We start from the raw sequence: 56357 nt of genomic DNA on the forward strand, positions 1-56357 counted from the left end.
GCGTGGAGCTTGTCGAGGAAGGCGAGCAGGTTGGCCGTCGTGCGGGCGATCTGTTCGTCCTCGGTGAGGCTTTCCTCGAAGCGCCGGCCGGACTCGGGCACCTTCCTGCCCCGCACGTACAGCGAACACGCCAGGTCGGTGCACATGTACACGCCGACCGAGTTGCCCTCGCGGCCCGCCGCCCCCGCCTTGCGGGCCGTCATCAGCGAGACACCGCCCCCGCCGTGGGTCGTCAGGCACACCGAGCACATGCTCCGGTGCAGAAAACCGTGCTGCGCGGCCGGGAAGCGCAGTGCGACACCGACCGGCCGGCCCTCCCGCTCGGCCACGAGATAGCTGCGGTCGGGCGCCCCGGGATCGCGCCAGCCGAGGAAGTCCAGATCGTCCCACGGCCGTTCGCCGAGATCACGGGGGACCGCCAGCCGCCTCGCCTCGCCCTTCGAGCAGTTGACAAACGAGGCGCGGATGTCCTGTTCGGTGAGCGATCTCATGGCGGGTCCTTCCTGTGGTACGGAACCCGGAGCCGGAGAGCCGAGGGCTCCAGGTCTGCGGGCAGCCTAGGCAGCCACGACGCGGGCGAGCCAGCGGATTTCCGGCGCACCGCCCCGGCGCGGGCACGCGCGGCGCACGGCCCGCCCGCCACGGGTGGCGGTCGCGGCGGCGGTCAGGACACAATCCCCGGTCATGGAGATCACCGAGCGCGAACTCAACCGGGCCACCCTGTCCCGGCAACTGCTGCTGGGCAGGGAACCGCTCGGCGTCGACGACGCCGTCCGCCGGGTGGTCGCCCTCCAGGCACAGCACCCCGCCTCCCCCTATGTCGCGCTGTGGAACCGGATCGGCGGCTTCGACCCCGCCGACCTGGACGCCGCCTTCGCCGCCCGCGCCCTGGTCAAGGCCACCTTGATGCGCATCACGCTGCACACGGTGCACGCCGACGACCACCGGGTGTTCCGCGAGGCGATGCAGCAGACGCTGTACGCCTCCCGTCTCGGCTACCGTTTCGCGGCGGCCGGGCTCACCCCCGCGGACGCGCACGACCTGGTGCCCCAACTGCTGGAGTTCACCGAACGGACGCGCACAACAGACGAGTTGAAGGCGTGGCTGGAGCGGCGGCTCGGCCCGCAGAAGGCGGTCGGCGCCTGGTGGGGGCTGAAGGCGTACGCACCGCTGCTGCACGTGGCCACCGGCGGACCGTGGTCGTTCGGCCACCGGTCCTCGTTCGTCGCCGCGCCCATGGGCCCGCCGCCCACCACCCGGGACGCGGTGCCGGCCGCGCTCCAGACCCTGGTGCTGCGCTGTCTGGCCGGATTCGGGCCGGCGTCGGTGGCGGACATCGCGCAGTTCTCCATGGTGCAACGCTCCCTCGTACGCGGGGCGTTGACCGCCCTCGACGGCTCGGTCGAGCGGCTGGCCGGGCCCGGCGGCACCGTCCTGTTCGACGTACCCGGAGCCCCGCGCCCGCCCGCGGACACCCCAGCCCCGCCCCGCCTGCTGGGCATGTGGGACAGCATCCTGCTCGCCTACGCGGACCGCAGCCGGATCATCCCGCCCGCGTACCGGCGGCTGGTGATCCGCGTCAACGGCGATGTGCTGCCCACGCTGCTGGTCGACGGCCGGGTGGCCGGCGTGTGGCGCGCCGTCGACGGCGGCATCGAGGCCACGGCCTTCGCGGACCTGCCGTCCGCCGTCTGGGACGGCCTCGCCGCCGAGGCCGGCTCGCTCGGCGCGCTGCTGGCCGCCCGCGACCCGCGCGCCTACGGCCGCTACGACCACTGGTGGGCGAAGCTCCCCGACGGCGCGGCGCGGCGCCTGCTGCCGGGCTGACCGCCCGCCCCCACCGCCGGTCCGTACCCTGGAGCGGGGCCGTCGCCCGACGCGGCGGTGGGGACGTGACAGGGGAGGGGCGGCACACGATGGAGGACTCCTGGGCGCGGGCCCGGCAGGTACTGGCCGACGCGGGCATCGCGCCGGACCGGCTCGCCGCGGTGCGCCCGCTCGGCGGCGGCACCTACAACACCGTGGAGGAACTTCGGCTCGCCGACGGCGAACGCTATGTGCTGAAGGTCGCGCCGACCGCCCCCGGGCTGCGCTACGAGGTCCGGCTCCTGGACGCCGAGGCCGCGTTCTGCCGCGCCGCCGAGGCCGCCGGGGTGCCGGCGCCGCGCGCCGTGGCCCTCGGCGCCGGTGCCGACGGGCCGCGGCTGCTGCTGACCGCCTGCCCCGGCGAGCCCTGGGACGGCTCCCTGAGCGAGCGTGAACGGACCTCGTTGCGCACGGAGTTGGGCCGCCAGGTGGCCCGGCTGCACCGGGTGACCGGGCCCGGTGGGTACGGCTACCCGTCCGGCGCGCTCGGCCCGCTCGCCGCCGACTGGCGGACCGCGTTCACCACGATGTTCGACGCCGTCCTCGACGACGCCCGCCGCTACCGGGCCCGGCTGCCCCGGCCCGTCGAGGAGGTGGCGGGTGCGGCACGGGCCGCCTACGACGCGCTGGACGAGGTCACCGTGGCCCGCCCGGTCCACTTCGACCTGTGGCAGGGCAACGTCCTGGTGGACCGCTCGGCGGGACCGGCCCGGATCGGCGGACTGATCGACGGCGAGCGGATGTTCTGGGGCGATCCGCTGGCCGACTTCGTCTCCCTGGCCCTGCTCGGGGACATCAGAAAGGAAGCGGCGTTCCTCGCCGGCTACCGGGAGGCCGGGGGCCGTGCCGTGTTCGACACCGCGGCCTGTCTGCGGCTCGCCCTCTACCGCAGCTACCTCTACCTGATCATGCTGACCGAGACCGTGCCGCGGGCGGCGGACGCGGAACACGACCGCTGGGTGCGCGAGCGGGTCGGCCCGGAACTCGTCGCGGCGCTGGACGAGATCGCCGAGCTGGTGCCCGGCTCTTAGCTCACAGCGTGAACTAAGGGTTGGAAGAATCTCGCGCCGGGCCGGTGCGCGGAGGTATGTTGCAGGTCGGGCCAGGTATGGAAGAGCCGAAGCAGCCGAAGGAGCCGTATGGCGGGTCGGAACGGGCGCACGGTACGCGACCTCAGACGGGGCAACCGGGCCGCCGTGCTGCAACGGCTCTACTTCGACGGACCCCTCAGCCGGTTCGAGCTGGGCCCGGCGACCGGCCTCAGCTCCGGCTCGGTCAGCAACGTCGTCGCCGACCTGATCGCCGACGGCCTGGTCGAGGAGGCCGGCAGCGTCGACTCCGACGGCGGCCGGCCGCGCACCCTGCTGCGCGTCGCCCCGCACAGCGGACTCATGATCGGCGTCGACGTCGGCGAGACCCGGGTCCGGGTCGAGCTGTTCGACCTGGCCCTCACCGAACTCGCCCGGGTGGAACGCCCGCTGGCCCAGCAGCGCTACGACGTCGACGTCATCGTCGGCCACATCCAGGGCGGCGTCGCCGAGGTGCTGGCCGCCGCGGCGGAGCCGGACCGACTGCTCGGCGTCGGCGTCGGTGTCCCCGGCATCGTCGAGCGCACCGCTGACCGGGGTGCCGTCGTGCACGGCCAGACGATCGGCTGGGACGCCGTACCGCTGGAGGCACTGCTGCGCTCCGGCTCCCCGCTCCCCGACACCGTGCCGTACTTCATCGACAACGGCGCCAAGACCCTGGGCCAGGCCGAGATGTGGTTCGGTGCCGGTCGCGGCGCCCGCAACGCGGTCGTGGTCCTCTTCGGTTCCGGCGTGGGCGCCTGCCTCGTCACCCCGGAGGCGGAGCACGGCAGGGCCGTCGAGTGGGGGCATCTGACGGTGCGGGTCCGCGGGCGGCGCTGCCGCTGCGGCGCGCTCGGCTGCCTGGAGGCGTACGCGGGCGCGGAGTCCCTGCTCTCCCGCTGGCGCGAGGAGGGCGGGCGCCCGCCCGCGGACACCGACGAGGAGACCGCGCTCACGGCGATGCTGGCCGCCGCCTATCCGGCCGACGGCGGCGCCGCCGACCCGGTGGCGCTCGCCGTCCTGGAGGAGACCGCGGAGTATCTGGGCGCCGGCCTGTCCGACCTGATCAACCTCTTCCAGCCCGAACGCATCCTGATCGGCGGCTGGGCCGGGCTGCAACTCGGTTCCCGCTTCCTGCCCGCCGTCCGCCGGCACGCGACCACGTACGCGCTGCGCCATCCGGCCGAGAAGGTGACGATCGACCTGGGCCGGCTCGGTCCCGACGCGGTCACCGTGGGCGCCGCGGTCCTGCCGCTCGCGGACTTCTTCAGCCGCGGCGGACACCGCGCACGTCCCGCACCCGAAGACCGCCCACCCCCCTGGCGCGCAGCCCTGGAGGAGCGCACCCCCCGCTGACCCGGTGCCGCCGACCCGCGTCCCGCCCCCGCCCGTCGGCCCCGTGCCCTGGTGTCTGCTTGCTGTGCGTTTCGGGGGCGTGTCGGGTGGTACCCGCTGCGTGTTCGATCGCATGTGAGGGGAGCGCATCATGGCCGGACAGCGCCGTGGCGGGCCCGCCGAGGACGGGGCGCCCGTCCCCCGTGACCTGCCGGACCAGCAGGCCGGCGCCGGGCACGACCGGTGGGAGGCCACACCGCGGAACCCGGCGGACGACACCGACGACAGCGGCGATGTTCCCGACGTCCCCGACACCGACGAGGCCGGTACGGGACGCGGTGACACGCCGTTCTCGGCGACGGTGCACCCCGACCACCCGGTACCCGAGGAGCCCTCCGACTGACGGCCGACGGCCCGGGCGCGGCCCAGGGCAAGGGGAAGCCCCGACCGCGACGGGGGAATCACGGCCGGGGCGGCCATAGGGTGGGCGCGCACGGCGGTCGCCTCTCGGCGAAAGGCTCCACAGGGCTTCAGCCGAACGATCGTCCCTGTGGGCGGAAGATGAGGCCCGGGGACAACACTGTCCCGTCCGCACCCACGGACTGTTCAACGGGCAACGACCCCCCGGTGTTCCGGGCTGAGGCCGCCCGCCACCGTGATCCGCGTCACCCCGTCGAAGAACGCCGCGCCCCGCGCCCCGGGATCCGGCCCTCCCGGGTCCAGTCCAGCAACTGCGCGGCGGACCAGGTGGTCACCACCCGCTCGGCGGGCACCCCGCACTCCTCGGCCCGCGCGCAGCCGAGGATCTGCCAGTCGAGCTGGCCGGGGGCGTGCGCGTCGGTGTCGATCGAGAACAGCACGCCCGCCTCGACGGCCGCGCGCAGCAGCCGCCGGGGCGGGTCCAGCCGCTCCGGGCGGCTGTTGATCTCCACGGCGGTGCCCGACTCGGCGCACGCGGCGAACACCGCGTCCGCGTCGAACCGGGACTCCGGCCGGCCCCGCTCGCCCCGCAGCCGCCCGGTGCAGTGGCCGAGCACGTCGGCGTGCGGACTGCGCACGGCGGCGACCATACGGCGGGTCATCGCACCGGCGTCCATCCGCAGCTTGGAGTGCACGGACACCACCACCACGTCCAGCAGCTCCAGCAGCTCCGGCTCCTGGTCCAGCGAACCGTCCTCAAGGATGTCGCACTCGATGCCGGTGAGCAGCCGGAACGGGGCCCAGGCCGCGTTCAGCGCGGCCACCGCGGCCAGCTGCTCCCGCAGCCGTTCGGGCGACAGCCCGCGGGCCACGGTCAGCCGGGGCGAATGGTCGGTGAGCACCGCCCACTCGTGCCCGAGCCGCGCCGCCGTGCGCCCCATCTCCTCGATCGTGCTGCCGCCGTCCGACCAGTCGGAGTGCAGATGGCAGTCGCCGCGCTGCAACTGCCGCAACAGCCGGCCGCCCTCGGTGAGGGGAGCGCCGGCCTCGTCCCGCAGGGCGCGCAGATAGCCGGGCACCTCGCCGGCCAGCGCCTCCCGCACCACCTGGGCGGTCTTCGGGCCGACGCCCTTGAGCGACTGAAGGGTCCCGGCGGCGGCACGCTCGGCGACCTCGGCCGCGGGCAGTGCGCCCAGCACCCGCGCGGCGGTACGGAAGGCACGCACGCGGTACGTCGGTGCCAGGGACCGCTCCAGCAGGAAGGCGATCCGGTCCAGCGCCTCCACGGGATCCATCGCCACCTCCACCTCAAGGGTTGCCCAGGCGCGGCGGCGCCGCACGGCGGCCCACGGGCGTCGTGCGGCGCACGGCGATCAACCGAACGTATCGTGCGTGTCGCCTGTACCGCCCATATCGCTCATCTGCGACTTAGGCTCGATGACATGACCGAGATAGCGAGCCCGCACATCTCCAGACCGCGCATCCTGGTCCACGGGGTGATGCGGGGCAGGCCGGGCAACCCGCCCTTCCGCATCATGGAGGTCGACGGCCAGGTGGTCGGTGCGGCACGGACCGTGACCGACGTCCTGGAGGTCGCCGCCGCGTACGGCATCACCGTCCATGACCTGGACGACCCGGATGTGGTCCGCTGGGTCGGCGGCGACAAGTTCACCTGGACGCCGCACTGAGGCCCCGCCCGCTCAGCCGACCGTCCATTTCTGGTTGGCGCCGCCCGAGCAGGTCCAGATCTGCAGCCGGGTGCCGTTGGCCGAGTTGTTGTCCGTGACGTCCAGGCACTTGTCGGCCTGCGGGTTCACGATGTCGTGCGCGGCGGTCACCGCCCACTTCTGGTTGGGGCCGCCCGTGCAGTCCCACAGCTGTACCGTCGAACCGTCCGCCGTGCCGTTGCCGGTGACGTCGAGGCACTTGCCGAGCGCCCGGATCGTGCCGTCGGAGCCCACCGTCCACTGCTGGGCGGCGGTGCCGTTGCAGTCGTAGAGCTGTACGGCCGTGCCGTTGGCGGCGTTCGCGCCGGCCACGTCCACGCACTTGCCCGCCAGGCCCTTGATCGCGACGCCTGCCGGGGTGTCGCCGGTCGTCACCGACACCGAGTCCACCACCAGTTGCTGCGGGAACACGGTGGAGCCGTCCGGGTCGCCGGGCCAGTAGCCGCCCACCGCCAGGTTCAGGATCAGGAAGAACGGCTTGTTGAACACCCACGTCCTGCCGCCGAGGTCGGCCGGAGTGCGCCGCTGGTAGACATTGCCGTCCACGGACCAGGTGATCGAGTCCGGCGCCCAGTCGACGGCGAAGGTGTGGAAGCCGTCCGCGAACGCCTGCCCGTTCGGCAGGGTGTAGCCCGCTCCGATGCCGCCCGAGCCGGAGTAGCCCGGGCCGTGGATGGTGCCGTGCACGGTCGAGGGCTCGAAGCCGACGTTCTCCATGATGTCGATCTCACCGGAGTCCGGCCAGTTGACCGGTGTCCCAAGCATCCAGAACGCGGGCCACATGCCCTGCCCCCGCGGGATCTTCATCCGGGCCTCGACGTGCCCGTACTGCGCGGTGAACTTCCCGGACGTGTTCAGGCGGGCCGAGGTGTACTGGCATGTCCCGTACCAGCACTGGTAGTTGGCGGGGTTCTCGCGCCGGGCGGTGATGACCAGATGGCCCTGGCCGTCCAGGGCCGCGTTCCTGGTGCCCGACGTGTAGTACTGCCGCTCGTGGTTGTTGACGTTGTCGCCGGTCTCCGTCTGCCACTTCGAGGAGTCGACGGCAGCGCCCGCGGGACCGTCGAAGGTGTCGGAGAACGTCACGGCGGTGACGCCGGCGGCGGAGGAGGAGTCCGCCTGGGCGGGACCGACCGCCGCGGAGGCGACGAGCGCGGCGGACAGCGCGGCGAACAGACAGCTGCGGAGCAGGCGTGGGGAGGCCATGGCTCGCCCTTCGATACGGCGGCCCGGAACGCGCACGTGCCGGGCCGGGGTGGGGGGATGAAGGTGACGCCTCTTGATTTAAGAAGTGAGGTAAGGGAGCGTCAATACCTTGGTACGGACCAGTGTCGGGCGACCGCGTGCCCCTGCGGCGGCCTCGTGCCGCCGTCCCGGTGGCGGCACCTCATGGGCGCCGCTCGCGCGCGTGCACCGCCCGCCCGAGCCGCCGGCCGAGGAACAGGTGACCCAGCAGCGCGCCCGCGGTGTTGAGGAGCACGTCGTCGATGTCGAAGGCGCGGCCGGTGATCAGCGCGCCCTGCGCCAGCTCCACCAGCAGCATCACGATCGCCGTGAGCAGCAGCACCTGCCGGATGCCGCGGGCCCGCGGCGCGAGCACCGGCACCAGCACCCCGAACGGGACGCCGAGCAGCAGATTCCCGCCGATCTGCTTGACGGCGTCGCGCAGCGCGGGCTGGTCCAGATAGGCCCTCAGGGAGCTGCCCGGTCGCAGATTGCTGTGCGTGAGGGCCGCGGACGCGGGGGAGGGCTCCAGGGTGAGCCGGGCGAGCGCGGCGGCGAACGCCACCATGCAGGCGAAGGCGACCAGCATCGCCAACGCCCGCACGGGCCACGCCGCGCGCCCGTTCCGGCGGGTGCGGCGCGGCGCGCCGTGGGCCTTCCCGGTGCCGCGCGGTTTCGCGGGGCCACGGCGCACGGCCGACCGCAATCTCCGCAGCGGTGCCGTGAACCCGCCGGCCCGCCGGGACGCGGCGGCGGCCCCGGCCCTGGCCGTACGCCCGCCCTTGGTGCCCTTGGCCGTCTTGGGAGGCTTGGCGGCCGTGGGCGGCTTGGCGGTCCTGGCGGAGCGGTTGCCCTCGGCGGGGCGGTCGGGTCCCGTGCGGCCGGCGTCCTTAGCCGTACGCGGGTGCGAGGCGGAGCGGGCCATCGGTCCTCCTGTCGTCGCGGGCACTCCGGTCAGCTCCCGTAGGAGACGTGCACCTCCGTGAAACCGAGTGAGCGCAGCAGTCCTTCGAGCATGGCGGTCGTGTTGGTCTCGGCCCGGGTGGTCAGCCCGCTGCCCTCGGCCGCCTCGCCGATGTGCCGCACGGCGAGCCGCTGGACGGCGTGCTCGCTGTTGGGGTTGTCCGAGAAGAAGTCCCCGAGCCGGTCGAGCAGACCGCGCTGCTTGGAGACGGTGTACGAGTGGTCGGCGTCCAGGGCCGCGGTGCCCAGCCGGGCGTGCGGCAGCCGGAGCGTGGCCGAGGTGCGGTCGCCGTCGACCGCCACGTCCCGCTCGCCCACCCGGCCGAGGTCGACATAGGCGTCCACGGTGCCCGTCCCGACGTACAGGGTCCGGGTGCCGCGGATCGCGTCGGGCAGGTACTTGGCGTCCTTCTCCAGGTCCACGACGACCTGGAAGGTGCCGGACGCGGCGTCGTAACGGCTCATGTCCCGGATCGATCTGAGCAGCGCCGGTCCTGAGCGGTCGTGCGTCTCGGTGCCGAACAGGTCCTTGATGCCCGGCAGCACGGCCAGCCGGATCCCGGCGAAGAGCACCGCGAGCACCGCTACGACGGCGGTCAGGGCCTTCGCCCAGCCCGGCATGCGTCCGGGCAGCCGTCCGATGGCAGTCGTCATGTCGGCGGTCCCCCTTCCTACAGTCCGGATGCCCGCCGAACGCCCTTACCAGACCGGCCGGTTGACCGAATCGCGGACTCACCGGGGGCACGCGGGGGCGCACGCCCCCGCGCGCTCACCACGAGCCGGAGGTGGCCTCGGGCTGGTCCAGGGCCGCGTCCAGCGTCGGCCGCGGGGGCAGCAGCCGGGCCAGGCCGGTGACCCGCAGGACGCGCAGGGTCAGCGGGTGGGTGCAGACGAGGTGCAGCCGCCCGCCGTGCTCCAGCACCCGGCCGCGGGCCCGGTAGAGCAGGCGCAGCCCCGAGCAGTCGAAGAACTCGATGTGCCGCAGGTCGATCACGATGCGGGCGCCGGGCCGGTCCGTCACCCGGTCCAGGTACGGTCCTATCTCCGTGGCCGCCGCGATGTCGATCTCGCCGTGGAACTCCAGCACCGTGGCCCCGCGGTCCTGACGGACGCGCAGGTGCCGGGTGAGCGGTGCGGGTTCCTGCCGCGGTTCCGGGCGCACGACGTCACCTCCCACCCGTGCCGGGAAATCCGTTCCCCGCCCTGCAAGTTACCCTCGATAGAAGGAATTTGAGCATGTTCGATTGACATATGTCTTCGGGTTTGGGTGCATGCTGCGCGGTTCAGGCCGTCACAAGGACCAGCTTTCCGGTCGTCCGGCCGGTCTCTCCCTGCTCGTGCGCCCGCGCGGCCTCCGCCAACGGGAACGTCTGCGCGATCGTCGCCCGCAGCGCGCCCTCGGTCACCAGCGCGGCGATCGCCCGCATGCCGGCGCGGTCGGCGTCCACCAGCATGCGGACGGCCCGCACGCCCAGCCGGGCGGCCTCGTCGTACAGCTCCCGCGAGCCGACCGGTGCGATCGACACCACGATCCCGCCGGGACGCAGCACCCGCAGCGACCGGACGGTGGTGTCGCCCCCGAGGGTGTCCAGCACGACGTCGGCGCCGCGCACGGCCTCAGTGACATCCGTGCCGCGGTAGTCGATCGCCTCGTCCACGCCGATGCTGCGCAGGAAGTCGTGCTTGCCCGCGCTCGCCGTGCCGATCACATACGCGCCCCGCGCCTTGGCGATCTGCACCGCCACATGGCCGACCCCGCCGGCCGCCGCGTGCACCAGTACCCGCTGGCCCGCTGCCAGCTCGGCCGTCTCGGCCAGCGCCTGCCACGCGGTCAGCGACACCAGCGGCAGCGCACCCGCCTGCACATGGTCGATCCCGGCCGGCTTGCGGGTGAGCGCACGGGCCGGGGCGACGACGTACTCGGCGTGCGCACCGTGCCCGAACGGGTAGGGCAGCATGCCGAAGACCTCGTCCCCGGGCGTGAACGCGGCCACGCCGATCCCGGTCTCCTCGACCGTGCCCGCGACGTCCCAGCCAAGGACGAAGGGCGGCCGGCCCAGGAAGCCGCCGGTGGCCCGGTGTTTCCAGTCGGTGGGGTTGACCCCGGCGGCACGGACCCGGACCAGCACCTCGTTCGGGCGCGGCGCGGGCCGCTCAAGGCGTACCTCCTTGAGCACGTCGGGGCCGCCGAGGACGTCCTGGCTGATTGCGCGCATCGTGTTCACAGCACTCATGGTCCCCCGGACCGCGCCGACCCGCAGTCCGGATTGCGCCAAGCGCCCGGCCCACGGCCGGGCACCGCGTCACCCATAGGGCCCGTGACCCGGCACCCCCGCCATTCATCCGGCCCGTGGCCCGGACCCGGTGGCACCCGTCGGTCCACGGTCCGGACCCCCGGTCATCCATCGGTCCGTAGTCCGGACCCCGTCACCCATCCCGCCCGCGGGCAGGATTCCGTCACCCATCCGGCCCGCGACCCGGACCCCGCCGTCGCCCGGTCGCCGCCCGCCCACCGGGACCACCCGGCCGGCGGCCCGTGTCCGGGTGGTGGGCGGCGGGCGCTGCCGCCAAGTCCCCTGATCGGCAGGAGGTTTGGAGATTCGGTGGGCCTTCCTGGAGAGTGACGGAATCCGCACCTCCGCCGCCCGGCGAAGTTGATCTTTTCGAGTGGGAACCAGATAAGCTCCAGAAAGTCACCGCGAGTTGACGTGACCGTTCCATGGAGCGGTCGGCTCGCCGTGCCCACTCATGAGTGCGGCCCTCGCGCACCCCCTAGTCGTGATCGCTTTCGAAGGATGCAGATGGAACTCGCCACTCCGCCACCGGCGGCGCGGGCCCCTGTCGCCTGGTACAGCTGGTGGCTGATGCCACTGGCCTTGGGAGGCGGGACGGTTGCCGCCACCTTCATGAGCTCGGAGCGCATAACCGTCGCCGTCGCCGGCGCCGCCGCGACCGCCGCCGGATCCGTGTGCGTACGGCTGCTGATCCGCTCACAGCGGCAGTTGCGCGGCCTCGCGGACAGCTCCCGCACCACGCAGGCCGAGCACGCGCAGCAGTGGCAGCAGCATGTCGCCGGGCTGGAGCGGAAGTTCGCCGCCGAGCGCGCCTCGCTGGAGACACGGCTGACCGAGCAGAGCGCCGCCTTCGAGGCCCAGGCCGGGGAGCAGGCCGCGGCCCACGAGGCCCAACTGGCGGACGCCGCACGGGCCTTTGAGGAACGGCTCACCGACCAGGCCACGTCCTACGAGGCCCAGCTCGCGGACCGGGCCGAGATCTGGGAGGAACAACTCGCGCACCAGCGGGCCGCGGTCGCCCGGCTCGCCGACGAGCAGCTGCCCGAGGCGCTGAAGCGGCTGCGGTCCGGCGACGCCATCGACGACGTGCTGCCGGCCGCCCAGGACACCGAGGTCGCGCCGGAACTCCAGGCCGATCTGCGGCGGATCCTGCGGACCTCGCTGATCGGCATCGAGGAGGAGTTCAACCGCTCCACCTCCGCCGAGCAGGCCGTGATCAGCATCGGCAACCGCATCCACGTACTGACCAGCAAGCTCCGCGGGCGGCTGCACGAGATGCAGGGCGAGCACGGCCGGCTGCCCGCCGTGGCCCGCGGCCTGATGGAGCTGGACCAGGAGCTCGGCCCCGCGGACTCGCTCGCCGCGAGCATCGGCGTGCTGGGCGGCTCGGACCGGCCGGGCCGGCAGTGGCAGGAACCGCAGCGCCTGCTGAGCGTGGTGCGCGGCGGCATCGGCCGGATCAAGGACTTCCACCGCGTCGAGGTCCGCCATCTGCCCGAACTCGGCGTCGACGGCGGTCTGGTGGACCACCTCACGCTGATCTTCGCGCATCTGCTGGACAACGCGGCCCGGTACTCGCCGCCCACCGAGCCGGTCGTGGTCTCCGGCAAGGAGGTCCCGAACGGCGTCGGCATCGAGATCCAGGACTCCGGCAAGGGACTGAGCGAGGAGAAGAAGCGCGAGGCGGAGCACTCCCTCGCGGGCACCGCGGCGGGACCCGGCCTCGGCGGCGTCTCCGAGGACGCCACCATCGGTCTGCGCGTCGTCGGCATCCTCGCCCGCCGCTACGGCATCCGCGTCACCTTCGCGGACTCGCCCTGGCTCGGCACCTCCGTCGTCGTCGTGGTCCCGCACAAGTACTTCAGCCCGCTGCCCGCGGCCCCGGCCACCGCCCCGCCCGCAGGCCAGTCCGCCGCCGCGGCCCCGGCGCCCGCCGCGGCCCACGGCCCGGTCGCCGCCGCGCCCGCGCCCGAACCCGCCGACACCCTGGACACCACGCCCGGCGGACTGCCACGGCGCCGGAGCAGGCGGCACGAGGCGGAGCCGTCCCAGGATGCCGGACGCGGCGACGCCGGCGCCGTCTCCGCCGTACCGCCGGACGCGTCCTTCGCCGGCCTGGCGGCGTTCGCCACCGCGGGCCGCGGCCTGGCCGCCCGCACGGCCTCGCCCCGCTCCGGATCCGTCGAGGGCGAGCGCGACGGCACCGCGCCCGCCGCCGACGCGCACGCGTTCGCCGAGTCCGGTCAGGCCGCCCCCGCCCCCGGCTCCGCGCCCGAAGCCGCCGCGGCACCCGCGCCGTCCGCCGCCCGTGAGTCCACCGAGCACCGCACTGAAGAGAGCGACTAGTCCACATGACGCAACAGGGAACCGACGTGAGCTGGGCGCTCCGCGATCTGGTGGAGAGCATCCCGGAGATCCGCTTCGCCCTCGTGGCCTCAAGCGACGGCAAGGCCATCACTTCCTTCGGCGCCGAGGACCCCGACGACGTGGACCGCTTCGCGGCGGTGGTGGCGGGCCTCCAGGCCCTCGCCCAGCCGGTCGCCGAGCAGTTCCCCAAGTACGCGGGCCAGTTGCGGCTCGCGATGATCGAGGTCGACGGCGGGCATCTGTTCGTCGTCCGCGCGGGCGTCGAGACCTACCTGGGCGTGCTGGCCCGCGAGGGACTCGACCAGGGCCTGCTCGGCCACCAGATGAGGGACCTGGCACGCCGCATGGGCGAGCTGCTCGGCACCACTCCGCGCCTGGAGGAGCACTCTGGATGAGTGCTCCCCGCCGGCCCACAGATCCTCCCCCGAGCCCTCGGCTGCGCTCGGGCGGGGGAGACCCCCAAGGTCTTGAGCGCTACTACGTCCTGACCAGGGGACGCAGCAGGCCGGGCGGGTCGGCGTCGAGCCTCGACGTGGCGACCCTCATCGTCTCCCGCACCGCCCCCGCCCCGGGCATGCAGCACGAGCACGAGGAGATTGTCCGGCGCTGCCGCGATCCGCTGTCGGTGGCCGAACTCGGCGCCCATCTCGGATTGCCCTTCAACATTCTCGCGGTGCTGCTGGCGGATCTGCTGGACGCAGGCCGCGTCGAAGCCCGTGATCCCATCCCGGCGCACGACGCCGGGCGCGGGCCCGACCTCGCGCTCCTTCAGGAGGTACTCAGTGGACTTGAAAGGCTTTGACCAATCCGGCCGATCCGCCGCCGGGGGCACCCGCTCGGTCAAGGTGATGATCGCCGGCGGGTTCGGCACCGGAAAGACCACCATGGTCCGCTCCGTCAGCGACATCAAGCCGCTCACCACCGAGGAGACCCTCACCCAGGCCAGCGTCGGCGACGACCATCTCATCGGCATCGCCGACAAGGCCGAGACCACCGTCAGCCTGGACTTCGGCAAGATCAGCCTCAACGACAGCCTGATGCTGTACCTGTTCGGCACCCCGGGCCAGGAGCGGTTCTGGTTCCTGTGGAACGGCCTGTTCAAGGGCGCGCTGGGGGCGATCGTCCTGGTGGACACCCGCCGGCTGGCCTCCAGCTTCCGGGCGATCGAGGAGATGGAACGGCAGGACGTGCCGTTCGTCATCGCCCTCAACGTCTTCCCCGACTCCAAGGACCATCCGATCGAGGAGATCCGGGACGCCCTGGACATCTCCCCGCACACCCCGGTCGTGGTCTGCGACGCCCGCGACCGCGTCTCCAGCCGTGACGTGCTCCTCGCGCTCATCCGTCATCTGCAGGAACGCTCGGCCGTCGCAGTGGAGTCCCGATGAACGACGAGTCCCACGGCCCCGGCGCCGCGGGCGGCTGCCCGGTCGCCCACGGCGCGGACGTCACCCGGCTGTACGGCCCGGAGTCGGAGCGGGATCCGCACGGCATCTACGCGCGGCTGCGCGAGCAGCACGGCACGGTCGCCCCGATCCTGCTGGAGGGCGACATACCCGCCTGGCTGGTGCTCGGCTACCGGGAGAACCGGCGGGTGCTCGACAACCCGCTCCAGTTCAGCCGGGATTCACGGATCTGGCGGGACTGGCAGGAGGGCCGGGTCGCCGAGACCTCGCCGCTGATCCAGATGCTGGGCTGGCGGCCCGACTGCGTCTCCCAGGACGGCGAGCCGCACCGCAGGCTGCGCGGCGCGGTCACCGACAACCTCCTCGGCGTCTCCGGGCGCGGCATCCGGCGGCACGTCACACACTTCGCGCACAAGCAGATCGACGCGTTCGCGGACGCGGGCCGCGCCGACCTGGTGACGGACTTCGCCGACTATCTGCCGATGCTGGTCCTCACCCGGGTGCTCGGGCTGGCCGAGCGGGAGGGGCGCAGTCTCGCCGAGTCCAGCAACCAGATCCTCAAGGGCGGTGAGGACGCCCTCGCGCACAACGAGAAGATCATGGGCGTCCTCGCCGAACTGGCGGCCCGCAAACGCGCCGAACCCGGTTCCGACTTCGCCTCCGGGCTCATCGACCACCCCGCCGACCTGGACGAGGACGAACTCGTCAACCATCTGCGCCTGGTGCTGATCACCGGCCACACCATGACCAGCAATCTGCTGGCGCGGGCCCTGCAACTCGTCCTCACCTACCCCGAGCGGCGCTCCGAACTGGTCAGCGGGCAGCTGAACATGTCCTCCGTGGTGGAGGAAGTCATGTGGAACCACCCGCCGTTGGCCGTGCTGCCGGGCCGGTTCGCCACCTCCGACCTGGAACTCGGCGGCTGCCCGGTCAAGGAGGGCGACCTGCTGGTGCTCGGCCTCGCGGCGGGCAACGCGGATCCGCAGATCCGCCCGGACCCGGCCGTCTCGGTCGTCGGCAACCAGTCGCATCTGGCGTTCAGCGCCGGGCCGCACGAGTGCCCGGGGCAGAACCTCGGCCAGGGCATCATCGAGACGGCCGTCGACGTGCTGCTGCACCGGCTGCCCGGGCTGCGGCTGGCCGTGCCGGCGGAGGAGTTGACCTCGACGGCCTCCACCTGGGAGTCCCGGCTGGACAGCCTGCCGGTGGAGTTCGCCGTCTGAGACGCGTGCGGGGCCGCCGTCCTTTTCGGACGGCGGCCCCGTGGCGTCGCCCTCACACGGCGAGCAGATCGTCCACCGAGCCGCGCCCGGCCAGTTCGGCGTTCACCGCCGGCCCCTCCTTGGCCGCCGCGTAGCGGCCGGTGGTCAGCGCCCACTCGTAGTTGCCGTTGATCCAGTGCTGGATGGCCTCCACGCCCATCCGCACCCGCTGCCGCGCCGCCTCGTCAAGGCCGAGGTCGTCGCACATCCGCGGCACACGTGCCTCCAGGGCGACGTACTCCTGCAGGCACTCGGTGGTCATCCGGTACGCCTCGTCGGCCGCGTCCTGCCAGGAGCCGCCCCGCTCCCGTTGCAGGACGCATATCAGGTTGTGGCCGTCGCCGCGGCGCCGCTCGCGCTCGAAGGAGTGGATGTCGTTCATGAACCCGATGGTGTCGGCGGCCAGATCGCGCATCCGCTCCATCACCGGATGGGCCTGCACCTCGGCCGGCACCTCGAAGCGGCGGCTGCGCTCGCCCGCGTCGATGCTGTGGTGGATGCCCACCGTGCGGCGCCGGAAGGCCGTGTACTCGTCGAGCGTCAGCGTTCCGGCCAGTCCGCGGGCCGCCAGGTCGACCTCCTCGCAGTGCGCCACCAGAAACCGTCCCCAGGAGGCGGCGAACCGGGATTGCCAGGTCAGGGACATGCCATCCGAGAGATGGCGCCAGACCTCCGCCCAGGCCACGGTGATCGGGCAGACCACCCGGGGCCGGGTGCCGGCCGGGCGCAGCGGCGTGACGATCAGCTCGCGCGCCACCTCCGCGATCCGGTCGGCACGGTCCGGCCGGCCGGTGTCGAACTGGTCGTCGAAGAGGAAGGCCAGCGAGAACCAGTTCATCAGGACGACCATGTCGTCGGCCGAGGCGTGCGGATAGGTGCGTGCGGCTGCCTGCGGCAGGTCCCAGGACCGGTACTCCGCGAACCCGGCCTGGCTGCGGACCAGGCCCATGTCCCAGACCCAGCGCAGATGGCGTGAGCGCGCGTACTCCAGATGCGGGCTGACGGGGGTCTCGAAGGGCAGGTCGAAGGTGACGTCCTGCGGCATGCGGTTCCTTTCGGGAGACGGAACGCAGAGCCCCCCGCCCCTGCGAGCGGGCGGCCGCCTCGGCCGTCCGCGCCCTCGAACTCGGCCTTCTGGCCCGTAAGTTGAGACCGGAAGCAGTACGAGGTTGCCCAGAGCCTAAATGATCTATCCCCCAAGATCGCCGTGATGTGGATTACTGCCCACGCCCCCCACCCCACGTACACTCTCCGACCCCCGAAATCCCGCTCACGCGCGCCGCGCACCGCCGGTGGTCGCGCAGGAGGCCGCCGGGTTCATCGACCCGGGACAGGGTTGCTCGGGCGTGGCCGGTGGGCCGAGTCGGGGGAGGGGCGGCGGCGCAGTCCCGCCGCTGCGGGGGAGCGGGGCGGGACCGATGCCCGGGTGCCGGGGTCGGCCCCTGTGAACGCGCCATGTCGTCGGGGGTGTGCGGGCTTGCGGTGTGGCGGATGTGGCCGAGTGGTGTGCGGTCCGTGGCAGCGCCCGCCGCCTTCGCGCCCGACGCACCGCACATCACGACCATCGCCCGGCGCCGGGCGACCACGCGGCGCACCGCCCGCGCGCGGCCGTCCGTTGGCCACCCGGCGCGGCGTGCACCGCGCGCTTGTGCATCATGGGCGGCGCCCGCCGTTGGTCGGCTACCCGACGCGGTGCGCACCGCCCGCTCGCGCATCGTGGTCATCGCCCGCCGTTGGTCGGCCATCCGGCGCGGTGCGCACCGCCCGCACGGCCATCGGTCGTCGTGGGGTGAGCGCCGGGTGGGCCGTGTGGCGGGGCGTTGCGTCGGGTGGCGCGCAGGGCGGCGGTGGGGACGGGGGAGCCCCGCCGCGACGGGGGAGCGCGGCGGGGCCTCAGGCTCACGTGCCCGGGTCCGGGCCCGTTCATGCCGTGCGGCGGGGGAATTTCCGGATGGCTTCGACGCCCGGCCGGATTCAGCTCCCGGCGACCGGTTCGAGCACGAAGACCGGGATCTCGCGGGACGTCTTCTCCTGGTACTCGGCGTACGGCGGATACGCGGCCACCGCCCGCTCCCACCACTCGGCCTTCTCCGCGCCGGTGACCTCCCGGGCCGTCATGTCCTGCTTGCGCGGCCCGTCCTGCAACTCCACCCGCGGATCGGCGGTGATGTTGAAGTACCAGACCGGGTGCTTGGGCGCACCGCCCTGCGAGGCCACCACGGCGTACCGCCCCCCGTGCTCGACCCGCATCAGCGGCGTCTTGCGGATCTTGCCGCTGCGGACGCCCCGCGTGGTCAGCAGGATGACGGGCAGCCCGGTGTCCAGCAGCGTCGTCCCCTCGGTGCCACCGGAACTCTCGTACAACTCGACCTGCTCCCGGACCCACGCGGTAGGACTCGGCTCGTACTCACCCTCAAGAGGCATGCTGCTCGTTCTCCTCGTCGCGTCACAGGCTCACTGACACCGCCCTTCAACACCGGTGACCGCGGATTTCATCCGGATCGCGCCGCAGGCGATGGACTATCGTGGAATGGCCGATTCCGGATGGCCGGCACCCCCGTGAGGGCCATCGAACCACGAAACGGAAGAGTCGCTTCCCGGCCAGATTCCGCAGGTAACCGATCTGGCCGAACTTTGCGTCGCACGTTAGGTGCCTCGGGCATCTAATGAAGATCGGCCGAAGCACTCTTCGTCTGTGAGGTCTTCCATGACGGAATTGTCGGAGCCCGTCGCCTTTCCACAGGACCGGACCTGCCCCTACCAGCCGCCCGCCGCCTACGACCCGCTGCGCGCCTCCCGGCCGCTGGCCCGCGTCACCCTCTACGACGGGCGCCCCGCCTGGCTCGTGACCGGGCACGCGCTCGCCCGCGACCTGCTGGCCGATCCCCGTCTGTCCAGCGATCGCACCCGTGCCGGCTTCCCCATCACGACACCCCGGTTCGCCGGCATCCGCGACCGCACGACGGCCCTCGTCGGCGTCGACGACCCCGAGCACCGGGACCAGCGCCGGATGATGATCCCCAGCTTCACCCTCAAGCGGGCCACCGCGCTCAAGCCGAGCATCCAGCGCATCGTCGACGACCTGCTGGACCGGATGATCGCCCAGGGTCCGCCCGCCGAACTGGTCGGCGCGTTCGCGCTGCCCGTGCCCTCCATGGTGATCTGCGCGCTGCTCGGCGTCCCCTACGCCGACCACGAGTTCTTCGAGGAGCAGTCCCGGCGGCTGCTGCGCGGCCCCACGGCCGACGACGCCCAGGACGCCCGGGACCGGCTGGAGGACTACCTCGGCGACCTGATCGACCGCAAGCGCGAGGAGCCCGGCGAGGGCCTGCTGGACGAACTGGTCGAACAGCAGGCACGCGAGGGCACCCCGGGCCGGAAGGAACTGGTCGCAATCGCGATCATCCTGCTGGTCGCCGGCCACGAGACCACCGCCAACATGATCTCGCTGGGCACCTACACGCTGCTCCAGCACCCCGAACGGCTCGCCGAACTGCGCGCCGACCCCTCCCTGCTGCCCGCCGCGGTCGAGGAACTGCTGCGGATGCTGTCCATCGCGGACGGGCTGCTGCGGCTCGCCACCGAGGACATCGAGGTGGCCGGCACCACCATCCGGGCCGGCGACGGCGTGGTCTTCTCCACCTCGGTGATCAACCGCGACGCGGACGCCTACCCCGGACCGGACATGCTCGACTGGCACCGCCCGGCCCGCCACCACGTCGCCTTCGGCTTCGGCATCCACCAGTGCCTCGGCCAGAACCTCGCCCGCACCGAGCTGGAGATCGCCCTCGCCGCCCTGTTCGAACGGCTGCCCACGCTCCGGCTCGCCGCGCCGGCGGACGAGATCCCGTTCAAACCCGGCGACACGATCCAGGGGATGCTGGAACTCCCCGTGACCTGGTAAGAGGCTTGTGCCATGCACATCGAGATCGACAGGGACGTCTGCATCGGCGCGGGTCAGTGCGCGCTGACCGCCCCGAACGTCTTCACCCAGGACGACGACGGCTACAGCACGCTGCTGCCCGGGCGGCAGGACGGCGGCGGCGACCCCCTGGTCCGCGACGCCGCCCGCGCCTGCCCGGTCGGCGCCATCACGGTCACCGAACAGCCGGCCTGACCCGCGGCGACGTAGGGTGCCCGGATGACCGAACCGGACGAGAAGCCCTTCCTCCAGCTCGTCGTGTGCGCGGCCGGGATCGCCGCGGGCGTCGTCCCAGCCGCGCGGCCGTGCTCCGGGCAGGGCCCGGGTCAGCGGACCTTGCGCACGTAGCCGTCGCTGCCCGGAGTCGACACCGCCAGGTCACGGCGGACGATGCTGAGGCGGTCGCCGAAGCCGGCGAGGGCCTTGCGCAGTCCGTCGTCCGTGTACTCGACGACGAGGACGCGGTCGTCGAAGGCGTCGGCGTACGCGCCGCACTCGTCCCACTCGGCGCACTCCTCCACCACCGCGAAGTCGAGGCCGGCCCGCCGTCGCTGGTCGGCCAGCTCCAGGGTGTTCTTCTGCGCGATGGCCACGTTCCGGGCGTGCGCGCGCCGGGACAGCAGGGCGATGAACGCGGTCGCGTCCTCGGCGGTCAGCAGCTTCCCGGACCGGGTGTAGCTGTCGTAGTTGTCCGGCTCGACCGCGTCGAACCCCCGGTCCGCGCAGCCGTCGATCCAGCGGCCCACCCGCTCGGCCACCCGTTCCCGCTTGGCCGCGGTGCCGATGTCGAGCAGCGGCTCGTCCCAGTCCTCGTCCACGACGACCTTGCCGCGGGCGTCCCGCAGCAGCAGGTCCGCGGGCCATGCGCCGGCCTCGTCCGGCTGGGCCTGGAAGGCGTTCACGTAGCAGATGTTGTACAGGCCGGGCGCGGGCGGGTCCGTGCGGTCACGGCTGACGACGCGGACCCCGGCCGGCGGCGGATAGGCGCCGCCGAGCTGGTAGTCGAAGCCGGCGTGCCGCGGCGGAAGCCGTACCCCGGACGACGCACGGCCGGAATCGGGCCGGGCCTTCTCGGAGTCCGCCGAGGATCCGCAGCCGGCCAGCAGCAGGGCCGCCGTGACGACCGTGGCCACGAGCCGCGCGCCGACGCTCGTCGCGCAACCCGCGACGCGGAGTGCACCCTTCGCGGGCATGACCGCTCCATCCATCGCGGGTACGGCCCCGCCTCGGACCCGCGGGGCGGTCCTGGCGACTTCGGCCGGACTGGAACGAGAACGTTCCGTCACCGGCTGGGCGCACCTCTGCGTGCCCGCGCGGGGCGCCGGACACGTGATCACGATGAAAGCCCGCGCGCCCCGCCGCCGTCAAATCGGGGGGTCGGCGACCACGTACGCTCCGAGGAGGTAACCGTCCCGAAGGCAGGAGCAGCAACGATGCAGTACGTGAAGCTCGGTTCGACGGGCCTGGACGTGTCGCGGATCTGTCTGGGCTGCATGACCTACGGGGAGCCGGACCGCGGCGTCCACGAGTGGACCCTCGGCGAGGAGGCCGCCCGCCCGCTGATCCGGCAGGCGCTGGAGTCGGGCATCAACTTCTTCGACACCGCGAACGTCTACTCCGACGGCACCAGCGAGGAGATCGTCGGCAGGGCGCTGCGCGACTTCGCCCGGCGCGACGAGATCGTGCTGGCCACCAAGGTGCACGGCCGGATGCGGCCAGGACCCAACGGGGGCGGGCTGTCCCGCAAGGCGATCATGTCGGAGATCGACCACAGCCTCACCCGCCTCGGCACCGACTACGTCGACCTGTACCAGATCCACCGCTACGACCACGACACGCCCGTCGAGGAGACCATGGAGGCGCTGCACGACCTGGTCAAGGCGGGCAAGGTGCGCTACATCGGGGCCAGTTCGATGTACGCGTGGGAGTTCTCCAAGGCCCAGTACACGGCGGACCGGCACGGCTGGACCCGGTTCGTGTCCATGCAGAACCACTACAACCTGATCTACCGCGAGGAGGAACGGGAGATGCTTCCGCTCTGCGCGGACCAGGGCGTGGGCGTGCTGCCCTGGAGCCCGCTCGCCCGCGGCCGGCTCACCCGCGACTGGGGCGCCGTCACCGAGCGCAGCGCCAACGACGCCTTCGGCAGCCGGCTCTACCTGGACAGCGACCGCTCGATCGTCGAGGCCGTCGGCCGGATCGCCGCCGAACGGGAGGTGCCGCGGGCCCGTATCGCCCTTGCCTGGCTGCTGCACCGGGCCACGGTCACCGCGCCGATCGTCGGCGCGGCCAAGCCGCAGCACCTTCAGGACGCGGTCGCCGCCGTGGAACTGGAGCTGACCGACAAGGAGATCGAGGAACTGGAGCGGCCCTACGCGCCGCACGCCATCAGCGGCCACTGACGGCCGGTCAGGTCCGTGCGGCGCGAAGCCGCCGCCGCACGGACCGGCCGCCGAGGGCGCCGCGGTCGGACCGCATACCGGGACGCAATTCGGCCGTCGCCCGGCGGCAACCGGCAAATGTCCGCACCCTGACTTTGCGTCAATTCCCCTTGCCCCGCCGGGCAATGCCAAAAACCTCGAATCCCTTGTTCTGTCATGAGGCCCTGTGCCAAGGTGTGCCGTGCGGCGCTGCGGACCATTGATTTTCCTTCAAAAAGGCCGCGCACGGCCGACGTTCGAGATGCCGCGTCCCCTGGTACGGACTTATTCCGCATGGCGTCTGGGAGGAATGCAGCCGTGAAAGACGCAGGCCCGCCGAATTCCCCGGTTTCCGCTCGGCCGTTCGATATCACGGACGAGCAGTTGAGCGCCGAACTGCGGAAGTGGACGGGGACGACGCCCGCACCGCATCCCGTGGGCGAACTCCTCGACCGGCACTGGGAAGCGGTGTTCGGCTACGCCCGGCTGTGCACCGACGGGCCGCGCGCGGCCGGCATGCTCACCACGGCCGCCTTCACCCGGCTCTTCGGTGAATCGCTCAGACAAGTGGGGCCGCCCACCTCCGCGTGGCGCCCCCACCTGCTGGTCACCGTGCGGCGCATCGCGGCCGAGTGGGACGGCGACGGACGCCAGGAACTGCTCCATGCCGCGCTGCGCTCCGCCGCCGGGGAACGGGCCGCGGCCCGGCTGCTGCCGCCCCGGGACCGGCGCCTGCTGTCCCGGGCGTTCCAGCGGCTGCCGCAGACCGCCCGCGCCCTGCTGTGGCACACCGAGGTCGAGGCGGAACCGCTCGCGGTGCCGGTCGCCCTGCTGGGCCTCGACGAGCGGGTCGCCGGCGTGGAACTGCGGCGGGCCCGGGAGCGGCTGCGCGAGGAGTGCCTCCAGGTCCACCGCGAACTCGCCCCGCAGGAGGAGTGCCTGCGCTACGTCCGGATGCTCGACGTCACCTACCGGCGCACCGGCGTCGACGTCGACCCGGACCTCGGACAGCACCTGGGCGGCTGCGGACACTGCCGGGACACCGCCGACCAGCTGAACCAGTTCAACGGGCTGCTCGGCATCGCGCTGGCCGAGGCCGTGCTCGGCTGGGGCGCCCAGGAGTACGTCGCCTCCCGGGTCGGACCGGCCGAAGCGCCCGCCGAGGACCGGCCCGCGCCTCCCGCGCAGGCCGGGCCGCCCGGAGGCGAGCCCTTCGGCCCGCCGGCGGACGCACCGGCCGCGTCACCCGCGGGTGCCGGGACCGAGGCGGCGGCCGTCGGCCGTGGGCCGTCGCGGCGCCGCGCCGCACCCCGCCGCCCCTTCGGCGGCGGTGCCTCCGGCCGCCCGGTGCCGTCCGCGCCCCGCGCCCGCGCCGCACGTTCGGCCGAGCGCGCCGCCCGCCGGGTCCGCCGGCGCAACCTCGCCCTGGCCGCGACGACCGTGAGCACGCTCGTCGTGCTGCCGTTCGTCCTGTGGTCCGTCCTCGGCCCCGGCCACGACACCACCCCCGGCACGGAGCCCGGCCGGACACCCGGCTCGGGCAGCGCGTCGTCCGACCCGTCCTGGATCGGGGCGAGCGCCACCGCCCAGGGCACCCTGCGCGGCAGGCTGCACCACCTCGCCTCCGGACGCTGCGTCGGCATCGTCGGCAAGAAGGCCGTCGACGGCGCGGAGGCCGAACTCGCCCCGTGCTCCTCGGCCGCGTCCCAGCAGTGGGCGTACGAGAGCGACGGACTGCTGCGCAACGCCGCCGCCCCGGACCTGTGCCTCGACTCCCACCTCGGCTACTCGGTCCGGCTGGCGCCGTGCGCGGGCGCCGCGCAGTCCCGCACCAGGAACGTCCGCTACGACTTCACCCTTCAGGGCGCCCTCGTGCCCCGCTGGAACCAGGACCTGGCCCTCGTCCCCGCCGCCACCGACGGGTCGGGCGCACTCGTCGTGAAGACCCGCTCGGCCGGCAACGCCCAGCGCTGGGTGATCGACACCTCGCGGCCCGAACTGCGGATGCAGGTGGTCAACTGGGGCACCGACGGCGGGCCGTCGCCCACGGCCACGGCCACGGCCGAACGGCCGCCCGAGGCCGAGCCGGCCCCGTCCGCGTCCCCGGCGGCATCGGCGACGACGACGCCGGATCCGCGGCCCACCCCGTCCGGCACCGGCTCCACCGGCCCCTGCACCACCGACGCCGACCGCCGCCCCTACCCGTACCCCGGCACCTGCTCCTGGGACGGCTGGTACGGCGGAGGCGGATACGGCGGCCGTCACACGGGACGCTGACCGGCCGTCACGAGGAACCGGCCCCGGCCCCGCGAGAGCGGGTGTCGCGTGCCTGGGGACGGTCAGGCTCCGGTTCCGGGAGCGAGAACCGTCAGCGAGACGGCGGAGGCGTTGCCGGACACCGGTACCGCGCCGGCCGTCCACGCCACCTTCAGCTGGTCCCGCTCGTCCGGCGGGGTGACCAGCAGCGCGGCGGGCGTCGCCGTGCGGGCGCCGCTGATCTCCGGGTTGGAGAAGGTCAGCCCGGCCCAGGCGCTGTGACCCGGCTTCAGCGTCACCGTCACGGGCGTGCCCGAGGTGCGCTTGGGGTCGGGACCGAGCTGGCCGCCGGAGGCGTTCACGAAGGCGGCGCCCGGGTAGCCGTGCACGGTGCAGGTGCGGGCGGAGGTGTTGGTCAGCACGATCGGGAAGTTCTCCTGGCCCGCGCCCGGGTTGTTGCGGCCCACGGACGCGCTCAGCTCAGAGGTGTGACAGCGGGAGCCGCCGCCGGACGCGGGCGATGCCGGGCTGTTCGCGCCGTCGTGCGCGGCGGGCGGCGAGGAGGGCTCACCGGCCGGGGTCCCGCTGTCCGCCGTCGGCGTGCGCGCCGGCGTGCCGTCCGCCGTGGCGTCCCCGGTCGTCTGGCCGCCGGTCGCGGGCGCCGCCGTGCCCGAAACCTGCTGCGGGCCGCTCCGGGTTCCGGTGCCGTCGCCGCACCCGGTCAGCAGGCCCAGCACGGCGACGGAGGTCACGAGCAGGAACGCCCGGTGCGGGGTCTGGGACGTGTACGCCATGTCTGTCCACACTCCTGGATCTTTCGGGGCGCGCGCCGGACGCGTGCCCGCGGCGCCCCCTGCGCCGTCATCACACTCCGATGCGCGGCCCGCGGAAAAGGTTCGCGGCCCGCGGGGATTCCTACCCGACCCACCGCCCTCCTCCCGAGTGACCCGATCCGAGCCGCACATACCGAGCCGCTCCGCTCAGGCACCCCATACCGGGCCGAGTATGCGGCGCCCTCCGCCCGACGGCCCGGAGCGGGCTGGGGCTGCCGGGGCGCTCCGCTCAGGCGACCGATACCGGGCTGAGTATGCAGTGCCCTCTGCTCGGATGGCCCGGAGGGGGCTGGGTCTGGCGGGGTGGTCTGCTGAGGCGGCCCGGAGCGGGGCGGGTCTGCGGGGTCGTCCGCTCGGATGGCCCGGAGGGGGCTGGGTCTGCCGGGGCGCTCCGCTCAGGCGACCGATACCGGGCTGAGTATGCGGGGCGGTCTGCTGAGGCGGCCCGGAGGGGGCTGGGTCTGCCGGGGCGGTCTGCTGAGGCGGCCCGGAGCGGGGCGGGTCTGCGGGGTCGTCTGCTCAGATGCCCCGGAGGGGACTGGGTATGCGGTGTCGTCCGCTCAAGCGACCCGTACCGGGACGGTATGCGGGGCCGTGCGCTCAGGTGACTCGTAGGGAGCGGAGTATGACGGCCGTCGTGTCGGGGCTTCCGTGCTCGCGGACCTGTACGTACACCTGCGCCCTGGCCTCGCCGTCCGCCGGGCCGAGCCCCGTCTCCGTGATTGAGCCGCCGCCGGCGCAGCCGTCCCAGGTCCGGGTGCGGCCCCGCCAGCGCGCGTCGGTGAAGGCGCGGCTGCCCGCGTAGTGGCAGCCCGGATGCGCGAGGGCGTTCACCTCGGGCGTCACCCCGCCGTGCCCGCTCAGGCCGATGAACACGCCGTTCACCGGCGCCGTCAGATCCTGCCACCGGGCCAGGTCGTCGGCGACGGCCAGCCCCGGCTCCTGCCCGGACCGCAGGCCGAGCGCCCGCGGATTCCAGCCGGAGTCCCGCAGCCGGCGGGCCCAGCCGGACGGCACCTCGGCCACGATCCGGCCGGTGGCGTCCGTGACCCGCACCGCGTCCGGCGCGGACTGCCGGGTCACCAGCGTGACGGCGACGGCCGCGACGGCGGCGGCCAGGGCCGCCGCGCCGGCCAGTGCGAGCGTGCCGAACCGCTTCCCGACCCGGGCGAACCGGCCGCGCGACGGCGTCGTCGGCGTCCGCGCGGCCAGCCGGTCCAGTTCCTCCGCGAACGCCCGCGCGCTCGGCCAGCGCCGCTCCCGGTCCGGCTCCAGCGCGCGCATCAGGGCCCGCCCCGCCTCCTCGTCGAGGTCCGCACGCAGCCGCTCGGGCCGCTCCACCCTGCCCGGAGCCGCCGGGACGGTGCCGGTGACCAGTTCGTAGCCGACCGCGCCGAGGCTGTAGACGTCGGCGCGCGCGTCGATGCCCGTGCCCGGCTCCGCCTGCTCGGGCGGCCGGTACCCGGCCGAGCCGGCGGCCAGGGTGAGCCCGGACGCCTCGGCCAGGCTCTTGGCCAGCCCCAGGTCGGCGAGCAGCACCCGAATGCTGCCGTCCGGCGCGGTGCGCAGCAGCACATTGCTCGGTTTGATGTCGCGGTGCACGATCCCCGCCTCGTGCAGCGCCGCCGCGGCGCGCGCCGCCTGCGCCGTCAGCCTGAGCGCCCGCGCCACCGGCACCCGGCCCGCGGCCGACAGCTCGGCGAGGGTGCCCCCGTCGGCGTACTCCATCACGAAGTACGGCCTGCCGTCGGGCAGTTCACCGATGTCGTAGACCTGTACGACCCGGTTGGAGCCGGCCCGGCGCAGCAGCCGGGCCTCGGACAGGAACCGGTCGTGGATGTCGAGGCGGTGCGACCAGTTCTCGGCGAGGACCTTCACCGCGACGGGCGCCTCCAACTGGTCGTCGTGGGCGAGCCACACCGTGCCGAAGGCGCCGCTGCCCAGGCGCCGTTCGAGACGGTAGCGGCCGATCCGCTCGCTGGATTGCATGGGACTATCATGCCTGCCCTGAGATCGACTTCGAGGGGGCCCTTCGTGCACGACCCGGCGCTGACCGAAGACCTCGCCCGGCGCGCCGCCGCCGGCGACCCGGCGGCTCTGGAGCGGCTGTTGAGCGAGGTCAGGCCCGAGGTCGTGCGGCGCTGCGGACGCTTTCTGCCGTGCCGGGAGGACGCGGAGGAGGCCGCCCAGGACGTGCTCCTTCAGGTCGCCCGGAAGATATCCACCTTCGAGGGCCGCAGCCGCTTCAGTACCTGGCTGTACACGGTCGTCGCCAACTGCGCCCGGCAGAAGTACCGCGAACTCAAGCGCCGCGCCGCCGAACAGCCCGCCGCCATCGAGCCCGCCGCGCAGGTCGACCCGCGTACCACCAGCGTGATCGCCGGCTCCCGGGTGGACCTGCTGGAGGCGCTGGAGCGGCTGGAACGCGAGCACCCCGACCTGGTCGCTCCGCTGGTCTACCGCGACATCTGCCAGCTGGACTACGCCGAGATCGCCGACCGCGTCGGCATCCCCCTCGGCACCCTCAAGTCCCGCCTCCACAAGGCCCGCAGACATGTCCGCCCCTGGCTTACCGGCTGAGCCACGGATGACGTCCCGGGCTGTGTCCGACCGGGTGTCACTCCGGCTCGACCAGGCTCAGTTCCGCCCAGATCGTCTTGCCCTCCATCGTGTGCCGGCTGCCCCAGCGCTGGGTGAGCTGGGCGACCAGGAGCAGTCCCCGGCCGCCCTCGTCCCAGGTCTTGGCGCGCCGGAGGTGCGGTGCCGTGTGACTCGCGTCGGACACCTCGCAGATCAGCGTCCCCGCGCCGTGGATGAGCCGCAGCCCGATGGGGTGGGCGCCGTACCGGATGGCGTTGGTGACCAGCTCGCTCACCACCAGTTCCGCGGTGAACGAGACCCCGTCCAGCGCCCAGGCGTCCACCTGGGCGACGGCCTCCTTGCGGATCGGCGCCACCAGGGCCGGGTCGGCGGGGATGTCCCAGGAGGCCACCTGGGAGGCGGGCAGCCCCCGGGTGCGCGCCACCAGCAGGGCCACGTCGTCCGGGATGCCGCCCGGCGGGAGCACCCGGCCCAGGATCCGGTCGCAGGTCTCGTCCAGTGAGTCCGCGCGGCTCGTCAGGGCCTCCAGCAGCAGCCGCTGGCCGGCGCCCGCCTCCCGTTCCCGGTTGTCGATCAGGCCGTTCGTGTACAGGGCGAGCACCGTGCCCTCGGACAGTTCCACGTCGGCCGATTCGAAGGGCAGCCCGCCCAGGCCGAGCGGCGGCCCGGCCGGCAGGTCCAGCTGCCGAGGCGTGCCGCCGGGCGGCACCAGGACCGGCGGGGGATGCCCGGCGCGGGCCACGGTGCAGCGGCGCGAGACCGGGTCGTACACCGCGTACAGGCAGGTCGCGCCGACCGCGCCGGCGTCGCCGTCCGAGTCGCCGGACTCCTCGGACAGCCGGACCACCAGGTCGTCGAGGTGGGTGAGCAGTTCGTCGGGGGCCAGGTCGATGTCGGCGAGGGTGCGCACGGCGGTGCGCAGCCGCCCCATGGTGGCCGACGCCTGGATGCCGTGGCCCACGACGTCGCCGACGACCATGGCGACCCGCATCCCGGACAGCGGGATCACGTCGAACCAGTCGCCGCCCACCCCGGCGCGGGCCGCGGGCAGATAGCGGGAGGCGGCCTGCACGGCGGAGGTGTGCGGCAGGGTCCGGGGCAGCAGGCTGCGCTGGAGGGCGATCGCGGTGTCGCGCTCGCGGGAGTAGCGGCGGGCGTTGTCGATGCAGACCGCGGCCCGCGCGGTGACCTCCTCGGCCAGCAGGACGTCGTCCGCGGTGAACGGATCGTGCCGCCGGTGCCGGCTGAGGACCGCGACGCCGAGGGTCAGGCCCCGGGCTCTGATCGGCACGGACATCACGGAGTGCACGCCGTGTTCCAGGGCCCGCCGGGCCCGCGGCGACTCCGTGGCAAGCCACCGGTTCAGCCGCTCGGACGGCACCGAACCGACGACCGTACGGCCCGAGGTGAGCGAGCCGGCCTGCGGGGAGGACTGCGGGTAGACGGCGACCCGGCCGGCCGGGGTGACCACCTCGGGTCCGCCGGGCAGCACCGATCGGTGCGCGACCCGGCGCAGCGTGACCGGCGCGGTGATGCGCCGCGGTGGCTCGCTGCCGTGTCCGCGCGGATCCAGCAGGTCGATGCTGACGAAGTCGGCGAGCGCGGGCACGCACACGTCCGCGAGTTCCTGTGCCGTACGGGTGACGTCCAGGGTGGTGCCGATGCGCATGCTCGCCTCGTTGACGAGTTGCAGCCGCTCCCGGGCCTGCAAGATCTCGGTGAAGTCGTGGGCGGCCAGGCACACACCCCGCACCCGCCCGTCGCCGTCGGTGACCGGGGCCATCCGGGCCAGCCAGGCGTGTGCCTGCTTCTCGCCGCCGGTGCGGGTGTGCGTGTGCACGTCCTTGGCCCGGCCGGTGGTGAGCACGTCCACAAGAGCGGCTTCGAGTTCGTCGCTCTGCGGTTTGCCGCCGATCTCCGACAGCCGCAGGCCCCTGGCACGCTCCTGGGACAGGCCCAGTACCTCGGCCATGGCGTCGTTCATGTGGCGCAGTCGCAGCCGGTCGTCGTAGACCGCGACGGCACACGGCGACTGGGTCAGCGCGGCGGTGGCCAGCAAGTCGTCGGCCGGGTCGGGCGCGCCGCCGGTGAGCGGGGTGACGACGAGCCAGTCGCCGGGCCGGCCGTCCCGCGGCGGCCGGCGGTGGGCGAGCAGCCACACCCGCACGGCGCGGCCGTCCCGGTGGCGCAATTCCACCGTCCCGTCCCAGCGGGGGCCGGCGGGTGGGGTCCGGGTGCCGTCTCCGGCCAGCAGCCGGGCCGCGGGGCGGCCCACGACCTCGGCCGCCCGGTGGCCGAGCAGCCGGCGGGCGCCCTCGTTCCACTCGACCAGGGTGCCGTCGTCGCCGATGACGGCCCGGGCCGTCGCCGTGTCGTCGAACGGATAGACCGGGCTCATCGTCGCCACTCCCAGCGCACACTCACAGTGAGCAGGTGCGTCACTTGTGTTCCAGGGTAGTGCTTCGGGCCCGTTGGCGGACTGGGACCGGGTGCCGTCGTACCGGCGACTCCCGGTCCGTCAAGAGGGAATTCCGGCCGACGTGTGACATCGCGGGGAGCGCGTCCCGATCCTTGACGCGACTACATGCACCCATGTGACGTACCGTCAGATGCCGTTTGCCGGCGATCGGGTGCGAAAGGTGGCCGGTGGTCGACGGGGAGGGGTCGCCAACACGGGCCGCAGCGTCTGCATGGACACCGTGACCCATGCGTGGAAGCGGCTGAGCCCCGAGGACTCCCCCTTCACCCGGGCGGTCGCCGACCAGGGGCTCCGACGCGACGACCGCGTGCGGTTCCTGGCCGGCGTCGACCTCGTCGTCGCGGGCGTCAGGGCCGTGGGCGCACGCTGATCAGCGCGACGGTCGTGCGCGGCGTGGCCGTGGGGCTCCCGGTGGCGCGCTCACTCCTGCGAGCCGTCCGAGGGACCGGAATGACATCGGACACCGGAAAGTGACGTACGTCTCGGCGCCGTCGGACCAGGTGGTCACCGGCGTGCGAAACCGCGGAACCGGGCCCGTCAGGGAGGGGCCGGGCCGGGGTCATGTCGCGTCGTGGAAGACCAGGCCCAGGGTGTGGCGGTGACCGGAACGTACCGGGCTCACGCCGTGCCGCAGCGCGCCCGCCGACCAGCCGCGCCGGGTGCGCAGCGGCCGGTCCCGGGTGGTGAAGACCAGACCGTGGCCCTGCCGCAGCACGGTCGCGGTGCCCCGGGACTGGGCCCGGGCCCGCTGCTCGACCATCAGGAACTCACCCCCGGTGTAGTCGCTGCCCGCCTCGTCCAGGGCGACGACGACCTGGAGCGGGAAGACCAACTCACCGAACACGTCCCGGTGCAGGGCGTTCCAGTCGCCCGGCCCGTAGCGCAGCAGGATCTGCGCCGACCGGTCCTGGCCGGCCGCGTGACAGCGCGCCAGCCACGCGTCGAGGGAGTCCGGCCACGGCGCCGGACGGCCCAGCCGCGCCGCCCAGTCGCGGGCGACCGGCAGCAGACGCGGATAGAGCGCGGCACGCAGCGCGGCCACCGGCGCGGGCAGGTCATGGGTGAAGTAGCGGTACTGGCCGGCGCCGAACCGGTGCCTTGCCAGGTCGACGGTGGTACGGAACAGCTCCGGCCTGTCGTACAGGGCGGACAGCGCGCGGCACTCGGCGGGCGTCAGCAGCGCCGCCGTGGCCGCGCTGCCCTGCGCGTCCAACTCCGCGGCGAGCGCGCCCCAGTCGGTGTCCGCCACGCGGCGGCGGACCTCGGCCTCGGTGGGAAACACGGCCGCCGCCTCAGTGGACCGGCAGCGCACGCGGCGCGCCCTCGTGGGAGAGCAGCCACACCTTGCGCTCGACCCCGGCCGCATAGCCCCGCATCGAGCCGTCGGCGCCGATCACCCGGTGGCAGGGGCGGACGATCAGCAGCGGGTTGGCGCCCACGGCGGCGGCGAGCGCCCGGACCTCCGTCCGTGGCACGCCCAGCCGCTCGGCCAGCGCGCCGTACGTCGTCGTGGTGCCGTACGGGATGTCGTCGAGGGCCCGCCACACCCGCTGCCGGAACGCGCTCCCGGCGGCGGCCGAGGGCAGCTCGAACCGGGTGAGGCGGCCCGCGAAGTACGCGTCCAGCTGGGTGGTCGCCGCGGCGAAGGCCCCGTCGTCGCGGCGCGGTCCGGGCCGGAGCGGGGGCGCGCCACGCCGCCCGGGCAGGGACAGGGAGGTGAGCGCGACGCCGCCGGCCGACTCCTCGCCGGTCAGCAGCAGTTCGCCCAGCGGGCTGTCGTGGACGGTGTACAGCGTCATCGTGATCCGCTCCTTTCGTCTTCCGGATGGCCCGGTATGTCCGGGTGTGACTCTGTGTTCACGGATACGAGTCTGCTGCGCGGACCGCCGCGTCACCGGCGGAAGTCGGACATGGTGCTCACCCGCCGCGGGTACCGTGGAGCAAGCAACGTGACCTGCGGATATTCACCGGCGAGTACCCCAGGGCGGTACCTAGAGGGCAGGCCGGCTCCGAATGTGGAGTGCGGCGAACGCGCGCTGGAGGATCTGCGGCAGACCGCCGAGGAACGCGGTACGTCGATGAACGCCGTACGGCGGGTCGATGCCGACGCAGCTGTGAACCCGGCGGGCGGACGCGCCGGAACCACCGGGCGGTGAACGGGGAGCGGCCGTCGAGCGGCCAGGCCCGCCGCGCGGGGGAGCGTCCCCCGCACGGGGGGCGGCTCCCCGGCCGCCGGCCCCCCGCCCCGGGGCCGCCGACCGAGGGCGGGAGGAACGGGGTCGGCGGCCGGTTTCGCGCGGGAGAGCCGCCGTCCCGCGCGGGGCCTTCGAGGAGGGCCGGTTCCCAGGGGACCATCCGGCCGGCCGCGGCGGGAGCGTGCGCGCCGGGCCGACGCGTGCGCGCGCTTCACACGGGGCGCGCACGCACCGCGGCCCAAGGTGAACACCGGCTTTCCCCAAGGATTCTGACCTTCTTTCAAAGCGGCCGATGTTGCACGGGCGCCTTGTTGGTCGTGTGGGAGTTGTGCAAGGGTGAACCGGCCCGTGCGGGGGGAAAACGGCCGGGCCTCATTCCACCACCGAGGAACCGGACCGGGACCGAATGAGACACCGGTGAATTCCCGCTCCCCGCGCGCACGCAACAGGGTCACCCCGTACGCACCAAAGGAATCCGCTCCGTGCTCACCCCCCACCCCCCTCGTCCTCCGTTTCCGCCGCCGGGCGCAGCACCCGGAGAATCGGACGAGTCCCTCGCCGCCCCGCTGCGCGCCGGCTCGGACGCGGAGGCCGCCCGAGCCGCCGGGCTGCTGATGGCACGGCACTGGCAGCCGGCCCAGGACTACGCCGCGATCTGTCTCGCCACCCCGGGCGGCCTCGCCCACCTGGTCACCGCCGCCGCCTTCCACCACGTGCTGGACCTGGTCGCACTGGGCGAGAGCGCCGACGCGCTGCGGCCCCGGCTGCTGGTCGCCGTCCGCGACACGGTCGGGAACTGGTCCGCCGACCCCCGCGTGGCCGCGGCCCTGCCGGACTTGGGGAAACCCGCGGGGGGCCGCGGCATGCGCGCGGCGAAGTCGCTCACCCCGGAAAACCGAGCACTCGCCGAGCACGCATTCCGGTCTCTTCCGCCGCTCGCCCAGAGCCTGCTGTGGCACACCGAGGTCGAGGCCGAGTCCATAACCGTTCCCGCCGCCTTGCTCGGCATGGACGCGGACACCGCGACCGTCGCCCTCGAACACGCCCGGGAGAAATTCCGGGAAGGCTGCGTGAACGCCCACCTCGAACTCGCGCCGAGCAAGGAATGCCGCTTCTACAACCGCCTCCTGGACGTGCCGATCCGGCGGGGCGGCGGGCTGCTGCCGGACGTCCGCCGGCATCTCGCGGAGTGCCGCCACTGCCGGCACGCCGCCGAACAACTCGGCCATGTCGAGGCCGGTCTGGGGCTGCTGCTGGCCGAGGCCACGCTCGGCTGGGGAGCCCGCCGCTACGTCGACTCACGCCCCGGGCGCACCCGCGCGGCCGGCGCACGGGCCCGCGGCACGGGCCGGCGCTCCCGCGGACGGGCGCACGGGGGCGGGCGGCACCGCCTGCTTGACCGGATACCGGCGCCCGCGCGGCGCGCCGCCCGGCTGGCGAGCCGGTCGCCGAGGACCCTGCTCACCGGCGTCGGCATCGCCGGGGTCGGGCTGCTCGCCGGCGTGCTCGCGGTCGGCCTGTGGCCGGACGGCGGCGACGGCTCCGAACCGGTCGCCTCCACCAGCGCATCCGGCGCCCGCGGCACACTGCCGGGCCGCGACGCCGCCTCCCCGCCCGCGTCCTCGGCCCGGCCCGGCGCGCTCGGCCAGACCCGGCTGCGCAACGCGGCGGCCGACCTGTGCCTCGACATCAAGGGCAGCCCGCGGGCCGGGGCCGGTGTCGTCCTCGCGGCGTGCTCCCCGGCGTGGAGCCAGCAGTGGACGTACGAGAACGACGGGCTGCTGCGCAGCGCGGCCGACGCCGGGCTGTGCCTGGACTCACACGCGGACGCCGGCGTGGTCATCCTCGGCTCCTGCGCCCCGGCCACCGGCGCCCGAGGCACCGATGTGCGCTACGACCTCACCGTCCAGGGCGAGTTGCTGCCCCGCTGGGACGAGACCCTGGCGCTCGCCCCGAGCGCCGCCGGCCCGGCCGCCGACCTCGTCGTCAAGGTCCGTGACGGGTCCGACGCCCAGCGCTGGCTCACCGACCCGCCCCCGGCCACCCCGGGCTCCCTGTCGATCACCGGCAGCGGCGCCCCCACGGCCCGCCCGGCCCGGCTCCCGGCCGGGCCCGCCGTGAACTAGTGCCGCGCCGGGCCGCCGGTCGGCTGCCGCACCGTCGTGGCTGGTCGCGCGGTTCCTCGCGCCCCTTCCGGGGCGCTGCCGAACGCGACTGACGTCGGCTCGTCCTGCGCCGTGGGCGTGGACGGGTCGGTCAGGCGGGGGGCTGTGCGAGGTCGGCGGTGCCGAGTGTGGCGGGTGTGGCGTGGCCGGACAGGGCGAGCGTCAGGTCGAACTCCGCGAGCAGGCAGCGGATCACATGCTCGACGCCCGGCTGCCCGTCAAGACCGAGCCCGTAGACGTAGGGCCGTCCCAGCAGCACCGCGCGGGCGCCGAGGGCGAGCGCTTTGAAGACGTCGTCGCCGGTGCGCACACCGCTGTCGAACAGCACCGTGAGCCGGTCCCCGACCGCCTCCACGACCCCGGGCAGCGCGTCGGCCGCCGCGATCGCGCCCGCCACCTGCCGGCCGCCGTGGTTGGACACCACCACCCCGTCCATCCCGGCGTCGGCGGCCCGCCGCGCGTCGTCCGGGTGCAGGACGCCCTTGAGCACGATCGGGCCGTCCCACTGCGCACGCAGGAAGGCCAGGTCCTGCCAGGTCTTGCCGGGGTCCGCGAACATCCCGACGAAGTGCAGCACCGCCGCGTTCGGATCCTCGTGGACCGGCTTGGCCAGACCGGCCTGGAACGCGGGGTCCGAGAAGTAGTTGGCCGTGCCCACCCCGTGCAGGAACGGCAGATACGCCCGGTCGAGGTCCCGGGGCCGCCACGCCAGCAGCGGCGTGTCCAGGGTGACGAACAGGGCCGTGAAGCCGCTGTCCTTCGCCCGGCGCAGGAAACTGCGGGCCTCCTCGGGGTCGTTCGGCCAGTACAGCTGGAACCAGCGCTCGGCGTCGCCCATCGCCTGTGCCACCTGCTCCATCGGCGTGCTGGAGGCGCAGGACAGGATGAACGGCACCCCCTGCGCGGCGGCGCCCAGCGCGGCGGCGGTCTCGGCACCCGGATGCATGATCGACAGGACGCCGACGGGCGCGAGCGCCAGCGGCGCGGGCAGGGCGCGCCCCAGCACCTCGACCGACAGGTCCCGTTCGCGCACGTCCCGCAGCATGCGCGGCACGATCCGGCGCCGCCGCAGGGCCGCCCGGTTGGCGCGCGCGGTGTCGCCGTCGCCGGCGCTGCCCGCGACGTACCCCACCGGGCCGGGGCCGAGCCGGCGCTCGGTCAGCTCCTCAAGCCGGGTCAGATCGGTGGGCAGCCGAGGCACGGCCCCCGTCATCCCGTTCAGATAGATCTCGTACTGGAAGTCGGCCCAGTGCCGCGCCATCCGTCCACCCCGCCTCTTCGTCGCCGCTCGTCGCCGAGCCCGCGTCACGCCGACGATACTCGCGGGTAACGGCCGGGTTCAGGCGGTTGTGGCCATTCGGCTCGGGCCGCAGGCCGGCGCGGACGGCTCATCCCTCGTCCGCGTCGTCGCCGTCCGCGCCGTGCGTCTCCTCGGTGTCGGGTCCCTGCGCCCGCACCCGCTGGACGTGCTCCAGCGACGCGCGCAGCTCGGTGAGCCAGTCGTCGGTGTGACGCTGGACCAGGCGCACGCACCAGGCGAGGGCGTCGCTGCGGCTGCGGGCCACACCCGCGGCGATCAGGGTGTCGAGGACCTGCCGCTCGGGTTGCCGCAGCCGGGTCATCACCGGGGCGGCGACATGGGTGAACAGGGCACGCCGGCCGCCGCACTCCACGCCCCAGGACACCTTCCTGCCGAACCGGTGCTCGGCCTCGGCGGCCACCGCCATCCGGGCCTGGCGGGTGCGCTCCCGGAACTCCTGGATGCGGCCCTCGACGGCCGCCGCCCGTTCGGCGTCCGCGGTGTTCTCGGCGAGCCGGGGTTCGGGGATGCGTCCGATGACGGTGATCTCCTCGCGGTCGGCGGTCACCTCGACCAGTTCCGTGAAGAGATCCTCGGGGACGCGGCCGGCGAACCAGCCGCGCAGCTTCTCCAGCTGTTCTTCCGTAATCATGTAATGACGATTACTCCGCCAGGGCGTGAAGACAAGGGCCCGGTAGGGAGGTCCGCCGAGAGCGGAACCGGAATGTTTCAGGTCGTTTGCTGGGCCACCGCAATCCGGCCAGCCGGGCGTGGACGCCGATCAAGGACCGCCGGGTTACTGGATCGCGCGGCCGTGGCCCCCGTCACTTCGCGCCACTGATTCAATACGCAAGGTTACTGAAAGTCATGGGTCGGACGTGAGTTCCGGCGGCGGACTCGGCAGACTCGCGCTCGCCGTCGCGGCACCGACCGTGCCGGGCGGCACCCTCGTCGATTCGAGCGGAAGGATGCACACAATGCGGAACACCGCCCGCTGGGCAGTGACCCTCGGCCTCACGGCCGCCACCGTCTGCGGAACCCTGACCGGGGCCGCCGTCGCCTCTCCCGGCCCCACCCCGTCGTCCCTGTACGCCCCGTCGGCCCTGGTGCTCACCGTCGGCCGCGGCGACAGCGCGGCCCTCGCCGCCCCGGAACGCGCCGTCACCCTCTCCTGTGCCCCCACACCGTCCGGCAGCCACCCGGCCGCGGCCCTGGCCTGCGCCGAACTGCGGCTCACCGACGGTGACTTCGACGCGCTGACGCGGCGCGAGGACGCGGTGTGCACCAGACAGTACGACCCGGTGGTCGTCACGGCCGAGGGCGTCTGGCAGGGCCGACGCGTCTCCTACGAGCGCACCTTCGCCAACGCGTGCGTGAAGAACGCCCACGGGGTCGGAGTCTTCGCGTTCTGAGAGACCGGGATCGCCGCTACCGCGCCCGGCGGAGCGGCCCGCGTGCGGGGAGCGCGGGCTTCGGGGCGCGGATCGGTGATTCCGCCCTGGGGGCGGCGGTCGGGGTGGGGCCGGCCGCCGCCTCCGGGATCGCACCACCCGCAGGACGCCTCTGCCGGCCTTCGCGACGGGTGGGGCCGGCCGCCGCTCCTGGGACCGTGCCATGCGCGGGATGCTCCTGCCGGCCTGTGCCGCGCGTGGTTGTCGGGGTGTGGGCGGACTGCGGCGAGGGGCCGCCGTTTCCCTGTGGACGGTGGCCCCTCGGTCCGGGGTCGGACTGTGTTTCCAGAGACCGGGATCGCCGCTACCGCGCCCGGCGGAGCGGGTCCGCGTGCGGGGAGCGCGGGCTCCGGGCGTGGACCGGTGATTCCGCCCCGGGGGCGAGCGGTCGGGGTGGGGCCGGCCGCCGCCTCCGGGATCGCACCACCCGCAGGACGCCTCTGGCGGCCTTCGCGACGGGTGGTGGGGCCGCCCGCCGCTCCCGGGACCGTGCCAGGTGCGGGATGCTCCTGCCGGCCTGTGCCGCGCGTGGTTGTCGGGGTGGCGTCCGCCTGTCGTCCCCGGGCCGCACGACCCCTGGGGCCGGCCTCTGCCATGTCATGTCGGCGGACCGCGCCGAGGGGCCGCCGTCTCCCTGTGGGCGGGGCCCCTCGGTGTGTGTCACATGTGGACTACCGGGGCCGCCGTGGCGTCCTGCTGGGGCACTCCGCGGCGGAACAGGACCAGCGCGATGAGCGCGCCCGCGGCGAACAGACCCGCCGACCACCAGAACGCGGTGGTGTAGCTCTCGATGGTCGCCTGCGCCTGGACCACCTTGCTGGTGGCGTCCCGGCCGGCCAGATAGTCCGTGGCGGCGCTCGCGGCGAGCGTGTTCAGCAGGGCCGTGCCGATCGAACCACCCACCTGCTGCATGGCGTTGACGGTCGCCGAGGCCACGCCCGCGTCCTCGGCGGCGACCCCGCCGGTGGCCAGCTGCATGGCGGGCGGCATGACAAGGCCGAGGCCCACACCGGTCACGATCAGCTGCGGCAGCACCGTGGAGGCGTAGGAGGAGCCGATGCCGATGCCGGTCAGCCAGGCCATGCCCACGGCGGCGACGGCGAAGCCCAGGGAGATGACCGCCTTGGGCCCGATCCGGGGCAGCAGCACCGTGGTGCCGAGCTGGGCGGTCACCATCAGGGCACCCACCATCGGCAGGAACGCCACACCCGTCTTCGTCGGGCTGAAGCCGAGGTTGAGCTGGAGGTAGTAGGTGAGGAAGAGGAACACACCGAACATGCCGGCGCCGGTGATCAGCACCGAGAGGAAGGAGGCGGCCCGCCCCCGGTCGAGCAGGATGCGCAGCGGCAGCAGCGGGTGCTCGGCCCGGGTCTGCCACCAGGCGAACGCGGCCAGCAGCAGACCGCCCGCGATCAGAAAGCCCCAGGTCAGCGGCGAACCCCAGTCGTGCGTCTCGGCGTTGGAGAAGCCGTAGACCAGGGAGAAGAGACCGGTGGCGACCAGGACCGTGCCCGGCACGTCGAGCTTGGAGTTCGTGGCGTCCCGGTGGTTGGTCAGCAGCAGCGTGCCACCGACGAAGGCGACCACCGCGATGGCCACGTTGACGTACAGCGTCCAGCGCCAGTCGAGCGCGTCCGTGAGGAGACCGCCGAGCAGCAGCCCCACGGCACCGCCGGCCCCGGCGATGGCGCCGTACACACTGAACGCCCGGGCCCGCTCACGGGCGTCGGTGAACGTGGTGTTGAGCAGCGACAGCGCGGCGGGCGCGAGCAGCGCGCCGAAGGCACCCTGCAGGGCGCGCGCGGTGACCAGCATGGCGAAGCCGTTCGCGGCGCCGCCGAGCGCGGAGACGGCGGCGAAGCCGACGACGCCGACGAGGAAGGCCGGCTTGCGGCCGAACAGGTCGGCGATGCGCCCGCCGAGCAGCAGCAGCGAGGCGAAGGCCAGCGCGTACGCGGTGACGATCCACTGCCGGTTGCCGTCGGAGAAGCCGAGGTCCGCCTGTGCGGACGGCAGCGCGATGTTCACGATCGTGGCGTCGAGCACCACCATCAGCTGCGCGACGGCGACGACCGCGAGGATCCACCAGCGCCGCGCGGAGGGCGTCGCGGGCGGCGCCGCGGCGCCCGCCGCGGCGTCGTCGGTCAGGGTCTTCTGGGACATCTAGAAGCACTCCAGGGAATGTTCGTCCGGCGCTTGGGCAAAGAACCGGTAAACGAAACTGTTTCGTACACATCGAGCCTAGACCACCGTGAGCGAAACGGCAACGTTTCGCTGGTGGCTCGTCGCACCGCTCCCGAAGCGCCCGCGGCCGGCAGGGGAGATCGTGGAGGCGTGGGGTCCGAGCCCTGGGCCGCCGGCCCGGCGAGGCGTCGGACGACAGCACGGAACCCTCAAGCCCGAAGGACTGATCCCCATGTCCGTCGAACTCACCGGAACCTATGTGACCCTGGACGACGGTCGCCCCGCCGTCCGCTTCAGCCGCGTCTACGACCACCCGCTCGACCGCGTCTGGCGGTTCCTGACCGAGCCCCGGGAAATGGCCCAGTGGTTCCCGTCCCACGCCGAGATCGAGCAGCGGCCCGGCGGCACCATCCGCTTCAGCGGCGATCCGCACATGCCGGAGTCCACCGGCCGGGTGCTCGCCGTCGACCCGCCCCGGCACCTCTCCTTCGACTGGGGCGGCGACGAACTCCGCTTCGACCTGGAGGAGATCGCCGACCGGCGCACCCGGTTCACCCTCACCAACGTCCTGGGCGAGCGGAACGCGGCCGCCCGCAACGGCGCGGGCTGGGAGGTCTGCCTCGCCGCCCTGGACGCGATGGCCCGCGGCGAAGCCTTCACCGGGCCGCACGCCGGCGCGAGCGCGCCCTGGAAGGAGTACTACGCCGGCTACCTCGCCGCCGGCCTGCCCTCCGGCGCCCCCGTGCCCGGCCTGGAGTGACCCCTCACGCCAGCTGCCGCCGCACCAGCTCGTGCAGCCGCCCCCCGGTGTCGGCCAGCAGCTCGGCGGGCGGGCCCTGCTGGGTGATCCGGCCGTCCTCCAGCACCACGATCCGGTCCGCGTCCAGCACCGTCGACAGCCGGTGGGCGATGACGATCCGCGTGGCGTTCAGCTTGCGCGTGCTCTCGATGACCGTGCGCTGGGTGTCGTTGTCCAGGGCGCTGGTCGCCTCGTCGAAGAACAGGATGCGCGGACGCCGGATCAGCGCCTGCGCGATCATCAGCCGCTGCCGCTGACCGCCGGAGACCGCGCCGCCGCCGGAGACGATCGTGTGCAGGCCCATCGGCATCCGCCTGATGTCCTCGGCGAGCCCCGCCAGCTCGGCCGCCGCCATCGCCTCCTCAGGAGTGTACGGCTCGGCGCCGCAGATGACGTCCAGGATCGACCCGGTGAACGGCTGGGCGTGCTGGAGGACCACCCCGCACTGCCGGCGCACGGCCGACTGGTCGAGCGCCGCCAGGTCCTGCCCGTCGTACAGCACACTGCCCGAGACCGGCCGGTCGAACCCGATCAGCAGCCTCAGCAGGGTGGACTTGCCGCAACCGCTCGGGCCGACGATCGCCACGAACTCGCCCGGCCGCACCTCGAAGGACACGTCGTCGAGGACCAGCGGCCCGTCGTCGGCGTACCTGAAGGAGAGCCGGCGGGCCTCCAGGGCGCCCGACAGCGGGCCCGGCCGGGTGCTCGCCGAGCGCACCTCGGGGCTCGCCTCGAAGACCGGCTTGATCTGCTCGAACAGCGGCAGCGCGGCCACCGCGGAGACGAAGGACCCGGTCAGCTGGGTGACCGAGGTGAGCACCATCGTCACCGAGGTGTTGAAGGTGAGGAAGTCCGCCGCCGACATCGTGCCCTGCGCCGGGCCCGCCAGCAGCATGAACATCAGCAGCGTGGACGCCGGCAGATAGACCGCGCCCAGCACCGTCGTCAGGTTCTTGATCCGGCCGACCCGCTGCTGGAGCTCCCGGCTGCGCGCGAACTCCCGCGCCCAGGCGGCGTACGCGTAGTTCTCGGCCGCCGCCACCCGCAGCTTGGGCAGGCCGCGCAGGGTCTGGAACGCCTGGTTGTTCAGCTTGTTGCCGAGCACCACCAGCCGCCGCTGCCAGCGCACCTGCCACAGCCCGAGCCCCAGGAACACGGCCGCGATGACGACCAGCATGCCGAGCGCCGCCATCGCCATCGATGGGCTGTAGCAGAACAGCAGGCCCAGGTTCATCGCACCGACGGTCACCGACTGCGCGACCACCGGGCCGACGCCCGCCAGCAGCCGGCGGACCGCGCTGACGCCCATCGCGGCACTGGCGAGTTCACCGGTGGAGCGCTGGGTGAAGAACCGGGTCGGCAACCGCAACAGCCGGTCCCACACGGCCGGTTGCAGCGCGGCCTCGATCCGGCCCTCAAGACGCAGGATGGACAGGTTCTGCAGCAGCGTGAACGCCGCCGCCACCACACCGCTGACCATCACGGCAAGACAGACCTGGACGATCAGGCTCGTCTGCGCCTTCGGCACGTACGCGCCGAGCACCCTGCCGGTCGCGACCGGCACCAGCGCGCCGACGGCCACCGTCACCAGCCCCGCGAGGAGCAGAGCGAGCAGGTCGCCGCGGGTGCCGTGCAGGCTGAACCGCAGCAGGCCGAGCGGCGTGAGACCCTTGTCGGGCAGCGGCCGGTAGAACATCACCGCCCGCGGCTCGAACTCCTCGGCGTTCGCCTTCTCGACCGGCGTCTCGCGCCCCGTGCCGGGATGGACGGCCACATAGCCGCCGCGCCGCCACAGCAGCGCGACCGGCGCCCCGGACAGCGCCCGGTGCCCGACCAGCGGGCCCACGTTCTCCCGCCACCAGCGGCCCTGGAGCCGCACGGCCCGGGTGCGCACCCGGGAGGCGAGGGCCACCCGCTCCACCGGGTCGAGGCGGTCGCTCTCGGCGCCGCTGCGGGCGGGCTCGGCCAGCCTGATCCCGGCGGCCTCGGCGACCAGCTTGCAGGCCGCATACCCGGCATCCGCGTCGGCGGCCGTGCTGCGGCGCGCCGAGCGCCTGCCGATGGCGGCGAGCAGCGTCCGGTCGGCCTGGGCGCGGACCTCCTCACCGGCCTTGATGCCGGCGGCCGCACGGGACTCATGGGTGCGCTCCACCTGCTCGATCCAGCGGTCCAGCGCGGTCAGCAGCCGGTACTGCTGATCCACCATGGACTGCCACAGCGCCGGGTCCATCAGCAGATCGGCGGCGGCCTCAGCACCATAGAGCGAGCCGTACTGGACGCTGCCCGGCGGCACCCGCATCCAGAAGACGTCGTCGTCGGCGGGCGCCTGGGAGCGGTCCTCGGCCATCGGGGCCTGGAAGAGGACGGACAGCCCGCGGCCCACGCCGAGCGCGACCGCGTACTCCAGCGGGCTGCCGGCGGGCGGAACGTACTGCGGGGTGCCGTACTCGTCGTACGACCAGGTCTGGGTGTGCGCCGGCTGGTACAGCTCGCGCAGACCGACGCGGTGCAGCACGCAGTCGCGCACCGGGCGGGCCACCAGGGTGTGCTGGGGGCCGGTGACCGGGCCGAGCAGCAGCGCGCCCGCCTCCAGCCGGCCGAGGTGGTGCCAGTGGCCCTGCTGGGCGGCGTCCACCGCGAACAGGTCCAGGGCGCCGGCCGCGACCAGCCACAGCACCTGCGGGCCGTCCAGGTCGACGCGGTTGAGGCCGGCGCAGTCCACGCGCGTGCCCAGCGAGCCGAGCGCGCCGAGGACGACATCGCCGTCGTACCCCTCCTGGACCGTCGTCATCTCAGCGCTCCCTGACCAGGGCCGCATATGTGCCGCCGCGTGCCACCAACTCCTCGTGCCGGCCGCGCTCGACGACCGTGCCGTGCTGGAGCACCACGATCTCGTCGCTGTCGCGGACCGTGCTCAGCCGGTGCGCGATCACCACGCAGGCACAGCCGCGCCGGCGCAGGTTGTCCATCACGACCAGCTCGGTCTCCGCGTCCAGCGCGCTGGTCACCTCGTCCAGCACCAGGATGCTCGGCCGGCGCACCAACGCCCGTGCGATCTCCAGGCGTTGGCGCTGCCCGCCGGAGAAGTTGCGGCCGTCCTGCTCGACCCTGCCGTGGATGCCGCCAGGGCGGCGCAGCACCATGTCGTACAGCGCCGCGTCCTTCAGCGCCTCCACCACGGCCTCGTCCGGGATCGAGGGATCCCACAGGGCCACGTTGTCGCGGACCGAGCCCTCGAAGAGGAAGACGTCCTGGTCCACGAAGGAGACGGAGGCGGCAAGCGCGCCGCGCGGAATGTCCTCAAGACGGCGGCCGTCGATGCGGATCACCCCGTCCCACGGCGCGTACAGGCCCGAGATCAGCCGGGAGACGGTGGACTTGCCGCTGCCCGAGCCGCCCACCAGCGCCACCTGCTGTCCCGGGCCCACGGTCAGGTCGAACCCGCTCAGCAGCGGCTTGTCCAGCGGGCTGTAGCCGAACGTCACGTTCTCCAGCTCGACATGCCCGTGCAGCCGGCGCGTCGAGTCGCCGGAGCCGGGCCTGGCATAGCGCGGATCGGCCTGGAAGCTCTCCACGTCCTTCAGCCGGGCCACGTCGGCCGCGAAGTCCTGGATGCGGCCCGCCACCCCGTTCAGCCGGGTCAGCGGTGCCGAGAAGCGGGCCACCAGCGCCTGGAACGCGACCAGCAGACCGACCGAGATATGGCCCTCCACCGCCCGCAGGCCGCCGATCCACAGGATCAGCGCGCTGTTGAACGTGGCGAGCGTCGGCGCGACCACCCCGAGCCACGCGCTCGGCACCCCGAGCCGCTGCTGCTCCTCCAGCGTGCTGGCGTGCTGCCCGGCCCACTTGCGGAAAAAGCCGTCCTCGCCGCCCGTCGCCTTCATCGTCTCGATCAGCTGCAACCCCGTGTACGACGTGTTGGTCAGCCGTGCGGTGTCCGCCCGCAGCTTCGCCGTGCGGGTCGCCCGCAGCCGTACGACCAGCCGCATGGCCACCACGTTGAGCAGCGCCACACCGATGCCGACGAACGTCAGCTGCGGGTCGTAGGTGTAGAGCAGCACGGCGTACAGCAGGACCACGACGGCGTCCACGCCCGCCGCCGCGAGGTCGCGGGCCAGGGTCTCGGCGACCTGGTCGTTGGACTGCAGCCGCTGCACCAGGTCGGCGGGGGAGCGCTGGGAGAAGAACGTGACCGGCAGCCGCAGCAGATGGCGCAGGAAGCGGGCGCTGGACAGGGTGGAGGAGATGATCCGGCCGTGCAGCAGGTTGGCCTGCTGGAGCCAGGTCAGCACCAGGGTGAGCAGCACACAGGTGGCCATCGAGGCGAACAGCACGCCGAGCAGCGAGGTCCGGCCGCCGATGAGGAACATGTCGATGTAGGTGCGGCTGAGCGCGGGCACGGCCGCGCCGACCGCGACCAGCAGCAGGCTGGCCAGGACGGCGGCGGGCAGGGTGCCCGCGGTGCCGCGCAGCCGGGCCGGCATCGCGCCGAGCACACCCGGCCGGCGCCCGCCCCTGCGGAAGCCGTCGCCCGGTTCCATCACCAGCACCACGCCGGTGAAACTGCCGTCGAACTCCTCCATGGGCACGAACCGGCGGCCCTTGCCGGGGTCGTTGATGTACACCCCGCGCCGGCCGAAGCGGCGGCCCATGCCGTCGTAGACGACGTAGTGGTTGAACTCCCAGAACAGCACGGCCGGCGCCGCGACCTGCGCCAGCGCGGCCAGGTCCATCTGCATGCCCTTGGCCGTCAGGTCGTAACTCCGGGCCGCCTTCAGCAGGTTGGAGGCGCGGGAGCCGTCGCGGGAGACACCGCAGGCGATGCGCAGCTCCTCCAACGGCACATGCCGGCCGTAGTGGCCGAGGACCATCGCGAGACAGGCGGCGCCGCACTCGACCGCCTCCATCTGGAGCACCGTGGGGGTACGGACCGTGCCACCGCGGGGCCTGGGCACCGGACGCTTCGCCGAAGCGGCGCGTCGGCGGTCACGGGTCTTCTGTGTCGTGCTCACGGAAGCAGCCAATCGACGGGACGCTGGTCGGCCAGCTCGACCGAGGCGGAGGCGAGGGTCATGGAGTCGAGCCCGAACGGCGGCCCGCCGGCCGTGGACCACCGAAAGCCGCTCTTCGTCGCCGACTTGTCGAGCGCGACCAGGACGGCCACCGGGCGGCCCGCACGGGTGAACTGCTCGCCCAGCTGGCCGTCGCCGAGGAACGCCGCGATCGACTGCGCGGACTGGGCGGTGCGGTCCACCGACTTCACATGGCCGCGCAGCACCCCGTACTCCTGCGTCGGCACCGACGACACGGTCAGGTCGACGGGGGCGTGCGCCGGGATGGCGGCGGCGTTCTCGGCGGGCACGTACACCGTCGCGTACAGCGGGTCCGAGGCATGGGCGACCTTCTCCACGGCGGCGACGTTGGCGCCGGTGCCGATGATCTGGCCGATGGTGGCGGACAGCGCGGTGATCCGGCCGGGGGCGACCGTGCGCACGACCGAGTCGCCCTTGGCCGTACGGACCTTCAGCACGGGCGCGTCGGCGGGCAGCCGCTCGCCCTGCCGGGCGAGAACGGCGGTGACCTGTCCCGCGACCGGGCTCTGCAGGAGGTAACTGCCCTGCCCGTGCGTGAGGATGGCCGGTGCGCCGACCGTGGAGGCGACCGAACCGGTCACCGCCCACACGGCGGCGGCCGCCAGCACGACGAGCGTGACGGACAGCGCGAGCCAGCCCTGCGGGCGGGCGAGGCGCACCGGAAGGTCCAGCTCCTCCGGTGACTGGAGCTTGGCGAGGGCCTGTTGGCGGAACTGCACGGAACTTCCCTCACCTGCGAGGTGCTGTGGTCACGGCGGACGGCGCGACGCCGGAGGGTCCCGGAGCCGTCGGACGGCTCCGGGACCCGGCGGCAACGAGGTGCGGTCAGAGACCGGCGACCAGGTTGGTGACCGGCTGGGTGTTCAGACCGGTGACACCCTCGACGGTGCCCACGGCGGTGTTGAGCAGACCGGAGACCGGAGCGACGCCGTCCACCAGGCCCGTGACGGTGCCGACGGCGTTCAGGGCGAGGCCGCCGGAGACGTTGTCCAGCTCGGCGTCGGAGATCTCGGCGGTCTCGACCTGGGGGGTGGAGTTCATGTCGGAACTTCCCTTCATATGGATATTCACAAGGGGGAGAGCGGCCCCCTCTGGGGACGGCCGCGGGCCGCGGGCGCCGGGCGCCCGTCGCCGGGAGCCCCGCAAGGCCCCGCGGTGCGTTGGATCAAAGCACGCACGCGGCTCGCCCTTCCAATCAATCACCGCCCTCACCTGGGCACTTGGGAGCCACCGGGGCCGGTGCGGTGCAGGTGTGCGCACGACTTGTCGGCGACTCCTTCACATGCGGCACGGCATCGGTGCACCCGAACGCTTGCCACCGCCCGGCGGAATCCGGCACTCCGCGCCAAAGACGCGGGAGGGGGCGCGCGGTTGTGCAGATCCGCCGCCTCCCGTGACCCGCTTGGGCAATCGATGTGCAGATTCCCTGAACCGGTTGTTCCGCCACCTGTTCGGAACGTTCGGTGATCAAGCGGGTGCGGAGCGTGTCGTGAACACCGCCTCGATCAGGACATCCGGACCCGTCACCGCCCGCTGGAAGGACGTCGGCCGCCGCACCGTCACCATCGGCGCGCAGGCGCCGCGCGCCACCGGCACGGCGATCACCGCCGCGGTGTCGGCCCTCGGCGCCTGCCCCGGCAGCCCGCCGCCCTCCCGGGCCGGCCGCCCGGGCAGGGCTGACACAACACGGCACGGTCCTCGCCGGCCGCCTCGACGAACAGGCCGGGACCGAGCACCCCGGGCGCGCGGCGGGCGCGGAGGGCCGTGCCGACTTCGGCGGTGGTCATCGCCATAGGGAGATTGGTCCCGGGCCCGCCCCGCGGCACCGGCAGCGTGGCCGATTCGCCTGTGTGTACGGCGAGTTGGCGGATGTGATTGAACGCCCCGCGCGACCCGTCCGTACCTAGGGCCAGCCAGGCGCGCCCCCGATCCACTGCCCGACAGCGGCACAGACCCCGTCCCCAGGAGGTCGAGAAGGTTGAGTCACAAGCGAATTCCGAAGCGCAAGGCCGCGATAGCGGTGGGCGGTGTCGCGGCGCTCGGGGCCGCGGCCCTCCTGCTGCCCAACGCCAACGCGTCCCAGGACGAGGAGGCGGCCGGCGCGGCCCCCAGGACCCTGAGGGCGAACGACGCCTCGGATCTCGCCGCGCAGGTGCGCGGCCTGCTCGGCGACGCCTTCGCCGGCTCCTACTACGACAGCGGCAGCCGGCAGCTCGTCGTCAACGTGGCCGGCGGCGACGAGAACGCGACGCTCCGGGCGGAGCAGGCCGGCGCGGTGGTCCGCCGTGTCGACAACAGCACGGCCGAACTGGAGTCCGCCGCACGGACGTTGCGGACCGAGGCGACCATCCCCGGCACCTCCTGGGCCGTCGACCCGCGGACCAACCGGATCCAGGTCACCGCCGACAGCACGGTCACCGGCGCCCGCTGGGACAGGCTGGAGTCGACCGTCCAGGGCCTCGGCTCCGGCATGGCGACCATCAAGAAGTCCGCGGGCACCTTCAAGACCTTCGTCGCGGGCGGCGACGCCGTCTTCTCCCAGGTGCAGGGCGGCACCGTCCGCTGCTCCCTCGGTTTCAACGTCACCGCGTCCGACGGCAGCCCCGCCTTCCTGACGGCCGGTCACTGCGGGGTCGCCGCCGAGAACTGGTCCGACTCCGAGACCGGTCAGCCGATCGCCACCGTGGACCAGGCGACCTTCCCCGGCGAGGGCGACTTCTCCCTGGTCACCTACGACGACGCCACCACGCAGGCGCCCAGCGAGGTCAATGTCTCAGGCGGGCAGAGCGTACAGATCGCCCAGGCCGCCGAGGCCACCGTCGGCCAGGCGGTGCTCCGGATGGGCTCGACGACCGGTCTGCACGACGGCACGGTCACGGGGCTCGACGCGACCGTGAACTTCCAGAGCGAGACCGACCCGAGCGGCGTGGACACCGTGACCGGGCTGATCCAGACGGACGTGTGCGCCGAACCCGGCGACAGCGGCGGACCGCTGTTCACCCAGGACGGCAGCGCGCTCGGCCTCACCTCCGGCGGCAGCGGCGACTGCACCAGCGGCGGCGAGACCTTCTTCCAGCCGGTGACCACCGCCCTCCAGGCGACCGGCGCCACCCTCGGCGCCGGCGGCGCGGGCGACCAGAACGGCGGCGGTGACCAGGCGGGCGGCGACGGGGTCGGCGGGGCCGCCGACCCGTCCGCGTCCGCACAGGACCCGCCCGGCGCGGGCGACCCGATGGACGGCGGCCAGGCCGGCGCGGGCGACCAGTCCGGCAACGGCACCGGCGACCAGACCGGCACCGGCACCGGTGATCAGACCGGCAACGGTGACCAGACCGGCACCGGGGCGCACGCGGGGGCGTCCCGCTCCAGGACCCACTGATCGGCCTCACCCGCGGTTCCGGCCGACGGTGGACGGCCCGGCCCTCCGGCGGGAGGGCCGGGCCGTGTCGCGCGCCGGCTGCTGCGGCTCAGCCGTCCGCCCGCGCCCGCAGCAGCAGCACCGCCACGTCGTCCGCCCGCTCGCGCGCCGCCACGCTGTGCCGCACCACCTCGTCGGCCAGGTACTCCAGCGGCTGGTCGCCCGCCGTGGCCAGCAGTTCGCCCAGATCGGCCAGCGCGTCCTCGATGTCGACGCCGGGCGACTCGATCAGACCGTCGGTGTACAGGGCGAGCAGCGCGCCGGGAGCGAGCCCGACCTCCGTGGTCGGATACGTCGCCGCCGCGTCGATGCCCAGCAGCGGACCGCCCGCCAGGTCCAGCACCCGCACCCGGCCGTCCGGCCGTCTCAGCAGCGGCGGCGGATGCCCCGCCCGTGCCATCACGGCCCGCCCGCGCGCCGGGTCCAGCCGCAGATACAGACAGCTCGCGAACAGCTCGGCCCCCAGATCGATCAGCAGCCGGTTGGTGCTGCTCATGACCTCCTCGGGCGACTGGCCCCCGGTCGTGAACGCCCGCACCCCGGTACGGATCTGCCCCATCAGCCCGGCCGCGGTCACATTGTGGCCCTGGACGTCCCCGATCACCGCCGCCGCGAACGGCCGGGTCGGCACCAGGTCGTAGAAGTCGCCGCCGATCTCCATGCCCTGCGTGGCCGGCAGATAGCGGGCCGCCGCCTCGATGCCGGGCAGCCGGACCAGCGAGTGCGGCAGCAGGGCCGCCTGCAGCCCGTGCGCCAGCTGGTTCTTGGTGTCGTAGAGCCTGGCCCGCTCCAGGGCCTGTGCGATCAGCCCGCCAAGGCTGGTCAGCACGGCCCGCTCGTCCGCGGGGAAGGCGTGCGGCTGCGCGTAGGCGAGCACACAGGTGCCCACCGGCCGCCCCGACGCGATCAGCGGCAGATAGGCCCAGGCGGCGAAGCCGTCCGGTACCGCGTGCCGGTTCGGATACAGGTGTTCCAGCTGCTGCCGCGACTCGAAGAAGGCCGGCACCCCGCTCCTGAGGACATGCGTTCCGGGCGTGCGTTTGACCAGCGGCAGGCCGTCGAACCGCTCGACGGCCCGCGCGTCCGCGTATCCGCGGTGGCCCAGCACATGCAGCCGCCCGGCCTGGGAGCCCAGCAGCACGAGGGCCTGACTGCCCACGGCCGGGCAGATCTCGTCCGCGACGAGCTGCACCACGTCCTGCACGCCCACCGCCTCGGTCAGCGCGCCCGCGAGGCTCAGCACCTGCGAGATCGTGACCAGCCGGGACGGGTTCTCGGCTCGCGGCGCGTGCTGCGCCAGCTCCGCCGCCGCGCGGGCCCTGCCGATGCGCACGCTCAGCCCGGTCGTGCTCGGGTACAGCCGGAAGGACAGCCAGTCGCCCGGCGGGCGCAGCGCCACGAACGAGGTGGGGCGCTGGCTGATCAGCGCCGCCCGGTAGCGGTCCTCGTAGACGGGATCGTCCAGCCAGGGCACCGAGGCCCACAGATGGGTGCCGAGCAGGTCCTCGGCGGCGGCGCCGAGCAGTTCGGCCGCCGCGGCGTTGGCGAAGCCCACCCGGCCGTGCAGATCCAGCGACACCAGCCCGTACGGCAGCCGGGCCACCATCCGGGCCGCCTCGACGGTTCCCGGCGTGCCCGCCAGGTCCGGCACCGGGACCGCCGGCAGATCCGGCTCGTGCCGCGTGGCGCGCCGCTCCCGCGTGGCCTGCTCCAGGCGTGTCGCGAGCAGATGGCAGGCTCGCGTCAGCCGGTCGCGCTCCCGGTCGGACAGCTCCGGCGGATGCGTCGCCGGCCAGGTCACGTACACCGCGCCGTAGGTGGTGCCCGCGGTGGCCAGGGGCAGCGCGGCCAGCGCGAAGGGGTAGGGGAGGACCACGGAGATCCGCGGGTAGCGGCGTGCCATGTCCTCCTCGCCGCCCACCCAGACCAGCCGGCGCTCGCGGACCGCCTCGGACACCGGGACCGGTGCGCTCAGCCCGATCCGCTCCCACGGTGCCGCGAACGCCCGCGGCAGCCCCGCCATCACCGCCATCTCCAGCACGGGCTCGTCCGGCGCCAGCAGATAGACCGCGCCGGAGTGCGCGTCGACCTGTTCCATCATCGCCGCCAGGGACAGCGACAGCAGCGGCCGGCCGGACCGCGCATCGGCCGCGGCCGCCGGGGGCGTCCGCCCGTCGGACACGGCGACCACCTCCTCACGCGGCGCGCCGCGCATCCCAGGCCACAAGACTCCCTCGCGCCGCCGCCCCCCGCACGGCGAACGACACCCACGGCCGGCCCCCGGGCCGGTGCGACCACCGGCCACCACGTCGCCCGAGGGGCGGCGGACGGCTCGGGCCGTGACGGTCACCGCCGGGCCTGACGGCGACGGCGTACGGCGACGGCGACGGTGTACGGCGACGGCGACTGAGGTGGGGGAGGCGGGCGGTGTGCGGGAGCGCCGGGCAGCGGGCCCCTGCATGCCCCTGTGCGCCGCCGGACCCGGCGGCGCACAGGGGCAGGTGCGGCGCCCCGCGGGGGCCGCCGCCCTCCGCGTGGCGCCTCAGCGGTGCAGGCCACACCTCCGGCACCGCCGCCCCTCGGCCGGCCACCGCCCCCCACGGCGCCGCCCATCCCGGCCGGATCATCGTCCGCCCCGGCCGGCCACCGTCCGTGGGGCGCAGTCCGTCCCTGCCGGTCGTCGTCCGTACGGTGCCGTCGATCCCGGCCGGTCGCCTTCCGTTCGGCGCCGCCCATCACGGCGGGGCGCCGTCCGTGCGGGGCCGGCCGGCTGGGGCGTGACCGTGTGTGAGGCGGGGGCCGTCAACCTGGCGTCAACGCGCCGTGCCGCCTCGCGGGCGCTCGCGGATTGCGCCGTAGGGCCGGGTGGACGGCCGGTCCGTGGCTCCACGGGACGGTCACAGGGGCTGCGCAGACGTCCCATAAGCGCTGTAATGGCGGACGTGGTCAGTGAGGGCGCTGCGGTACGCGGAACGAGGACGGAACGTGCCGAAGCCGCCCTCGAAGCGCTCGCCGCCGACCCCCGTACCGCCGACCGGCCCCGCCGCGTCCTCGAACAGGCCCTCGTCCTCGCCGGCGCCGCCTTCGCCGGCCTGTACACCCTCGGTGACGACGGCACCCTGCTCTGCCTCACCGTGTCGGCGGGACTGCCGCGCACCCTGTACGGACTGCGCGACAGCTATCCCGTCTCCGGCCGCTCCCCGGCCGCCGAGGCCCATCGCACCGGGCGGCCGGGGTGGCTCGGCCCCGAGGAACTGGCCGGCTCGCCCGGGGCCCGCCGCACCCCGTCACCGGACTTCTGCGTGGCCGCACTCCCGGTGCACGGCGACGGCGTGCTGCTCGCCGCGACCGAGAACCCCCACGGCTTCGACGGCGCGGACCGCGCCGTCCTCGCCCTGGTCGCCGGCGCGGTCCCGCTGCCCGAGGCGGCCCGGCCCGAGGAGGCCGGCGAACTGCCCGCCGACGCGTTCAGCCTGGCCATGGACACCGGCCGGATCGAGGTCGGAGAGCGCATCCTGGAGCTGTTCCGCATCGGCCGGGAAACCTTTGACGGCAAGGTGGAGACACTGCTCGGCCTGACCGTGCCCGAGGACCTGCCCTCGCTCATGTCCGTCGTCGAGGCCGACCACATGTCGCTCGGCGAACGCGAGCTGGAGTTCCGTGTCCTGCAACCCCCGGGCCCGCCGAAGTGGCTGCGGCTGCGCGGCCGGCTGCTGTCCGGCGGCGACGGCCGCCCGGCCCGGCTCGTCGGCACCGTCGCCGACGCCTCCACGGTCCGTTCGGACGTCACCGATGTGGCCCGTGTGCAGCGGCTGGCCGCCTCCCTCGCCACCGCGGGCACCGTCAAGGACGTCAGCAAGGCCGTGGTGGCCGCGCTGCGCGGACCGCTCCAGGCCGACCGGATCGCCCTCGCCGAGCTGGAGAACGACCGGCTCGTGGTCATCGTCCTCGACCCGCCCGAACCCGCGGCCTGGCCCGAGCTGTGGCGCAGCGAATGGCGCACCGAGTGGCCCGACGCCCCGGTGCGCTCCATGCCCACCCTCGCCGCGGCCCTCAGCGAGGGCCGCGCCCGGATCTGGCCCGCGGGCACCGCCCTGGAGCCCGCACTCGCCGGGGTCGGGCCCGGCGGCCTTGCCGTGCTGCCGCTGTCCGCCGCAGGCCGCACCGTCGGCGCCTGTCTGATCGGCTGGGACCGCCCCCACGACTTCGGCCCCGACGAGCGCGCCCTGCTCACCGCCTCCGCGGGCCTGGCCGGGCAGGCCCTGATGCGCGCTCGCGCCTTCGACGCCGAGCACGAACTGGTCGGCATGCTGCAACGCGCCCTGCTGCCGCGCCGGCTGCCCCGGCTGCCCGGCGGGGTCGCCGTCGCCCGCTATCTGCCCACCACCGCGGGCCTGGAGGTCGGCGGCGACTGGTACGACGTGATCCCGCTGCCCGACAACCACGTCGCCCTCGTCATCGGCGACGTCCAGGGCCACAACGCGGGCGCCGCCACCCTCATGGGCCAGATGCGCACCGCGCTGCGCGCCTACGCCGCCGAGGGCCACCCGCCCGACGTGGTCGTCTCGCACGCCAACCGGCTCCTGCTGGAGATGGAGACGGACCTCTTCGCCACCTGCGCCTACGTCGACGTCGACATGGAGGAGGGCTCGGCCTGGTGCGTACGGGCCGGTCACCTGCCCCCCGTGCTGCGCCACCCGGACGCCGGCACACAGGTCGTGGAGGCCGCGGGCGGACCCCCGCTGGGCGTGCTGCCCCAGGCCGACTTCCCGATGACCCAGCTGCGGCTGCGGCCCGGCACCCTGCTCGCGCTGACCACCGACGGCCTGGTCGAGTCCGCCGAGGAGGACGTCGACGCGGGCCTTGCCCGGCTCGCCCGCGAACTGGCCGCCGCCGACCCGGCCCACCTGGGGCAGGTCGCCGACGCCCTGCTCGGCGGCGCCCACCGCGGCGACGACGTGGCGCTGCTGCTCCTGCGCTACGACGGCATGGCCGTACGCCCGCGACGGGAGAGCTGGACCGTGTGGCGGGTGCCCGAGGCGGTGCGGCACGCCCGCCGCTTCACCCGGCGCACCCTGCGCTCCTGGGGCGTGCCCGCCGACACCTGGGACGCCGTGCTCCTCGTCGTCTCCGAACTGGTCACCAACGCGCTCGTGCACACCGACGGCCAGGTACGCCTCGACCTCACACTGGTCAACCACCGCTTCCGCGTCGCCGTCGCCGACGTCTCGCCCCGCACCCCCGTCAGACCCACCAGCCTCGGCTGGGAGGCAACCGGCGGCCGGGGCATCCTGCTGGTGGAGGCCATGTCGGCGGCGTGGGGGACGGTACCGGCGGGCGGCGGCAAACAGGTGTGGGCCGAGCTGACGCTCGGCGGCTGACCGCCACACGGGTACCGGTGCCCGGCCCGCCCGGCAGGTCGCGGTGGCACGGCGCGCACGCCGTGCCTAGGGTCCATGCCGTGTCGCACACCTTCGAAGAACTCGTCGCCAAACAGCGCGCGGCCGACGCCGCCCACGCCCAGGTACAGGAGCTGCGGGAAGCCTACGGACCCCCGGCCGAGGCCCAGTTGACCGCCACCCAGGCGGACACCTACGAGACCGCCGTACGGGCCTGGCGGGACCTGGCCCGGGACCTGCAGACCGCGCTGAGGGAGTACGCCCGCGACGAGGGCCGGTCCCTGACCGACGTCGAGGCCGAGGTGCAGCGGGACGCGAGCGAACCGGAGGGGAACTGACACCGTCGCCCCGGTGACGGCGGCACCGCGCCCAGCCGGATTCCACCCCCCGGAAAGGTTCCGGTAGCACCGAGGACGTACCGTCGTAACCGGCCGGCAAGACAAACGAAGGTCCGATCCGGACGATCGCCTATAGGGTGTGGCAGATGAAGGCACTCGTGCTCTCCGGCGGCGCCGGTACACGGCTGCGTCCGATCACGCACACATCGGCGAAACAGCTCGTGCCGGTGGCCAACAAGCCCGTGCTGTTCTACGGCCTTGAGTCCATCGCGGCGGCCGGGATCACCGAGGTAGGGATGATCGTCGGCGACACCGCCGCCGAGATCGAGGCGGCGGTCGGCGACGGCTCGGCGTTCGGCCTGAAGGTGACGTACATACCCCAGGAACGGCCCCTGGGACTGGCCCACGCGGTGCTGATCGCGCGGGACTTCCTCGGGGACGACGACTTCGTGATGTATCTCGGCGACAACTTCGTGGTCGGCGGCATCAGCGACCTCGTCGAGGAGTTCCGGGTGTGCCGCCCCGACGCCCAGATCCTGCTCACCCACGTCCCCGACCCGCGCTCCTTCGGCGTCGCCGAACTCGACGCGTCCGGCAGGGTGGTGGGCCTCGAAGAGAAGCCGCGGCGGCCCAAGAGCGACCTGGCGCTGGTCGGGGTCTATCTGTTCAGCCCCGCCGTCCACGAGGCCGTACGCGCCGTGCGGCCGTCCTGGCGCGGCGAGTTGGAGATCACCGACGCCATCCAGCACCTCATCGACGCCGACGCCGACGTGCGCTCCACGCTCGTCGAGGGCTACTGGAAGGACACCGGCAACGTCGGCGACATGCTGGAGGTCAACCGGACCGTCCTGGAGTCCGTGCAGCGGCGCATCGACGGTGAGGTGGACGAGCGGTCCGAGACCGTCGGCCGGGTGGTGGTCGAGCGCGGCGCGCGCATACTCAACTCGCGGATCGTCGGCCCCGCCGTCATCGGGGCCGGGACCGTCGTCCGCGACTCCTACGTCGGGCCCTTCACCTCCGTCGCGGAGAACTGCCGGATCACCGGCAGCGAGCTGGAGTTCTCCATCGTGCTGCGCGACTCGTCCATCGACGGGGTGGGCCGGATCGAGTCCTCGCTGATCGGCCGGCATGTCGAGGTGACCCCGACGGCCAAGGTGCCCAGTGCCCACCGCCTCGTCCTCGGAGACCACAGCAAGGTGCAGATCCGTTCATGAATCTCCTCGTCACCGGCGCCGCCGGGTTCATAGGCTCCGCGTACGTGCGCGCGCTGCTCGCCGCCGACGCCCCGCACACGCCCCGGATCACGGTGCTCGACAAGCTCACCTACGCCGGCACGCTGACCAACCTGCCCGTCGGCCACCCCCGCCTCGACTTCGTGCACGGCGACATCCGCGACGCGGGACTGGTCGACAAGCTGATGGCGGACGCCGACCAGGTCGTGCACTTCGCCGCCGAATCACACGTGGACCGGTCGATCGACGCGGCCGGCGCGTTCGTGCTCACCAACGTGGTCGGCACCCAGACGCTGCTGGACGCGGCCCTGCGCCACGGCGTCGGCCCGTTCGTG

General features: G+C 73.7%; 49 protein-coding genes (1 of these 49 running past the window's edge). 25 read left to right on the forward strand and 24 right to left on the reverse strand.

All coding sequences use genetic code 11. The annotated features are described in order from the left end of the window. Window positions 1-491, reverse strand: a 491-nt coding sequence (locus tag AC27LF_RS26605; RefSeq protein WP_479664822.1) for an FBP domain-containing protein, incomplete at its 3' end; no start/stop codon positions are given. 193 nt (window positions 492-684) lie between these two features. On the opposite strand from AC27LF_RS26605, the gene AC27LF_RS26610 reads away from it, so the two are divergent. The 4 genes from AC27LF_RS26610 to AC27LF_RS26625 all read left to right on the forward strand — a co-directional run bounded on the left by AC27LF_RS26610 (window position 685) and on the right by AC27LF_RS26625 (window position 4674). Beyond that, the gene (locus AC27LF_RS26610) at window positions 685-1827 is read left to right on the forward strand and encodes a winged helix DNA-binding domain-containing protein (RefSeq protein ID WP_479661033.1); all 1143 of its coding nucleotides are present in this window, start codon (window positions 685-687) and stop codon (window positions 1825-1827) included. Window positions 1828-1916: 89 nt separating this feature from the next. Then, window positions 1917-2897 (forward strand): phosphotransferase family protein, encoded by a 981-nt coding sequence (locus AC27LF_RS26615; protein WP_479661032.1) that lies wholly within the window; start codon window positions 1917-1919, stop codon window positions 2895-2897. 108 nt (window positions 2898-3005) lie between these two features. Beyond that, window positions 3006-4292, forward strand: a complete 1287-nt coding sequence (locus tag AC27LF_RS26620; RefSeq protein WP_479661031.1) for an ROK family protein — start codon at window positions 3006-3008, stop codon at window positions 4290-4292. A gap of 130 nt (window positions 4293-4422) precedes the next feature. Then, the gene (locus AC27LF_RS26625) at window positions 4423-4674 is read left to right on the forward strand and encodes a hypothetical protein (protein ID WP_479661030.1); all 252 of its coding nucleotides are present in this window, start codon (window positions 4423-4425) and stop codon (window positions 4672-4674) included. Between the two features lie 262 nt (window positions 4675-4936). On the opposite strand, the gene AC27LF_RS26630 is transcribed toward AC27LF_RS26625, so the two are convergent. Next, window positions 4937-5986, reverse strand: a complete 1050-nt coding sequence (locus AC27LF_RS26630; RefSeq protein ID WP_479661029.1) for a PHP domain-containing protein — start codon at window positions 5984-5986, stop codon at window positions 4937-4939. Window positions 5987-6133: 147 nt separating this feature from the next. Between AC27LF_RS26630 and AC27LF_RS26635 the strand changes: the two genes are divergently transcribed. Further along, window positions 6134-6379: a hypothetical protein gene (locus AC27LF_RS26635; RefSeq protein ID WP_351734954.1), complete on the forward strand. Its 246-nt coding sequence runs from the start codon at window positions 6134-6136 to the stop codon at window positions 6377-6379. A 12-nt stretch (window positions 6380-6391) separates the two neighbouring features. Here AC27LF_RS26635 and AC27LF_RS26640 read toward each other — a convergent pair whose 3' ends face one another. The 5 genes from AC27LF_RS26640 to AC27LF_RS26660 form a co-directional block, all read right to left on the reverse strand. After that, complete coding sequence (locus tag AC27LF_RS26640) at window positions 6392-7624, reverse strand: ricin-type beta-trefoil lectin domain protein (RefSeq protein ID WP_479661028.1); 1233 nt, start codon at window positions 7622-7624, stop codon at window positions 6392-6394. 181 nt (window positions 7625-7805) lie between these two features. Then, window positions 7806-8567, reverse strand: coding sequence for a VanZ family protein (locus AC27LF_RS26645; protein ID WP_479661027.1), 762 nt, complete (start codon window positions 8565-8567; stop codon window positions 7806-7808). Window positions 8568-8596: 29 nt separating this feature from the next. Further along, window positions 8597-9259 (reverse strand): DUF4230 domain-containing protein, encoded by a 663-nt coding sequence (locus AC27LF_RS26650; RefSeq protein WP_479661026.1) that lies wholly within the window; start codon window positions 9257-9259, stop codon window positions 8597-8599. Window positions 9260-9374: 115 nt separating this feature from the next. Beyond that, window positions 9375-9767 carry an anti-sigma factor antagonist gene (locus AC27LF_RS26655; RefSeq protein ID WP_479661025.1) on the reverse strand — a complete coding sequence of 131 codons (393 nt, stop codon included), beginning with the start codon at window positions 9765-9767 and terminating at the stop codon, window positions 9375-9377. Window positions 9768-9888: 121 nt separating this feature from the next. Continuing rightward, window positions 9889-10839 carry an NADP-dependent oxidoreductase gene (locus tag AC27LF_RS26660; RefSeq protein WP_479661024.1) on the reverse strand — a complete coding sequence of 317 codons (951 nt, stop codon included), beginning with the start codon at window positions 10837-10839 and terminating at the stop codon, window positions 9889-9891. Between the two features lie 567 nt (window positions 10840-11406). On the opposite strand from AC27LF_RS26660, the gene AC27LF_RS26665 reads away from it, so the two are divergent. From AC27LF_RS26665 to AC27LF_RS26685, 5 genes are read left to right on the forward strand one after another with little or no spacing between them, the layout of a single operon-like run. After that, entirely contained in the window at window positions 11407-13245 is a 1839-nt protein-coding gene (locus AC27LF_RS26665) for a sensor histidine kinase (RefSeq protein WP_479661023.1), read from the forward strand. 5 nt (window positions 13246-13250) lie between these two features. Further along, window positions 13251-13661 carry a roadblock/LC7 domain-containing protein gene (locus tag AC27LF_RS26670; RefSeq protein ID WP_030043913.1) on the forward strand — a complete coding sequence of 137 codons (411 nt, stop codon included), beginning with the start codon at window positions 13251-13253 and terminating at the stop codon, window positions 13659-13661. After that, a complete protein-coding gene (locus AC27LF_RS26675) occupies window positions 13658-14068 on the forward strand; it encodes a DUF742 domain-containing protein (protein WP_479661022.1) in 411 nt (136 codons plus the stop codon). The genes AC27LF_RS26670 and AC27LF_RS26675 overlap by 4 nt, the downstream gene beginning before the upstream one ends. After that, complete coding sequence (locus tag AC27LF_RS26680) at window positions 14049-14654, forward strand: GTP-binding protein (RefSeq protein ID WP_479661021.1); 606 nt, start codon at window positions 14049-14051, stop codon at window positions 14652-14654. Before AC27LF_RS26675 ends, AC27LF_RS26680 begins: the two co-directional genes overlap by 20 nt. Further along, complete coding sequence (locus tag AC27LF_RS26685) at window positions 14651-15895, forward strand: cytochrome P450 (RefSeq protein WP_479661020.1); 1245 nt, start codon at window positions 14651-14653, stop codon at window positions 15893-15895. Before AC27LF_RS26680 ends, AC27LF_RS26685 begins: the two co-directional genes overlap by 4 nt. 52 nt (window positions 15896-15947) lie before the next feature. On the opposite strand, the gene AC27LF_RS26690 is transcribed toward AC27LF_RS26685, so the two are convergent. Together AC27LF_RS26690 and AC27LF_RS26695 are read right to left on the reverse strand one after the other, a co-directional pair. Further along, window positions 15948-16979: a 7-epi-alpha-eudesmol synthase gene (locus AC27LF_RS26690; RefSeq protein WP_479661019.1), complete on the reverse strand. Its 1032-nt coding sequence runs from the start codon at window positions 16977-16979 to the stop codon at window positions 15948-15950. 929 nt (window positions 16980-17908) lie between these two features. Next, window positions 17909-18358, reverse strand: a complete 450-nt coding sequence (locus tag AC27LF_RS26695) for a nitroreductase family deazaflavin-dependent oxidoreductase (protein WP_479661018.1) — start codon at window positions 18356-18358, stop codon at window positions 17909-17911. A 283-nt stretch (window positions 18359-18641) separates the two neighbouring features. Here AC27LF_RS26695 and AC27LF_RS26700 point away from each other — a divergent pair, with 283 nt between their 5' ends. From AC27LF_RS26700 to AC27LF_RS26710, 3 genes are read left to right on the forward strand one after another with little or no spacing between them, the layout of a single operon-like run. Continuing rightward, window positions 18642-19838 (forward strand): cytochrome P450, encoded by a 1197-nt coding sequence (locus AC27LF_RS26700; RefSeq protein ID WP_479661017.1) that lies wholly within the window; start codon window positions 18642-18644, stop codon window positions 19836-19838. Between the two features lie 12 nt (window positions 19839-19850). Next, complete coding sequence (locus AC27LF_RS26705; RefSeq protein ID WP_479661016.1) at window positions 19851-20051, forward strand: ferredoxin; 201 nt, start codon at window positions 19851-19853, stop codon at window positions 20049-20051. Between the two features lie 24 nt (window positions 20052-20075). Beyond that, on the forward strand, window positions 20076-20204 hold the full coding sequence (locus AC27LF_RS26710; protein WP_479661015.1) for a hypothetical protein: 129 nt from the start codon (window positions 20076-20078) through the stop codon (window positions 20202-20204). On the opposite strand, the gene AC27LF_RS26715 is transcribed toward AC27LF_RS26710, so the two are convergent. Then, window positions 20183-21049: an endo alpha-1,4 polygalactosaminidase gene (locus AC27LF_RS26715; protein WP_479661014.1), complete on the reverse strand. Its 867-nt coding sequence runs from the start codon at window positions 21047-21049 to the stop codon at window positions 20183-20185. The genes AC27LF_RS26710 and AC27LF_RS26715 overlap by 22 nt on opposite strands. A 240-nt stretch (window positions 21050-21289) precedes the next feature. Here AC27LF_RS26715 and AC27LF_RS26720 point away from each other — a divergent pair, with 240 nt between their 5' ends. After that, a complete protein-coding gene (locus AC27LF_RS26720) occupies window positions 21290-22258 on the forward strand; it encodes an aldo/keto reductase (RefSeq protein ID WP_479661013.1) in 969 nt (322 codons plus the stop codon). Between the two features lie 336 nt (window positions 22259-22594). Continuing rightward, window positions 22595-24553 carry an RICIN domain-containing protein gene (locus tag AC27LF_RS26725; RefSeq protein WP_479661012.1) on the forward strand — a complete coding sequence of 653 codons (1959 nt, stop codon included), beginning with the start codon at window positions 22595-22597 and terminating at the stop codon, window positions 24551-24553. Window positions 24554-24615: 62 nt separating this feature from the next. On the opposite strand, the gene AC27LF_RS26730 is transcribed toward AC27LF_RS26725, so the two are convergent. Together AC27LF_RS26730 and AC27LF_RS26735 are read right to left on the reverse strand one after the other, a co-directional pair. After that, window positions 24616-25326, reverse strand: a complete 711-nt coding sequence (locus AC27LF_RS26730) for a DUF4232 domain-containing protein (protein ID WP_479661011.1) — start codon at window positions 25324-25326, stop codon at window positions 24616-24618. 639 nt (window positions 25327-25965) lie between these two features. Then, on the reverse strand, window positions 25966-27354 hold the full coding sequence (locus AC27LF_RS26735; protein WP_479661010.1) for a serine/threonine-protein kinase: 1389 nt from the start codon (window positions 27352-27354) through the stop codon (window positions 25966-25968). Window positions 27355-27399: 45 nt separating this feature from the next. Here AC27LF_RS26735 and AC27LF_RS26740 point away from each other — a divergent pair, with 45 nt between their 5' ends. After that, window positions 27400-27945 carry an RNA polymerase sigma factor gene (locus AC27LF_RS26740; protein ID WP_479661009.1) on the forward strand — a complete coding sequence of 182 codons (546 nt, stop codon included), beginning with the start codon at window positions 27400-27402 and terminating at the stop codon, window positions 27943-27945. A gap of 37 nt (window positions 27946-27982) precedes the next feature. Here AC27LF_RS26740 and AC27LF_RS26745 read toward each other — a convergent pair whose 3' ends face one another. After that, entirely contained in the window at window positions 27983-30364 is a 2382-nt protein-coding gene (locus AC27LF_RS26745; protein ID WP_479661008.1) for a SpoIIE family protein phosphatase, read from the reverse strand. Window positions 30365-30656: 292 nt separating this feature from the next. Here AC27LF_RS26745 and AC27LF_RS26750 point away from each other — a divergent pair, with 292 nt between their 5' ends. Next, window positions 30657-30815, forward strand: a complete 159-nt coding sequence (locus tag AC27LF_RS26750) for a hypothetical protein (protein ID WP_479661007.1) — start codon at window positions 30657-30659, stop codon at window positions 30813-30815. Between the two features lie 189 nt (window positions 30816-31004). Here the strand turns inward: AC27LF_RS26750 and AC27LF_RS26755 are convergent, their stop codons facing one another. Next, window positions 31005-31727, reverse strand: coding sequence for a 2OG-Fe(II) oxygenase (locus AC27LF_RS26755; protein ID WP_479661006.1), 723 nt, complete (start codon window positions 31725-31727; stop codon window positions 31005-31007). A 10-nt stretch (window positions 31728-31737) separates the two neighbouring features. Then, the gene (locus AC27LF_RS26760) at window positions 31738-32244 is read right to left on the reverse strand and encodes a methylated-DNA--[protein]-cysteine S-methyltransferase (RefSeq protein WP_479661005.1); all 507 of its coding nucleotides are present in this window, start codon (window positions 32242-32244) and stop codon (window positions 31738-31740) included. An 878-nt stretch (window positions 32245-33122) separates the two neighbouring features. Here AC27LF_RS26760 and AC27LF_RS26765 point away from each other — a divergent pair. Further along, on the forward strand, window positions 33123-34766 hold the full coding sequence (locus AC27LF_RS26765) for an RICIN domain-containing protein (RefSeq protein ID WP_479661004.1): 1644 nt from the start codon (window positions 33123-33125) through the stop codon (window positions 34764-34766). Window positions 34767-34896: 130 nt separating this feature from the next. Here the strand turns inward: AC27LF_RS26765 and AC27LF_RS26770 are convergent, their stop codons facing one another. Next, window positions 34897-36066 carry an alpha-hydroxy-acid oxidizing protein gene (locus tag AC27LF_RS26770; protein WP_479661003.1) on the reverse strand — a complete coding sequence of 390 codons (1170 nt, stop codon included), beginning with the start codon at window positions 36064-36066 and terminating at the stop codon, window positions 34897-34899. A 127-nt stretch (window positions 36067-36193) separates the two neighbouring features. After that, window positions 36194-36757, reverse strand: a complete 564-nt coding sequence (locus AC27LF_RS26775; protein ID WP_479661002.1) for a hypothetical protein — start codon at window positions 36755-36757, stop codon at window positions 36194-36196. Window positions 36758-37082: 325 nt separating this feature from the next. On the opposite strand from AC27LF_RS26775, the gene AC27LF_RS26780 reads away from it, so the two are divergent. Then, entirely contained in the window at window positions 37083-37517 is a 435-nt protein-coding gene (locus tag AC27LF_RS26780) for a subtilase-type protease inhibitor (RefSeq protein ID WP_479661001.1), read from the forward strand. A gap of 699 nt (window positions 37518-38216) precedes the next feature. Here AC27LF_RS26780 and AC27LF_RS26785 read toward each other — a convergent pair. Next, window positions 38217-39719 (reverse strand): MFS transporter, encoded by a 1503-nt coding sequence (locus AC27LF_RS26785; protein WP_479661000.1) that lies wholly within the window; start codon window positions 39717-39719, stop codon window positions 38217-38219. A gap of 253 nt (window positions 39720-39972) precedes the next feature. Here AC27LF_RS26785 and AC27LF_RS26790 point away from each other — a divergent pair, with 253 nt between their 5' ends. Beyond that, window positions 39973-40500, forward strand: coding sequence for an SRPBCC family protein (locus AC27LF_RS26790; RefSeq protein ID WP_479660999.1), 528 nt, complete (start codon window positions 39973-39975; stop codon window positions 40498-40500). Between the two features lie 4 nt (window positions 40501-40504). On the opposite strand, the gene AC27LF_RS26795 is transcribed toward AC27LF_RS26790, so the two are convergent. From AC27LF_RS26795 to AC27LF_RS26815, 5 genes are all read right to left on the reverse strand, one after another. Next, window positions 40505-43330, reverse strand: coding sequence for an NHLP bacteriocin export ABC transporter permease/ATPase subunit (locus AC27LF_RS26795; RefSeq protein ID WP_479660998.1), 2826 nt, complete (start codon window positions 43328-43330; stop codon window positions 40505-40507). A 1-nt stretch (window position 43331) separates the two neighbouring features. Next, on the reverse strand, window positions 43332-45554 hold the full coding sequence (locus AC27LF_RS26800) for an NHLP family bacteriocin export ABC transporter peptidase/permease/ATPase subunit (protein WP_479660997.1): 2223 nt from the start codon (window positions 45552-45554) through the stop codon (window positions 43332-43334). Next, window positions 45551-46354 carry a hypothetical protein gene (locus AC27LF_RS26805; RefSeq protein ID WP_479660996.1) on the reverse strand — a complete coding sequence of 268 codons (804 nt, stop codon included), beginning with the start codon at window positions 46352-46354 and terminating at the stop codon, window positions 45551-45553. Before AC27LF_RS26805 ends, AC27LF_RS26800 begins: the two co-directional genes overlap by 4 nt. 106 nt (window positions 46355-46460) lie before the next feature. Then, a complete protein-coding gene (locus AC27LF_RS26810; protein ID WP_479660995.1) occupies window positions 46461-46676 on the reverse strand; it encodes a type A2 lantipeptide in 216 nt (71 codons plus the stop codon). 426 nt (window positions 46677-47102) lie between these two features. After that, a complete protein-coding gene (locus AC27LF_RS26815; protein ID WP_479660994.1) occupies window positions 47103-47318 on the reverse strand; it encodes a hypothetical protein in 216 nt (71 codons plus the stop codon). A 295-nt stretch (window positions 47319-47613) separates the two neighbouring features. On the opposite strand from AC27LF_RS26815, the gene AC27LF_RS26820 reads away from it, so the two are divergent. Then, a complete protein-coding gene (locus AC27LF_RS26820; protein ID WP_479660993.1) occupies window positions 47614-49014 on the forward strand; it encodes a S1 family peptidase in 1401 nt (466 codons plus the stop codon). An 88-nt stretch (window positions 49015-49102) separates the two neighbouring features. Here AC27LF_RS26820 and AC27LF_RS26825 read toward each other — a convergent pair whose 3' ends face one another. Then, entirely contained in the window at window positions 49103-51268 is a 2166-nt protein-coding gene (locus AC27LF_RS26825; RefSeq protein WP_479660992.1) for a PP2C family protein-serine/threonine phosphatase, read from the reverse strand. A 718-nt stretch (window positions 51269-51986) separates the two neighbouring features. On the opposite strand from AC27LF_RS26825, the gene AC27LF_RS26830 reads away from it, so the two are divergent. From AC27LF_RS26830 to rfbB, 4 genes are all read left to right on the forward strand, one after another. After that, the gene (locus AC27LF_RS26830) at window positions 51987-54434 is read left to right on the forward strand and encodes a SpoIIE family protein phosphatase (RefSeq protein ID WP_479664456.1); all 2448 of its coding nucleotides are present in this window, start codon (window positions 51987-51989) and stop codon (window positions 54432-54434) included. A gap of 80 nt (window positions 54435-54514) precedes the next feature. Beyond that, the gene (locus tag AC27LF_RS26835; RefSeq protein WP_479660990.1) at window positions 54515-54790 is read left to right on the forward strand and encodes a hypothetical protein; all 276 of its coding nucleotides are present in this window, start codon (window positions 54515-54517) and stop codon (window positions 54788-54790) included. Window positions 54791-54936: 146 nt separating this feature from the next. Continuing rightward, complete coding sequence (locus tag AC27LF_RS26840) at window positions 54937-56004, forward strand: glucose-1-phosphate thymidylyltransferase (protein WP_479660989.1); 1068 nt, start codon at window positions 54937-54939, stop codon at window positions 56002-56004. Next, on the forward strand, window positions 56001-56357 hold the start of the coding sequence (rfbB, locus tag AC27LF_RS26845; RefSeq protein ID WP_479660988.1) for a dTDP-glucose 4,6-dehydratase. The gene runs 615 nt beyond the window's last position; 357 of the gene's 972 nt are visible here — the first part of the coding sequence; the start codon lies at window positions 56001-56003; its stop codon lies beyond the right edge, outside the window. The genes AC27LF_RS26840 and rfbB overlap by 4 nt, the downstream gene beginning before the upstream one ends.

This window comes from Streptomyces diversicolor, assembly GCF_057537855.1.

What these genes read in the sequence shown, in the direction of transcription:
- AC27LF_RS26610 (WP_479661033.1), top strand. Translation starts at nt 685, where the DNA reads ATGGAGATCACCGAGCGCGAACTCAACCGGGCCACCCTGTCCCGGCAA.
- AC27LF_RS26615 (WP_479661032.1), top strand. Translation starts at nt 1,917, where the DNA reads ATGGAGGACTCCTGGGCGCGGGCCCGGCAGGTACTGGCCGACGCGGGC.
- AC27LF_RS26620 (WP_479661031.1), top strand. Translation starts at nt 3,006, where the DNA reads ATGGCGGGTCGGAACGGGCGCACGGTACGCGACCTCAGACGGGGCAAC.
- AC27LF_RS26625 (WP_479661030.1), top strand. Translation starts at nt 4,423, where the DNA reads ATGGCCGGACAGCGCCGTGGCGGGCCCGCCGAGGACGGGGCGCCCGTC.
- AC27LF_RS26630 (WP_479661029.1), bottom strand. Translation starts at nt 5,986, where the DNA reads ATGGATCCCGTGGAGGCGCTGGACCGGATCGCCTTCCTGCTGGAGCGG.
- AC27LF_RS26635 (WP_351734954.1), top strand. Translation starts at nt 6,134, where the DNA reads ATGACCGAGATAGCGAGCCCGCACATCTCCAGACCGCGCATCCTGGTC.
- AC27LF_RS26640 (WP_479661028.1), bottom strand. Translation starts at nt 7,624, where the DNA reads ATGGCCTCCCCACGCCTGCTCCGCAGCTGTCTGTTCGCCGCGCTGTCC.
- AC27LF_RS26645 (WP_479661027.1), bottom strand. Translation starts at nt 8,567, where the DNA reads ATGGCCCGCTCCGCCTCGCACCCGCGTACGGCTAAGGACGCCGGCCGC.
- AC27LF_RS26650 (WP_479661026.1), bottom strand. Translation starts at nt 9,259, where the DNA reads ATGACGACTGCCATCGGACGGCTGCCCGGACGCATGCCGGGCTGGGCG.
- AC27LF_RS26660 (WP_479661024.1), bottom strand. Translation starts at nt 10,839, where the DNA reads ATGAGTGCTGTGAACACGATGCGCGCAATCAGCCAGGACGTCCTCGGC.
- AC27LF_RS26665 (WP_479661023.1), top strand. Translation starts at nt 11,407, where the DNA reads ATGGAACTCGCCACTCCGCCACCGGCGGCGCGGGCCCCTGTCGCCTGG.
- AC27LF_RS26670 (WP_030043913.1), top strand. Translation starts at nt 13,251, where the DNA reads ATGACGCAACAGGGAACCGACGTGAGCTGGGCGCTCCGCGATCTGGTG.
- AC27LF_RS26675 (WP_479661022.1), top strand. Translation starts at nt 13,658, where the DNA reads ATGAGTGCTCCCCGCCGGCCCACAGATCCTCCCCCGAGCCCTCGGCTG.
- AC27LF_RS26685 (WP_479661020.1), top strand. Translation starts at nt 14,651, where the DNA reads ATGAACGACGAGTCCCACGGCCCCGGCGCCGCGGGCGGCTGCCCGGTC.
- AC27LF_RS26690 (WP_479661019.1), bottom strand. Translation starts at nt 16,979, where the DNA reads ATGCCGCAGGACGTCACCTTCGACCTGCCCTTCGAGACCCCCGTCAGC.
- AC27LF_RS26695 (WP_479661018.1), bottom strand. Translation starts at nt 18,358, where the DNA reads ATGCCTCTTGAGGGTGAGTACGAGCCGAGTCCTACCGCGTGGGTCCGG.
- AC27LF_RS26700 (WP_479661017.1), top strand. Translation starts at nt 18,642, where the DNA reads ATGACGGAATTGTCGGAGCCCGTCGCCTTTCCACAGGACCGGACCTGC.
- AC27LF_RS26705 (WP_479661016.1), top strand. Translation starts at nt 19,851, where the DNA reads ATGCACATCGAGATCGACAGGGACGTCTGCATCGGCGCGGGTCAGTGC.
- AC27LF_RS26710 (WP_479661015.1), top strand. Translation starts at nt 20,076, where the DNA reads ATGACCGAACCGGACGAGAAGCCCTTCCTCCAGCTCGTCGTGTGCGCG.
- AC27LF_RS26715 (WP_479661014.1), bottom strand. Translation starts at nt 21,049, where the DNA reads ATGCCCGCGAAGGGTGCACTCCGCGTCGCGGGTTGCGCGACGAGCGTC.
- AC27LF_RS26720 (WP_479661013.1), top strand. Translation starts at nt 21,290, where the DNA reads ATGCAGTACGTGAAGCTCGGTTCGACGGGCCTGGACGTGTCGCGGATC.
- AC27LF_RS26730 (WP_479661011.1), bottom strand. Translation starts at nt 25,326, where the DNA reads ATGGCGTACACGTCCCAGACCCCGCACCGGGCGTTCCTGCTCGTGACC.
- AC27LF_RS26735 (WP_479661010.1), bottom strand. Translation starts at nt 27,354, where the DNA reads ATGCAATCCAGCGAGCGGATCGGCCGCTACCGTCTCGAACGGCGCCTG.
- AC27LF_RS26745 (WP_479661008.1), bottom strand. Translation starts at nt 30,364, where the DNA reads ATGAGCCCGGTCTATCCGTTCGACGACACGGCGACGGCCCGGGCCGTC.
- AC27LF_RS26750 (WP_479661007.1), top strand. Translation starts at nt 30,657, where the DNA reads ATGGACACCGTGACCCATGCGTGGAAGCGGCTGAGCCCCGAGGACTCC.
- AC27LF_RS26760 (WP_479661005.1), bottom strand. Translation starts at nt 32,244, where the DNA reads ATGACGCTGTACACCGTCCACGACAGCCCGCTGGGCGAACTGCTGCTG.
- AC27LF_RS26770 (WP_479661003.1), bottom strand. Translation starts at nt 36,066, where the DNA reads ATGGCGCGGCACTGGGCCGACTTCCAGTACGAGATCTATCTGAACGGG.
- AC27LF_RS26775 (WP_479661002.1), bottom strand. Translation starts at nt 36,757, where the DNA reads ATGATTACGGAAGAACAGCTGGAGAAGCTGCGCGGCTGGTTCGCCGGC.
- AC27LF_RS26780 (WP_479661001.1), top strand. Translation starts at nt 37,083, where the DNA reads ATGCGGAACACCGCCCGCTGGGCAGTGACCCTCGGCCTCACGGCCGCC.
- AC27LF_RS26785 (WP_479661000.1), bottom strand. Translation starts at nt 39,719, where the DNA reads ATGTCCCAGAAGACCCTGACCGACGACGCCGCGGCGGGCGCCGCGGCG.
- AC27LF_RS26790 (WP_479660999.1), top strand. Translation starts at nt 39,973, where the DNA reads ATGTCCGTCGAACTCACCGGAACCTATGTGACCCTGGACGACGGTCGC.
- AC27LF_RS26795 (WP_479660998.1), bottom strand. Translation starts at nt 43,330, where the DNA reads ATGACGACGGTCCAGGAGGGGTACGACGGCGATGTCGTCCTCGGCGCG.
- AC27LF_RS26810 (WP_479660995.1), bottom strand. Translation starts at nt 46,676, where the DNA reads ATGAACTCCACCCCCCAGGTCGAGACCGCCGAGATCTCCGACGCCGAG.
- AC27LF_RS26825 (WP_479660992.1), bottom strand. Translation starts at nt 51,268, where the DNA reads ATGCGCGGCGCGCCGCGTGAGGAGGTGGTCGCCGTGTCCGACGGGCGG.
- AC27LF_RS26830 (WP_479664456.1), top strand. Translation starts at nt 51,987, where the DNA reads ATGGCGGACGTGGTCAGTGAGGGCGCTGCGGTACGCGGAACGAGGACG.
- AC27LF_RS26840 (WP_479660989.1), top strand. Translation starts at nt 54,937, where the DNA reads ATGAAGGCACTCGTGCTCTCCGGCGGCGCCGGTACACGGCTGCGTCCG.